This is a genomic window from Actinomadura physcomitrii, from assembly GCF_008923205.2.
Taxonomy (GTDB): domain Bacteria; phylum Actinomycetota; class Actinomycetes; order Streptosporangiales; family Streptosporangiaceae; genus Spirillospora; species Spirillospora physcomitrii.
Window position 1 is genome coordinate 309,379 of sequence record NZ_WBMS02000001.1, and the last position, 54,715, is coordinate 364,093.

At 71.6% G+C, this 54,715-nt stretch carries 56 protein-coding genes and 2 pseudogenes (2 of these 58 running past the window's edge); 19 read left to right on the forward strand and 39 right to left on the reverse strand.

From position 1 onward, the window contains the following. The 16 genes from F8568_RS01400 to F8568_RS01475 form a co-directional block, all read right to left on the reverse strand. On the reverse strand, window positions 1–919 hold the 5' portion of the coding sequence (locus tag F8568_RS01400; protein ID WP_160573467.1) for a hypothetical protein. Its footprint begins 122 nt before the window's first position; 919 of the gene's 1,041 nt are visible here — the first part of the coding sequence; the start codon lies at window positions 917–919; its stop codon lies beyond the left edge, outside the window. A gap of 691 nt (window positions 920–1,610) precedes the next feature. Then, window positions 1,611–3,083 (reverse strand): hypothetical protein, encoded by a 1,473-nt coding sequence (locus tag F8568_RS01405; RefSeq protein WP_202124349.1) that lies wholly within the window; start codon window positions 3,081–3,083, stop codon window positions 1,611–1,613. 24 nt (window positions 3,084–3,107) lie between these two features. Continuing rightward, entirely contained in the window at window positions 3,108–3,491 is a 384-nt protein-coding gene (locus F8568_RS01410; RefSeq protein ID WP_151590313.1) for a hypothetical protein, read from the reverse strand. A gap of 124 nt (window positions 3,492–3,615) precedes the next feature. Further along, window positions 3,616–4,398 carry a hypothetical protein gene (locus F8568_RS01415; protein ID WP_151590315.1) on the reverse strand — a complete coding sequence of 261 codons (783 nt, stop codon included), beginning with the start codon at window positions 4,396–4,398 and terminating at the stop codon, window positions 3,616–3,618. Between the two features lie 6 nt (window positions 4,399–4,404). Then, window positions 4,405–4,722 carry a hypothetical protein gene (locus tag F8568_RS01420; protein ID WP_151590317.1) on the reverse strand — a complete coding sequence of 106 codons (318 nt, stop codon included), beginning with the start codon at window positions 4,720–4,722 and terminating at the stop codon, window positions 4,405–4,407. Between the two features lie 125 nt (window positions 4,723–4,847). Then, window positions 4,848–5,708 carry a hypothetical protein gene (locus F8568_RS01425; RefSeq protein ID WP_151590319.1) on the reverse strand — a complete coding sequence of 287 codons (861 nt, stop codon included), beginning with the start codon at window positions 5,706–5,708 and terminating at the stop codon, window positions 4,848–4,850. Between the two features lie 53 nt (window positions 5,709–5,761). Beyond that, complete coding sequence (locus F8568_RS01430) at window positions 5,762–6,589, reverse strand: hypothetical protein (protein WP_151590321.1); 828 nt, start codon at window positions 6,587–6,589, stop codon at window positions 5,762–5,764. Window positions 6,590–6,623: 34 nt separating this feature from the next. Further along, complete coding sequence (locus F8568_RS01435; protein ID WP_151590323.1) at window positions 6,624–7,412, reverse strand: hypothetical protein; 789 nt, start codon at window positions 7,410–7,412, stop codon at window positions 6,624–6,626. 45 nt (window positions 7,413–7,457) lie between these two features. Then, window positions 7,458–7,862 (reverse strand): DUF4913 domain-containing protein, encoded by a 405-nt coding sequence (locus F8568_RS01440; RefSeq protein WP_151590325.1) that lies wholly within the window; start codon window positions 7,860–7,862, stop codon window positions 7,458–7,460. A 79-nt stretch (window positions 7,863–7,941) separates the two neighbouring features. Continuing rightward, window positions 7,942–9,756: a type IV secretory system conjugative DNA transfer family protein gene (locus F8568_RS01445; protein WP_151590327.1), complete on the reverse strand. Its 1,815-nt coding sequence runs from the start codon at window positions 9,754–9,756 to the stop codon at window positions 7,942–7,944. Further along, the gene (locus F8568_RS01450; protein ID WP_236008235.1) at window positions 9,753–11,198 is read right to left on the reverse strand and encodes a hypothetical protein; all 1,446 of its coding nucleotides are present in this window, start codon (window positions 11,196–11,198) and stop codon (window positions 9,753–9,755) included. The genes F8568_RS01445 and F8568_RS01450 overlap by 4 nt, the downstream gene beginning before the upstream one ends. A 28-nt stretch (window positions 11,199–11,226) precedes the next feature. Next, window positions 11,227–12,702 (reverse strand): SCO6880 family protein, encoded by a 1,476-nt coding sequence (locus F8568_RS01455; RefSeq protein WP_328600667.1) that lies wholly within the window; start codon window positions 12,700–12,702, stop codon window positions 11,227–11,229. Continuing rightward, entirely contained in the window at window positions 12,692–14,125 is a 1,434-nt protein-coding gene (locus tag F8568_RS01460) for a hypothetical protein (RefSeq protein ID WP_151590329.1), read from the reverse strand. Before F8568_RS01460 ends, F8568_RS01455 begins: the two co-directional genes overlap by 11 nt. Then, complete coding sequence (locus F8568_RS01465; RefSeq protein ID WP_151590331.1) at window positions 14,122–14,688, reverse strand: hypothetical protein; 567 nt, start codon at window positions 14,686–14,688, stop codon at window positions 14,122–14,124. The genes F8568_RS01460 and F8568_RS01465 overlap by 4 nt, the downstream gene beginning before the upstream one ends. 200 nt (window positions 14,689–14,888) lie before the next feature. Then, window positions 14,889–15,233, reverse strand: coding sequence for a hypothetical protein (locus F8568_RS01470; RefSeq protein WP_202124350.1), 345 nt, complete (start codon window positions 15,231–15,233; stop codon window positions 14,889–14,891). After that, window positions 15,224–15,793, reverse strand: coding sequence for a hypothetical protein (locus tag F8568_RS01475; RefSeq protein ID WP_151590333.1), 570 nt, complete (start codon window positions 15,791–15,793; stop codon window positions 15,224–15,226). The genes F8568_RS01470 and F8568_RS01475 overlap by 10 nt, the downstream gene beginning before the upstream one ends. Window positions 15,794–15,980: 187 nt before the next feature. On the opposite strand from F8568_RS01475, the gene F8568_RS01480 reads away from it, so the two are divergent. From F8568_RS01480 to F8568_RS01495, 4 genes are read left to right on the forward strand one after another with little or no spacing between them, the layout of a single operon-like run. After that, window positions 15,981–16,301 (forward strand): helix-turn-helix domain-containing protein, encoded by a 321-nt coding sequence (locus F8568_RS01480; RefSeq protein WP_151590335.1) that lies wholly within the window; start codon window positions 15,981–15,983, stop codon window positions 16,299–16,301. Window positions 16,302–16,328: 27 nt separating this feature from the next. Further along, on the forward strand, window positions 16,329–17,315 hold the full coding sequence (locus F8568_RS01485; RefSeq protein WP_151590337.1) for a C40 family peptidase: 987 nt from the start codon (window positions 16,329–16,331) through the stop codon (window positions 17,313–17,315). A 10-nt stretch (window positions 17,316–17,325) separates the two neighbouring features. Continuing rightward, a complete protein-coding gene (locus tag F8568_RS01490; protein ID WP_202124351.1) occupies window positions 17,326–18,267 on the forward strand; it encodes an adenine nucleotide alpha hydrolase family protein in 942 nt (313 codons plus the stop codon). Window positions 18,268–18,310: 43 nt separating this feature from the next. Then, window positions 18,311–18,511 carry a helix-turn-helix domain-containing protein gene (locus F8568_RS01495; protein WP_151590339.1) on the forward strand — a complete coding sequence of 67 codons (201 nt, stop codon included), beginning with the start codon at window positions 18,311–18,313 and terminating at the stop codon, window positions 18,509–18,511. Window positions 18,512–19,146: 635 nt separating this feature from the next. Here the strand turns inward: F8568_RS01495 and F8568_RS01500 are convergent. From F8568_RS01500 to F8568_RS01510, 3 genes are all read right to left on the reverse strand, one after another. Then, entirely contained in the window at window positions 19,147–20,637 is a 1,491-nt protein-coding gene (locus F8568_RS01500) for a tyrosine-type recombinase/integrase (RefSeq protein ID WP_236008237.1), read from the reverse strand. Between the two features lie 373 nt (window positions 20,638–21,010). Further along, on the reverse strand, window positions 21,011–21,670 hold the full coding sequence (locus F8568_RS01505) for a dihydrofolate reductase family protein (RefSeq protein WP_151590341.1): 660 nt from the start codon (window positions 21,668–21,670) through the stop codon (window positions 21,011–21,013). Between the two features lie 887 nt (window positions 21,671–22,557). Further along, a complete protein-coding gene (locus F8568_RS01510) occupies window positions 22,558–22,695 on the reverse strand; it encodes a hypothetical protein (RefSeq protein WP_160573468.1) in 138 nt (45 codons plus the stop codon). Window positions 22,696–22,979: 284 nt separating this feature from the next. Here F8568_RS01510 and F8568_RS01515 point away from each other — a divergent pair, with 284 nt between their 5' ends. Beyond that, entirely contained in the window at window positions 22,980–24,548 is a 1,569-nt protein-coding gene (locus tag F8568_RS01515; RefSeq protein WP_202124352.1) for a class I adenylate-forming enzyme family protein, read from the forward strand. 18 nt (window positions 24,549–24,566) lie between these two features. On the opposite strand, the gene F8568_RS49300 is transcribed toward F8568_RS01515, so the two are convergent. Further along, window positions 24,567–24,695 (reverse strand): hypothetical protein, encoded by a 129-nt coding sequence (locus F8568_RS49300; protein ID WP_268896119.1) that lies wholly within the window; start codon window positions 24,693–24,695, stop codon window positions 24,567–24,569. A gap of 44 nt (window positions 24,696–24,739) precedes the next feature. Here F8568_RS49300 and F8568_RS01520 point away from each other — a divergent pair, with 44 nt between their 5' ends. Further along, a complete protein-coding gene (locus F8568_RS01520) occupies window positions 24,740–25,288 on the forward strand; it encodes a hypothetical protein (protein ID WP_151590345.1) in 549 nt (182 codons plus the stop codon). 114 nt (window positions 25,289–25,402) lie between these two features. Here F8568_RS01520 and F8568_RS01525 read toward each other — a convergent pair whose 3' ends face one another. The 4 genes from F8568_RS01525 to rox form a co-directional block, all read right to left on the reverse strand. Then, window positions 25,403–27,361 (reverse strand): flavin-containing monooxygenase, encoded by a 1,959-nt coding sequence (locus tag F8568_RS01525; protein ID WP_151590347.1) that lies wholly within the window; start codon window positions 27,359–27,361, stop codon window positions 25,403–25,405. Window positions 27,362–27,432: 71 nt separating this feature from the next. Beyond that, a complete protein-coding gene (locus F8568_RS01530) occupies window positions 27,433–28,272 on the reverse strand; it encodes an SDR family NAD(P)-dependent oxidoreductase (protein WP_151590349.1) in 840 nt (279 codons plus the stop codon). 75 nt (window positions 28,273–28,347) lie between these two features. After that, window positions 28,348–29,340, reverse strand: coding sequence for an alpha/beta hydrolase (locus tag F8568_RS01535; RefSeq protein WP_151590351.1), 993 nt, complete (start codon window positions 29,338–29,340; stop codon window positions 28,348–28,350). A 314-nt stretch (window positions 29,341–29,654) separates the two neighbouring features. Further along, entirely contained in the window at window positions 29,655–31,112 is a 1,458-nt protein-coding gene (rox, locus tag F8568_RS01540; RefSeq protein WP_151590353.1) for a rifampin monooxygenase, read from the reverse strand. A 262-nt stretch (window positions 31,113–31,374) separates the two neighbouring features. Between rox and F8568_RS01545 the strand changes: the two genes are divergently transcribed. Next, entirely contained in the window at window positions 31,375–31,971 is a 597-nt protein-coding gene (locus F8568_RS01545; RefSeq protein WP_151590355.1) for a GNAT family N-acetyltransferase, read from the forward strand. 86 nt (window positions 31,972–32,057) lie between these two features. Further along, the gene (locus tag F8568_RS01550; protein ID WP_151590357.1) at window positions 32,058–33,146 is read left to right on the forward strand and encodes a winged helix DNA-binding domain-containing protein; all 1,089 of its coding nucleotides are present in this window, start codon (window positions 32,058–32,060) and stop codon (window positions 33,144–33,146) included. A gap of 68 nt (window positions 33,147–33,214) precedes the next feature. Here F8568_RS01550 and F8568_RS01555 read toward each other — a convergent pair whose 3' ends face one another. The 4 genes from F8568_RS01555 to F8568_RS01570 all read right to left on the reverse strand — a co-directional run bounded on the left by F8568_RS01555 (window position 33,215) and on the right by F8568_RS01570 (window position 35,395). Next, the gene (locus F8568_RS01555; RefSeq protein WP_151590359.1) at window positions 33,215–33,841 is read right to left on the reverse strand and encodes a LysE family translocator; all 627 of its coding nucleotides are present in this window, start codon (window positions 33,839–33,841) and stop codon (window positions 33,215–33,217) included. A 79-nt stretch (window positions 33,842–33,920) separates the two neighbouring features. Continuing rightward, a complete protein-coding gene (locus tag F8568_RS01560) occupies window positions 33,921–34,397 on the reverse strand; it encodes a hypothetical protein (protein WP_151590361.1) in 477 nt (158 codons plus the stop codon). Beyond that, on the reverse strand, window positions 34,378–34,863 hold the full coding sequence (locus F8568_RS47595) for a COG4315 family predicted lipoprotein (RefSeq protein WP_202124353.1): 486 nt from the start codon (window positions 34,861–34,863) through the stop codon (window positions 34,378–34,380). The genes F8568_RS01560 and F8568_RS47595 overlap by 20 nt, the downstream gene beginning before the upstream one ends. Then, window positions 34,853–35,395, reverse strand: a complete 543-nt coding sequence (locus F8568_RS01570) for a COG4315 family predicted lipoprotein (protein ID WP_151590363.1) — start codon at window positions 35,393–35,395, stop codon at window positions 34,853–34,855. Before F8568_RS01570 ends, F8568_RS47595 begins: the two co-directional genes overlap by 11 nt. Before the next feature lie 314 nt (window positions 35,396–35,709). Between F8568_RS01570 and F8568_RS01575 the strand changes: the two genes are divergently transcribed. The 3 genes from F8568_RS01575 to F8568_RS01585 all read left to right on the forward strand — a co-directional run bounded on the left by F8568_RS01575 (window position 35,710) and on the right by F8568_RS01585 (window position 39,728). Beyond that, window positions 35,710–36,642, forward strand: a complete 933-nt coding sequence (locus F8568_RS01575; protein WP_151590365.1) for an NAD-dependent epimerase/dehydratase family protein — start codon at window positions 35,710–35,712, stop codon at window positions 36,640–36,642. Continuing rightward, on the forward strand, window positions 36,639–37,562 hold the full coding sequence (locus F8568_RS01580; protein WP_151590367.1) for an RNA polymerase sigma-70 factor: 924 nt from the start codon (window positions 36,639–36,641) through the stop codon (window positions 37,560–37,562). Before F8568_RS01575 ends, F8568_RS01580 begins: the two co-directional genes overlap by 4 nt. A gap of 306 nt (window positions 37,563–37,868) precedes the next feature. After that, complete coding sequence (locus F8568_RS01585; RefSeq protein ID WP_151590369.1) at window positions 37,869–39,728, forward strand: S9 family peptidase; 1,860 nt, start codon at window positions 37,869–37,871, stop codon at window positions 39,726–39,728. An 18-nt stretch (window positions 39,729–39,746) separates the two neighbouring features. Here F8568_RS01585 and F8568_RS01590 read toward each other — a convergent pair whose 3' ends face one another. Then, on the reverse strand, window positions 39,747–39,893 hold the full coding sequence (locus tag F8568_RS01590) for a hypothetical protein (RefSeq protein WP_202124354.1): 147 nt from the start codon (window positions 39,891–39,893) through the stop codon (window positions 39,747–39,749). After that, the gene (locus tag F8568_RS01595; RefSeq protein ID WP_151590371.1) at window positions 39,890–40,564 is read right to left on the reverse strand and encodes a S1 RNA-binding domain-containing protein; all 675 of its coding nucleotides are present in this window, start codon (window positions 40,562–40,564) and stop codon (window positions 39,890–39,892) included. Before F8568_RS01595 ends, F8568_RS01590 begins: the two co-directional genes overlap by 4 nt. Before the next feature lie 86 nt (window positions 40,565–40,650). Between F8568_RS01595 and F8568_RS01600 the strand changes: the two genes are divergently transcribed. Next, complete coding sequence (locus F8568_RS01600) at window positions 40,651–40,962, forward strand: hypothetical protein (RefSeq protein WP_151590373.1); 312 nt, start codon at window positions 40,651–40,653, stop codon at window positions 40,960–40,962. A gap of 3 nt (window positions 40,963–40,965) precedes the next feature. Here F8568_RS01600 and F8568_RS01605 read toward each other — a convergent pair whose 3' ends face one another. Then, window positions 40,966–42,387 carry an MFS transporter gene (locus tag F8568_RS01605; protein ID WP_202124355.1) on the reverse strand — a complete coding sequence of 474 codons (1,422 nt, stop codon included), beginning with the start codon at window positions 42,385–42,387 and terminating at the stop codon, window positions 40,966–40,968. Between the two features lie 697 nt (window positions 42,388–43,084). Beyond that, a pseudogene (locus tag F8568_RS47600) lies at window positions 43,085–43,306 on the reverse strand (NAD-dependent epimerase/dehydratase family protein); the annotation flags it as partial. A gap of 86 nt (window positions 43,307–43,392) precedes the next feature. On the opposite strand from F8568_RS47600, the gene F8568_RS01615 reads away from it, so the two are divergent. Then, a complete protein-coding gene (locus F8568_RS01615) occupies window positions 43,393–43,965 on the forward strand; it encodes a TetR/AcrR family transcriptional regulator (protein ID WP_151590375.1) in 573 nt (190 codons plus the stop codon). Here F8568_RS01615 and F8568_RS01620 read toward each other — a convergent pair. Further along, a complete protein-coding gene (locus F8568_RS01620; RefSeq protein WP_151590377.1) occupies window positions 43,962–44,732 on the reverse strand; it encodes an SDR family NAD(P)-dependent oxidoreductase in 771 nt (256 codons plus the stop codon). The genes F8568_RS01615 and F8568_RS01620 overlap by 4 nt on opposite strands. An 89-nt stretch (window positions 44,733–44,821) precedes the next feature. Here F8568_RS01620 and F8568_RS01625 point away from each other — a divergent pair, with 89 nt between their 5' ends. After that, entirely contained in the window at window positions 44,822–45,583 is a 762-nt protein-coding gene (locus F8568_RS01625) for an SDR family NAD(P)-dependent oxidoreductase (protein ID WP_151590379.1), read from the forward strand. A gap of 3 nt (window positions 45,584–45,586) precedes the next feature. On the opposite strand, the pseudogene F8568_RS49305 reads toward F8568_RS01625, so the two are convergent. Beyond that, window positions 45,587–45,712 (reverse strand): annotated as a pseudogene (locus tag F8568_RS49305) (GntR family transcriptional regulator); the annotation flags it as partial. Between the two features lie 29 nt (window positions 45,713–45,741). Here F8568_RS49305 and F8568_RS01635 point away from each other — a divergent pair. Beyond that, window positions 45,742–45,891, forward strand: a complete 150-nt coding sequence (locus tag F8568_RS01635; RefSeq protein WP_160573469.1) for a hypothetical protein — start codon at window positions 45,742–45,744, stop codon at window positions 45,889–45,891. A 291-nt stretch (window positions 45,892–46,182) separates the two neighbouring features. Here the strand turns inward: F8568_RS01635 and F8568_RS01640 are convergent, their stop codons facing one another. Both F8568_RS01640 and F8568_RS01645 read right to left on the reverse strand, forming a co-directional pair. Next, window positions 46,183–47,373: a CaiB/BaiF CoA transferase family protein gene (locus F8568_RS01640; protein WP_151590383.1), complete on the reverse strand. Its 1,191-nt coding sequence runs from the start codon at window positions 47,371–47,373 to the stop codon at window positions 46,183–46,185. Beyond that, window positions 47,370–48,023 carry a GntR family transcriptional regulator gene (locus tag F8568_RS01645; protein ID WP_151590385.1) on the reverse strand — a complete coding sequence of 218 codons (654 nt, stop codon included), beginning with the start codon at window positions 48,021–48,023 and terminating at the stop codon, window positions 47,370–47,372. The genes F8568_RS01640 and F8568_RS01645 overlap by 4 nt, the downstream gene beginning before the upstream one ends. Before the next feature lie 31 nt (window positions 48,024–48,054). On the opposite strand from F8568_RS01645, the gene F8568_RS01650 reads away from it, so the two are divergent. From F8568_RS01650 to F8568_RS01660, 3 genes are all read left to right on the forward strand, one after another. Next, the gene (locus F8568_RS01650; protein WP_407924447.1) at window positions 48,055–48,984 is read left to right on the forward strand and encodes a hydroxymethylglutaryl-CoA lyase; all 930 of its coding nucleotides are present in this window, start codon (window positions 48,055–48,057) and stop codon (window positions 48,982–48,984) included. 120 nt (window positions 48,985–49,104) lie between these two features. Then, window positions 49,105–50,079 (forward strand): GlxA family transcriptional regulator, encoded by a 975-nt coding sequence (locus F8568_RS01655; protein ID WP_151590387.1) that lies wholly within the window; start codon window positions 49,105–49,107, stop codon window positions 50,077–50,079. Window positions 50,080–50,160: 81 nt separating this feature from the next. Next, window positions 50,161–50,763: a cysteine hydrolase family protein gene (locus tag F8568_RS01660; RefSeq protein ID WP_151590389.1), complete on the forward strand. Its 603-nt coding sequence runs from the start codon at window positions 50,161–50,163 to the stop codon at window positions 50,761–50,763. Between the two features lie 73 nt (window positions 50,764–50,836). Here the strand turns inward: F8568_RS01660 and F8568_RS01665 are convergent, their stop codons facing one another. From F8568_RS01665 to F8568_RS01675, 3 genes are all read right to left on the reverse strand, one after another. Continuing rightward, a complete protein-coding gene (locus F8568_RS01665; protein WP_328600668.1) occupies window positions 50,837–52,423 on the reverse strand; it encodes a purple acid phosphatase family protein in 1,587 nt (528 codons plus the stop codon). A 104-nt stretch (window positions 52,424–52,527) separates the two neighbouring features. After that, window positions 52,528–53,835, reverse strand: coding sequence for a phosphotransferase family protein (locus F8568_RS47615; RefSeq protein ID WP_151590391.1), 1,308 nt, complete (start codon window positions 53,833–53,835; stop codon window positions 52,528–52,530). A gap of 11 nt (window positions 53,836–53,846) precedes the next feature. Next, window positions 53,847–54,527, reverse strand: coding sequence for a TetR/AcrR family transcriptional regulator (locus tag F8568_RS01675; RefSeq protein ID WP_151590393.1), 681 nt, complete (start codon window positions 54,525–54,527; stop codon window positions 53,847–53,849). Between the two features lie 128 nt (window positions 54,528–54,655). Between F8568_RS01675 and F8568_RS01680 the strand changes: the two genes are divergently transcribed. Continuing rightward, a protein-coding gene (locus F8568_RS01680; protein ID WP_151590395.1) for a VOC family protein crosses the window boundary here: on the forward strand, window positions 54,656–54,715 show its 5' end (the start). It continues 522 nt past the right edge of the window; 60 of the gene's 582 nt are visible here — the first part of the coding sequence; its start codon is at window positions 54,656–54,658; its stop codon lies off the right edge, out of view.

Genomic DNA, 54,715 nt, shown 5'->3' on the forward strand with positions numbered 1-54,715 from the left:
AGTCGCAGTACACCAGGGTCTCGCACCCTTGGCGGGTCAGTTCGGCGCGCGGCTCGGTGACAATGATCAGTCCGGGCGGGCGCAGGTTATCGCGCAGCGTGTTGATGATCTGCGTTCGGCGGTCAGGAGCGATTTCGTACAACACGTAACTCAAGTTCGCGGCGTGTATCGGCCAGCGGTGCAGGAACTGCCGGAGCACCGCCGTGTCCAGGAGATCGACCTCGCAGGTTTCGGTCGTCGCGCCATTGACGTCCACCGCGTCGAGGGCGAACACCAGTTCACCGAACAGGGAATCGTAATATTCAGATGAGCCATAGCATTCCCGTACCCAATGCAGGTCGGGAAAGGGGCCCCGGTCGACGGCCAGCGCGCGGCGAATGGGAGCCTCCCGGTAGGCCGGGACGCCGCCGGGCCAAGGCAGGTCCGCGCTGAAGGCGGTGAACAGCTTCTCGTTGTTGATCTGTTTCGGCATGATGCCGAGGCCGGTTCCGAGATCGGCGAAGCATAGCCCGCTGCGGCTGTGCCGTGGGAGGCAGGCGCTGAGGATCACCTGAGGCACCAGGAAGCGCCGCGCTCCAGTGAAGGAGTTGCGTCGCTGCTCGACGATGGTGGCGATGCCGTCCGCATGCTCGCGTGCCATCCGCCCCAGTAACGCTGCCCGAGCCACCTCCGAGGCCGGTGCGCCGAGCAGAGCGAAATCTTCCGGAGCTACAGATTTAAGTGCGATACCGAAAAGATTGATCAAGTGGCCCGGACTGTGCGCCGGCTGGCGCAGCGCGCAGCGTTCGAGGATGCTCGACAGATCGCTCGAAGGATCACTCAGATCGCGCGCCACCAGGCGAAAGAACTGGCGCCATCCGTGATCCTGGGGATGTTCTCCCAGTCGCTCGGCCGCGTTCTGAAGATCCTTTAAATTCACAGTATAGAAGCTAACATTCGAGTTTTACTATGGCAAGTTAAGTAGATTAGGGTAAGTCAAAAACCTGGGTTTTGTCGTGCGCTACCGACATGTACGATCCGGTACCGGACGAGCAGCAGCCCGCCATCGCTCCGCCTCTCCACTCCCACCCGGGCTCGTGCCGTGCCCATGCGAGGCTGACTGGTCTGGCCGACTCTCGGGCTCCGACGGACGTACCAGCCTCGCTGTGTTCCGGTGCCCGAGGCGGGGGTGCGCCCCGCCTCGGTGTCAACCCGGGCAAGGTAAGGCTCCTACGCACAAAGTGTCCGCAACGCGCAGCGAACGGCACAGCTCTCGAAAATGGTGGCTCGGCCGTCATGTGCGATGGACAGGCGCGTCCCGCAGCGGCCGAGGGGATGACGACGGGATTCGAAGAGGCTTCCGCCGACGCCCGGCGGCTGCGGCTACGAGACCCGGTGCCGCGGGACCCGGCGGTCGCGCAGGAGTCGAAACGCGTCCTCAACCGAGTGCTGCTGCCGGTGCTCGACGCGGCGGGCCGCGCGCCGCGCTGCGGCTTGTCAACGGCTCGGCCGAGTAGAGCAAGACACGGCCGCCGAGGCGGGATGGACGGTCTACGGCCTAACCAGAGCCCACGATCGGCGAAGCTGACCTGAGCGGCCTTACGCACCCCTGGCTCTCACCATGCCTCGCCTTATGAACGAAATGGTTTTTGGGCGTTGGTTGATTTGCTCGTGGGCGCCGTGTGGCGGGCTACTGGGTGTGGGGTGGTGAGGCATTCGTCGATGGAGGCGGGGAAGCCGGCGGCGGCGAGGGTGCTTTGGCTGGTTGCGGCTGAGCGGCGGATGATGAGGCGGGCTTCGTCGGCTTGGGCGGGGTTGCCGGCTGCGAGTGCTTCGACTGTGTGGCCGAGCGTGGTGACGGTTTCGGTGCCTTGGGTTTCTGTGGCTTCGTAGAGGCGTAGGAGGTGGCGGGTTGATGCGGGGACGCGGGGGCGGAAGGTCGGGTGCTGTTGCTGCTGTTGGAGGACGTCGATGACGGCGAGGTCGTTGATGGCGGTGCGGTGGTGGGCGGCGATGACGTTGCAGGCCTCGAAGGCTTTGAGGGTGACGGTGGCGACGCGGGCGGCGTCGGTTGTCGTAACGGCGAGCTGGGCGGGTGGTTTCATGCGGCAGGAGGCGCGGGGGCTGGGTGTCCAGGCTGGGTCGGTGTGGATGAGGCGTCCGAGACGGATGATGAGGTCGCTGGCGTCGGTGGCGATTCCGGTGGCGGGGTGGCCGAAATGGTCGTAGGCGTCCCAGCGTCGGATGATTGCTTTCCATCGTCCACTGGTCTTCCTGGCGGATTGGGCGACTTGTTTGAGGTGTGGGATGTGGTGCGGTTCGTTGAGTTCTTCGATGCGGCGGGTGAGGTGGAGGATGGTTTTGCTGTTGATGTCGCAGATGATGGCGGCTGCGCGGGCGAGGTAGCGCCAGGTGGTGATCGAGCCGGGTGCATCGGGTTTGTTCAGCCGTTGGATGCTGGCGTTGATCCCGGTGATGGATTGGTTGATGTCCTCGCCGGCGGTGGGTGGGATCCGTTCGGGGGTGCGGTGGAGCGGGACAGGCTCGATCGGTGGCCGTTGGTCGGCGCCGAACACGCGGGACAGGACGGCTGCGGTCAGGAGCGGTCGGCTGGCGGTGTTCGCTGGGGCCCCGGTGTGCTTGGTCAGGTGGGCGGCGGTGGCGGTGTGGTCGCTGAGGTGGTGGAGCAGGGCGCGGGCGGTGTCGGTGGCGGCGATGGTGGGCGCGTCCGGTGAGATGGTTTCGGTGAGGGTGGTCGGGGTGTGGGAGGCGAGCAGGTCGAGGCCGCAGCCGAGGGCGAGGGAGACGCAGCGGATCTTTTCGGCGAGGGTGGTTTCGGGTGTTTCGGTGGTGGGGCGGGGACCGAGGATTTGCGCGGCGTGGTCGATGAGGGTTGAGGCGCGGTGGGCGGCGTCCCGCACGCCGTGGTCGTGGGTGTGCGGGACGCCGAATCCGGTGGCGATCTGGTCGTGGTAGCGGACGAGGACGTGGGCGAGTTGGGAGAGTTCGGCTCGGACGGCGGGCTGGGCGGCGTGGTGGGCGATGTCGGGTGCGTGGACGGCGGTTTTGAGGTCGATCAGGTGTTCGGCGGCGAGCGCGGTCATGTCCCCGAAGGTGACCATGGGCGGCTACCGGAGGGCTTCGCGGAGCCGGCCGGCGTGCAGCGCTGCTTGGAGGCAGGCCATCTTGTCGTCGGGGTGACTGGCCAGTTCGGCGGCGCGTACCAGGCTCTGGGAGACCTTGCCGGCCAGTTCGAACAGCGCGTCGGCCGTGGCGTCGGCGGTGTCCTGGTCGGCCGGTGCTGCGGTCTGCAGAGACGGGGCTTGGCGGAGGGCGCGGTGGGCTTGGGTGGCTTCGCCTTCGGCCATGCCCCAGGCGATGTATCCGTCGGGTTGTTGGGCGGCGAAGGCGGTGATGACGCGTTCGGCGTGGGCGAGGTCGTTGAGGGCGGTGGCGAGGAGTTCGGTGAACCAGGTCTGGCGGACCTGAGCGTGCTCGCGTTCGTGGGTCATGTGCGGGTCCTCGGCTCTTCGGGTGGGTGGGGCTGGTGTGCATAGCGGGTGGGGCCGGGGCGGATTCGGGCGTGGCCGCGTTGGTGGCGGGTGGTGTTGCGCATATGGGTTCTCCTGGTGCGTCTCATGCGGCTTGGGATGGGCCGGGGTGGCGTCTTGGCTGGTTGTCCGGGCGGGTGGTGGGCGCTGCTGGGGGGCTCGGTATGACTTGGGTGATGTGGTGGGGGAAGTCGTTGGCGGCGGCTGCGGTATCACGCGGGCGGCCGGCGGGTGCAGGTGGTGGCGGTTTGGGGTCGAGTTCGTTGCGCAGTTGGTGCGCGGGGACGCCTGACCAGGTGCTGAGCGCCTCGATCAGGGTGTCGCGGGAGCGTTTGATGGCGGCGCGGTCGGGTGTCGTGGCGCTGGTGAGGCGGGCCGCGAGGCTGATGTAGGCGCGTTCGGCCTGGTCGGCACGGGAGATGGCGCCCAGGGGCGTTGGGGGCGGTGGGAAGGGAGGCGCTGGGGCCAGGTGGCCGGTCGGCGCGGCGAGGATGGTGGGGATGCCGGGGACTTCGACGAGGTAGATCGTCCCGGCGTCGGATCTGCTGGTGGTCCAGCCGACGATCGTGCCGCAGCGGTCGCCGTGCAGGGGGAGGCAGACCTCGTCGCCGACCTTGTACGGTGCGGCGTCCTGGCCGGGGTTGTGTGTGGTGGTTGCGCGTCCGCCGGCGATGACCTCGGCGAAGTCGAGGTCGTGATCGATGGCGTAGTGCTCCAGGTCGTTGATCAGGGCGCTGAGCAGGGCTCGGGTGTAGAGCGGGTCGCGGTCGAGCAGGGAGCCGCCGCCGGGGAAGGCCGACTGTTCGTAGGTGCGGACGAGGTGGGTGGCGCGTGCCAGCTGGGTGGCGTTGGGGTCGTGGTCGGTCATGGGCTCCTACTTCAGGGCCGCGTGCAGGCGGCCGGCGTGGTGTGCGGCTTGCAGGCAGGCGACGCGGTCGCCGGGGTCGGTGGACTTGGAAGCGGCGTTGAGGATCGCCTGGGTGACGACCAGCACGAAGTCGGCGATCGCCTCGGCGAGTTCCCGGGTCTGGTCCGTGGTCATGGGTGCGGCGCTGGGCCAGGCGAGGGTGGGGGCTTGTGACAGCGCCCACCATGCGTCGATGGCCGCGGTGGTCGCAGTTTCGTGGTCGAGGTGGTTCGGCTCGTCGTCGAGGTCGGGGAGCACGGTCGTGGCGCGTTCGATCAGCTCCAAGCCGATGAAGGCCGAGGCGAGCAGGGCGGGGATGGAGTCGGCGGCTTTGATCTGTCGCGTGAGGTAGCGGAACTGGTGCTTCAGGAGATCCTCCGTGGTGTTGCGGCTGTTGGTTGCGGGGTGGGTCAGCGGCTGGGGCCGAGCGGTGGTTGCCGTCGGCGTGACGCGGGGCTCGTGACCGGCTTGTGTTCGCCGGCGATGCTGTCGGCCAGAGGGACCGGGAACGCTTGAGCGGCGAGTTGGGCGGGCGTGGGCCGATCGGTTGGGTCGGTGGCGGGCGCCGGAGGCGGCGGCTGGGTGACGTCGCCCGGTTCTGCTGTGTTCAGGTGTTCGGCGACCCTGCTCAACAGCAGGTCGGTGATGTTGCGTTCGGGCATGTCGTTCCAGGTCGTGAGCGCGTCCAGCAGGGTCCGGTGGTCGTGCAAGTCGTCGCGGGTCGGTTGGTGGCCGTGGACGTCTGCGAGGGCGATGCGGGTGGCGGTGTCGACCAGGAGCTGTTCGGCTTTGAGCGGGTCGTGGACGACACCTTGATGGGTGGGCGTGGCGGGGAAGGGCGGTGCCGGCTCCAGGTTCGCGGCCAGCACGGGCTGGTTCTGGGTCTGTCCGAGGAAGTGCACGTAGTACTCGGCCTGGCCTTGCTGGGAGACCAGGACGCCGGTGACGGTGCCCCGGGTCGGCTGGCCCAGCAGGACGGCCTCGTGCGCGGCGGGGCCTTCGAGCTGGACGGTCGAGCCGATGGCGAAGGCGTTGGGGTTGCCGCGTTCGATGTCGTAGTAGGCCTGTGCTTGGGCGGCCAGGTCGTGGAAGTCGATGCCGCGGCGGTCGGCGTAGTGCATCAGGTCGACCAGCAGGTCGCTGATCAACTCGCGGGCGTCGTCGTCGTTGGCGTGGTGGTCGAGGTGCTCGGTCTGCTCGAAGAGAGCTTGGAAGGCATCGAGAGCGGCGGCTCCGAACTCGGCGAACTCATCGGCGCCGGCTTCGGTCATATGGCCTCCATGGAGTCGGTGGGCTGGTGACGCGGGCGGGTGCTGCGGTGGGTCTAGAGGCGGCGTGGGCGTCGCTCGGAACGGTCCGGCGGTTTCGGGACGGCACGCGGGGCGTCGGGCCGGATCGGTGTGGGGCCTTGCGGGAAGCCGGTCGCGGCCAGCCGCGCGACCGGCGAGGGGCCGGGCGGGACGGCAGCGGCGATGTCGGTCGGCCGGGTGGGTTGCGGGACGGGTGGGGGCAGGTGGCGGGCGATCTTTTCCGGGTGGCCGCCCGACCATGCCGCGAGGGCTTCGGATAGCCGTGCGAGGTCGTCGAGCCGGTCCTGGTAGCCGGCCGGGGCGCGGTCGGCGTTGCACTCGAGCCAGGCGGTGAGAGCGACGATCGTCTCCTCGGCATCGCGTGCGTGGGTGATGACTCCGGTTGTTCGCGTGGCGATGGGCAGGAAGGCGTCCGCCGGTTGGAGTTCGGACGCGGTCACGTGCACGGTGTCAGCGACGGCCGGGACGCGGACCGTGCACCTGGCATCGCCACCGGGTGTCTGGGTGAGGGAGGTGATGAAGCCGCGCCAGCGTGGGTACCGCGGTGCGGCTCCGGTGGCGGTTTCCTGCTGGCGAATCTGTACTTGGGCGCCGAGCCGGAAGTTGTGGACTTGATCGGTGTCGTCTGTGCTGCGGTCGAGGCTGCGCTGGTGCAGTTCCTCGAGGGTGTCGCCGATGTCCTGGCCGTGCCGAGCCGAGTAGCGGGCGAGCTGCTCGAGCAACGACTGGACCAGTGCCTCAGCCAGGGACGGGTCGGCGTGGTGGCTGGGAAGGTCGCCGGGGAGAAGTTCGCGCTGGTAGGCGTCGAGTGCCGCGGCGACGGCGTCGTCGGGATCGGGCATGGGGATACCTCCGTGGGAAGCGGATTGCAGGGTGTCACGTCAGGTGTGGACGGGAGCCGGATCGGCGTGGAGCAGGGTGAGCGGTTGTGGGTGGGGCGGGCGGTTCGCGGGCGAGGTCGGCGGCGATGTCGTTGGGGAACGCAGCCGCGGCGCAGCGAGCGGCGGAGGGCCAGTCGTCGGCCGCGTACTGTTCGCCATGAGCGCGTAGATGGTGCAAGACCTGTTCGGAGGTGGTGCCGGACCAGGCGGCCAGCGCCGTGGACAGCTCCGCCAGGTCGGCGTGCAGCCGCTCGTCGGGTCCTGCGGTGTCGTGGCTGGTGCGCTGGTGGATGAGCATGCTGATGAGGGTCTGCTCGGCTGCCTGGGCGGAGAAGACGGTGCCGACGGTGCGGGTCGGGATCGGGGTCATCCGGGTGGCGGGCTGGAGTTCGGCAGCGGTGGTGTGGCGGGGTTCGCTGATTCCGGGGATGCGGAGCGTGCAGTCGGTGCCTGATCCGGGGCCGGTGGATTTCAGTTCGGTGATGAAGCCGCGCTGGGGGTCGCTGTCGTGGTCGCGGAACTGGACTTCGGTGTGGATGCGGAAGCTGTAGCGGGGGTTGGTGAGGGCGCCGCCGCGGTCGATGCGGGCTTGGATGAGGGCGTCGAGCAGTTCAGCGACGTTCAGGCGGTTGCCTTCGCCGTAGCGGATGAGGTCGGCGACAAGGGAGTGCAGGAGCCCTTGGGCTTCGGCGTGGTCGGTGCGGTGACCATTGGCCAGGTCGCCGAACAGGTGCCGCTGGTAGGCGTCGAGTGCGAGCGCGGCGGCTTCCATGCGGTCGGGCATGCGGATCTCCAGTCAGTGGCGTGAAAGGTGGAGAAGAGGCCGGGGTCAGGCCCCGTTCGGAGCGGGGGCCTGGTAGTCAGGGCCGAGCCAACCGTCGGGGACCGGGGCGACACGGGCTTCGTGTGGGGTGAGGTGTTCGTTCTCGGTGCACTGGTAGAAGGGCCCGCGGGGGCCGAGGAGGACGGGGAGTTGGTGGTCGAGGTGGTCGCGGTACCACAGCGCCATGCCGGTGGCGCCTTGCAGCCGCATGGCCTCCCACGCGTACCAGAGGGCGGTGAGGCGGGAGATCGCCTCGCCGTGGTGCCACCACTCCGCGCACCAGCGGAACTCGCCGCCGAGGGTGCGCCGGTACATGGGGACGAAGTGGCCGGTCACCCAGCTGGTCAGGCTGGGATACAGCGGCTTGAGCTTCTCGCTCCCGGGATGGGGTGCGGTGGTTTCGACGGGCATTGAGCCTCCTGAACTGTTGGGTTGGGCATGACGGCGTCGCCCCTGCCGTCAGGGCTTCGCTGGGCAGCGGGGCGCGGAGCTAGGCGTCCAGCTCCGGTAGCTGGGTGCGTCCAGGCTGGTCGTGGTGGCGGCGGGCTGCTTCGGCGATGGCGGTGTCGGCGGTTTCGATGGCCTTGGTGATGGCGGTGGCGTGCGGGCCCTGGTACCAGGGGCGCAGGCGGATCAGGGCGGGTTTGGTGCCGGTGGCCAGTAGGAGTGCGGTGCCTTTGGGGAGGGCGCGGATGTCGGCGGCGTCGAGGATGTCCTGGCGGCGCAGGGAGATCTGTTCGCTGGCGCGTCCGTCGTTGTAGGTGATGGAGCGGACGGGGACGTCGTGTTGGCCGATGAGGGTGGCCAGGTCGCGGACGAGGCGGGGGGAGTCGATGCCGGCGCCGATGAGTTTGCGGGTCGCGGCTCCCCACAGCGCGGCCATGCCGGGCTCGCCCCACACGGTGACGCCCTGTTCGTAGCTCTGCAGGATGGTGACGGGGATGATGCCGCGGGAGCCGAGGTGGGAGTACAGCTGGGGCAGGTCGGCGATGCGGCAGATGTTGGCGGCCTCGTCGAGGGCGACGATCAGGGGCGGGTCGAGGCGTCCACCGGATTGCTCGGCGCGGCGTTCGGCGGCGCGCATGGTGGTGTCGGTGAGCGCGGCGATCAGCGGCGCCGCCGCCGAGAGGGATTTGGACAGCAGGTGGAGGGTGTCGCGGGTGCCGGCGAAGGTGTGCGGGTCGAAGACGGGTAGGTCGCGGGCGGGGGTGACCCAGGCGAGGATGTCGTGGTCGCGGAGGGCTTTGGCGGTGGTGCGGGCGGTTTGGTAGATCCCGTCGCGGGTTTCGACCGCACCGTTCTGGGTGCCTTTGAGCGAGGAGGCCATCAGTGCGAATCCGGCCTCTTGGAGGAGTTCGATGGGGGTGGGGACGGCGGGTTCGTCGAGCCATTGGGCGACGTGGTGCAGGGAGCGGCCGGAGGTCGCGGCGGCCAGGAACAGCGCGCACAGCAGGTCTTGGGCGGCGGGTCCCCACAGGTCCTTCTTCTGCCCGTCGTCGACGGTGAGGACGAAGTGGCCGGCCAGGCGGTGGGCGTCTTCGACGGTGGTCAGTCCGGCGAGGGGGTTCCACCACCAGGTCTGGGGTTGGTAGGTGATGTGCTGCGGGTCGAACAGCCAGGTCTTTCCGTGGGTGCGGGCGGCGCGGACGGTGGAGATGGCGGCCCACAGGTCGGCTTTGTTGCTGGTGGCGATGACCGGGCCGGGCGCCGACAGCACATGCGGGATCGACTGGGTGGTGGTTTTACCGGAGCGGGGCGCCATGAACGCCACGACGGTGTCCTCGAACGAGGCGAACAGCGTCGGCCCGCTCCGGTCGCCGGGCAGCAGAACATCGCCGAGGACCAGGCCGATGTCGTCGCGGTCAAGGTGCTCGGGCGGTGCGGTCAGGGAGCGGCGCAGCGCGGCGGCCTTGTTCGCGGTCGCGGATGGTTCGAGTTCGGCCAGCCCCGGGTTGTCGGCGAGGGCGGCGACGGCATCCCCGGGCTGTGGAAAACGTTGGACGATCCGCCGCCAGACCGTCCATGTCGTGCTGCCGATTGCGGCGAGCAGCAGCACCAGGGCGAGAAGGACGAACGGAGTGGGAGTTCCTGGCCAGGCGTTGTCGAAGTGGCGTCGGACTACCGCGACAGCGAAGTCCGTCCCGAAGGACATGACGGCCCCTCCGGCGAGGCTGGCAGCGAGCTTGGCTGAGGCCCACACGAGCCACAGGGCGGCGATGGGTGTCCAGCAGGCGAAGAGGACGAGCCAGCCTGCACCGGCGTTGGTGTCGAGGATGGAGGCGCGGGGTCCGAGGGCTCGGGTCATGCGGTCGCCCGGATGGCCTGGTCGGTGTCGTAGAGGTCGGTTTCGGGGCCGACGAGGGAGAGTCCGACGGGGATGCCGAGGCGTTCACCTGTCTTGATGAGGTACTTGCCGCGGCCGGGGTGGCGAGCGCCGGGCTGCCAGGAGTCGGGTGCCGACCAGGAGGTGACCAGCTGCTGCTCGGGGCCGGTGAGCGGCGTGATCTCATGCACGCGGGCGAGCTCGCGGGGTGGGAGGCCGGCCAGGACGGTGATGGCGGAGCGGTCGGCGAAGCCTTTGGCCTTTGCGCGGTCTTCTTCAGTAGCCAGGGCGTCCAGGTCGGCGAGGGAGTGGGTGATCATGATCGAGGCCATGCCCTTGGCGCGGTTGAGGCGGGTGAGAGCGTCGGCGTGCTCGACCAGTCCAGGAGCGCCGCGCAGCGCGCGCCACAGTTCGTCCATGACGCCCAGGTAGGAGCGGCGCGGTGCGGCGTGCAGGTCGGCCAGGGCGGTGGCGGCGTCGACCATGCCGAAGGCATACGCCCAGGTGCACAGCATCGCCGCGGTCAGCAGCTTGTCACCGGCGGCGCGGACGCGGGAGATGTCGACGCTGATCGCCGGCGCGTCCAGGTCGAGTGGACGCGTGGTGGCGGCGTCGAACACCCCGGCCAGGGAACCGGAGATGAGCAGGTCGAGCGTGAAGACCAGGTCGCGGGTCTGGGCGCGGTAGGAGTCGGCGGTGTCGGTGCGGGTCGCCGACCGTAGCTCCTCGGGTCCGTGTTCGAGGATGTGCAGGACGTCCACGATCGTCGGGTCGCGGTCGAGGCGGTCGTCGAGCAAATCGATGGCTCGGCTGAGGACGACCTCTTCGGCGTTGGTAATGCGGGCTTCGCGGACCAGGGTGGCCAGCGCCAGCAGCAGGGACAGGCGACGGGAGCGGACCTCCCACCACAAGGCCTCGGCATCGGCGCCGGACAGGCGGCGGCGGGCTTCGTCCAAGGGGCCGGCGTCGAGGGGGTTGATGCGGTCGACGCCTCGTCCGACGCGGATGACCTGCCCGCCGAGGTAATCGACCAGGCGGGTGTAGTCGGGTTTGGTGTCGCCCAGGATGATCGGGGTGGTGCCGGTGGCGACGGCGCCGGTGACCAGGCGTTTGACCAGTGTGGACTTGCCGGTGCCGGGCTGGCCGAGGACGAACATCCCAGGGTTGGTGACCAGCCCCTCACGCAGCCAGGCAAGCGGGTCCAGGCAGACGACCTCTCCCCACAGCTGGTGCCGTCCGACCGGGGTGCCGGCGGTGGGGGTGCCGGACCCGGCGGTGAAGGGGTACAGGCCGCAGACCTGGCTGGTGGTGGCCTGGTATTCGGGTGCGGGCTCGACGTGTGCGGCGCGTCCAGCGCCGTGGCCGCGCCAGCCCCAGGGTGGGCCGAGCGGCTCGGCCATGGCTTGTGTCTCGGCAGAGGTCATGTGCTGTGTTCTCCGGTTCGGCGGATGGTCAGTGAAAGAGGCGGCGGGACAGCTCGGGTGGGCAGATGCCGCACGGCAGGGTGGTGGCGAACCCGGCGGCCTGGCTGCCCCACAGCCGCCGCAGCCGGATCTTGGCTGCGTCGGCGGACGCCTCGACGTGCGCGACGGCGCGCCGAAGCTGTGCGGGGTCGGTGACGGTGACGGTCGCGTACATCGACACCAGGCACACACCCGCCCCCATCGCTTCCTCGGTGGCGGCTTGGCGGGCCCGTGCCGCGTCCCAGCTGTCGCGGGCGGTCTCGTCGCGGCCGGTGCGGCGCCGGAACTGGGCGCGGAACGCCGCAGCGTTCACCTCCTGCTGCAGGACCCGGCTCGCGGTCGCGGCGGGCAGGGCCCGGTACTGCAGGGTGATGCGTTTGGGGAACGGGCCGGGCGCGACGAGGCGGGCGAGGATGTCGGAGCGGACGTTCTGGCGTGGCGGTTCGTGCCAGGCCCAGCTGACCGAGACCCCGCCGTCGTGCTCGTAGCGGTCGGTATGCTCGGTCGCCGCGATCGGGCTGGCATCGCACCAGCCCAGCACCTCATCGGCCTGTGGCCCGGTGAGGAGGCGGTTGACCTCGCCGCGGGCGTGCGGGTCGAACGCGGTCCGCACCGTCCCGGCGATCTCGGCTGCCGTGGCGCGTCCACGGACGGACACACCGCAGCCCCCGAGCCGGGACGCCAGCCCGTCCAGGATGCGTCCGAGGTCGGCGACCGCCTCGAACAGGTCCTTGGGGGCGGCGGCCGAGGCTTTGGGGTCGACGGTGATCGAGACGCGGGTGTCGACGTCGGCGGCCGCGGCCGGGGCCGTCCGCACCAGCTCGTGCATGATGGCCCGCGCCTGCTGCGGCGCTGTGGGCACGACGGCCTGCTGCACGGCGTCGGCCAGGGTGGAGCCGGGCTCGGGCGCGGTGTCGACGGTGACGGTGACCCAGCGGACGGCGGGCATGTGACCGAGCGCGGCGAGCCAGCCGCCCCAGGCCGCGACCCAGGTGTCGGCGTCGGTGCGGTCGGCCAGCCAGGTCGAGGCCGGCACCACCCGCAGCGTCGCGGTGAGCAGCCCGGTGCGCCGGTCCCACACGATCCCGTACCGGCCGCCGTAGCCGTCCTCGGCACTCAGCAGCGTCAGCGGCGCGAGCACGCCGGGAAGCTGGAACGCGCGCGGGTGGTCGATGACGACACCGGCCCGGTAACGGTTATGGCCACGCAGCACGCCCCATCGCCATCGGCACCGCGCCACCACCAGCCGCCCGACCGGCACACCACCGACCCGGACCAGCCCCAACCCGCCTCCCACCGCAATCGGCGGGAGAAGGTAGACGAGCGCAGCAGGGATGGTGGCGGCGGCCAGGACCAGCAGCATCGCCACGCCGAGCGCGACGAAGGTCGAGGTAGTGTCCAGCCCGAGCAGTCCGATCCCGTGCCGACGGCGCCAGCCACCGTAGGTGCGGATGTCATGCCCCACCAGCGCCACCTCCCCCGCCCGACGCGCCCGACGAACCCGACGGGCCGGACGCGCCGCCGGAGTCGGTGGAGCCGGTGGGATTGCTCATCCACCGCAACGTGTCCTCGCCTCGGTGCCACTCGCGTTCAGCGGTCCGCACGGTCGCGGGACCGACCGGCTCGCCGTGCCCGCCGTCCGGTGGCGCCCATCCGTGGCTGTCGGCGTTTGCAGCCTGTCCGGTGGTTGCCGGCTGGTCGGCGTCCGATGGTGCGCCGCCCGAAGGAGCGTCCGGTTCCGAACTCGGGTCATCCGCGGCGTTGGCGTGCGCACCAGGAGAGGTCGGCTCGGCGTTCGGTGGTTGCTGTGCGGGTGGTTCGGCGCCCGAAGGCCTGTCGTTGCTCTGGTCGCCGAGTTGCTGGTCGAGGTAGGCGGCGTGCTCGCTGGCCGCGCCGCGTCCTGCGCCGCTGGAGCCGCCGGGCGCACCGAATCCGCGCAGGGCGCCGACAGCGGTCGCGCCGCCCATCAGCGCGCCGAGGATGCCGCCGCCGCTGCCGGACTCGGTGCCGCCGGTGGTCCAGGTGAAGAACTTCAGCAGCACCGGGAAGGCGATCAGGCTGATCAGCATCATCGCGAAGCCCATCAGCACCGTCCGGAGGTTCTTTCCGTGGCCGACCAGCGTGAACGCGGTCGCGTACGCGGCGGCCGCGGCCGGCTTGTAGAAGATCAGCGCGAGCATCCAACCCCCGACGCGGGTGAGCCACGACTTCGTCGCGGTGGTGAGCCCGCCGGCGGCGGCCAGCGGCAGGAGCCCGGCGAGGATGACCAGTGCGGCACTGCGAAACAGCAACAGCAACGCCTGCACGATGCCGATGAACAGCGCCACTAGGGACAGAACCAGAATTAGGGCTGCCGGTGCCCCGGCCGGAATGGCGACGATCTCGGCCATCCGTTTGCCGAAGTCACCGTGCGCGGAGGCGTCCAGCACCCAGCCGCTCCACTGGTCGCCCCACTGCAGCAGCAGGTTCGGCAACACCGTCCCGATGACCGTGACCGTCGCCAGCACCACCAGGCCCCGGCCGGCGTCGACCGCCGGGTTCGCCTTGCGCGTGAGCGCCATCTTGGCGGCGACCACCAGCAGCGCCAGCACCGCCACCGCGATGGTCAACGGCTGCACCAGCAACTGCAGATACCCGACCGCCGACTCGCCCTCCAGGTTCGGTGACGGCAGCTCCACCCACCAAGAGGCGGTGTGGGAGACCAGCCACCCCACTGCGGACTGGAACGCCTTGGCGGCCTCCTCGACGGCGTTGCTGCCGATCTCGCCGGGGATGTCGGGCATCGGCGGGCCCCAGGGGTGGTCGTCGTTGTCGACCGTCTGCACGCAGCCCGGGTCCAGCACCGACGAGCACGGATCCACCGGAATCCACGGAGTGAGCGTCATCATGAGCCGGCACCTCCGCTGAGGAACCGGACGTAGCCGTCGGCGGATGGGATGGATGCTGCTGCCCCGCCCCAGGTTCCGCCGGGCGGGGCGATGACGCGCCAGTCGTCGTCTCGCCACTGCAGTTGGATGCGGGTGACGGCCCGCACCGTCATGTCGCTGTCGCCGGGGCCGGCGGAGACCAGGTCGAGGCTGGCGGTGTCGGGGGAGTAGCCCTGCCAGCGGAACCCTTCCAGCACCACATACGCACGGCCCAGCGCCGCACCGTCGCGCAGCTTCCCGCGGCGCTTGTCGTACAGCTGCCGCGTTGCGGCCAGCAGCGCGGAAGTATCCGGGCCGATGACCTGCTTGGTGATGGTCGGCTCGAACACCTTCGGCCCCCACTGGGCGTTGGCGCGCACCGCGACATGCACCGCCGCCAGCAACGCCCCGCACGGAGTCCGCGCGAACCCGGACGCCAGATCACCGGCGGTGCTGCGCGGACCGTCCGCAGCGGAATAGGGGAGGGCGACGCCGTGGTAGTCGCGCCAGACCATCCCGGCGAACGACACCGGCGGAGCGGCCACCACCCGCTCGTCCAGGGGAGGCGGAGGGGCGGAAGCCCGTGGGAGGTGCGGGGTCGGATCGGGAGCAGGGAGCGTGACATGCGTGGCGGCGCCAACAACACCGCCGCCGACGATCGCGGCGAGGACCAGGCCGCCGGTGCGTCGCGCCGATGAGCCGCCTGTGTCGGCGTTGCGGGTCCGCGTGAGGTGAGGGAGTCGGGTCATCTGAAGAACACCCCGACGATGGGGGCGGCGGTGGCGGCCAGGCTGAGACCGCCCAGGACCCAGGGGATGCCGGTGGCGCCGTCGGCGGCGAAGGTGGACCGGTTCTTGCGGCCGATGGCCATCTGCCCCGCGCAGATGAACAGCCCGGCGACGCCGCAGATCAGCACGCCCCACTTGCCCCACGACAGCAGCGTGTTCATCTTGGCGTCCAGCCCCGGCGGCGGCGCCGGCGGCGGATCGGGCACCGGCACTCCCAGCCCGTTCTGTGGCCGCAGCCGCCACGGCTCCTCCAGCAGCCGACCGGCGTGAGTCGCACAGACGATCAGCAACGTCAGCGACATCCCACCTCCCTGCGGCGCTGCCCGCGGCGCGTCGCGGCGCCGTCACCGGCGGCGTCGATCAGGCGGCGGAGCTGGTCGAGGGCGTGTCGCGCCTTACCGGGCAGGACGACCTCGGCCGGGTCCTCGACCAGGCGCAACTGGCGGACGTGCGGGATCCGGACGATGCCGCCGACGCGCGCCTCCAGCAGCGCGAACCGGGCGGTGGCCTCCCGCGACTCCGGGCCGCCGTCGCTGACGATCGCCAGCCCTGCCACCCGCTCGTCCCAGTCGCGCAGCACGCTGATCGCCGTGGTCGCTCGCGTGGCCGCCGCTGCGGTGTTACGGACCGTCAGTACGATCGGCCGTCCCTTGGCGCGCAGCGGCGCCTGGTCCAGCTCCAGCAGTGACTCGATCGAGCCCATGTCCCATGCCGCCGGCAGCAGTGCCGCGAGCGTGGACGTGCCGGCGCCGCCGTGTGCACCGGCCACCACCACATCCAGCGCCGTCGGCTCGACGCGCAGCGTCGTGCCGGGTTCTGTTGCCGGTTTCGGGCGGATTGTTCTGGTTTGGCGAAGACTCACCCATACCCCCGAATCGTTGCTCTGGGTTGATGAGTGACTACAGTAAGTGGCAGACTTGTGGAGCGCAAGCATCACCAAACAACTTCTTCACAAGCCAACGCCGCCAACAGCGCGCTACCGCAGCACCCGAACCGCCACACTTGAGAGGCACACCCGCACCATGACCGCAACCCCAGGAGCCCCAGCGATGACCGACACACCCGGCCGCGACCCCGACGTGCTCACCACCGCCGAACTCGCGACCAAACTCGGCCTGTCGCCCCAGACCGTCCGCCGGATGGCCAACGCCGGGCAGATCCCCGCGCTGAAGACCGGCAAGGACTTCCGCTACTCCTGGCAAGCCGTCCGCGAGGTGCTGCGGCAGCCCCACCACCAACCCGGGGGCTCCGCCGATGACCCAGACACGCCCGACCAGACCGAGCTGCCCAAGAAGGGAGCCGGGTACCGCGCCCAACGCCGCGCCCGTACCGGCGCCCAATACCCCACCACCGACACCGACGCCGACTGACAACTCGGCACGGCGGCGGCCCACCCGGTGAAGGCCGCCGCCACCCTCAGCGCTGCCGTCCTGGCGCTCCCTCTCGGCCTCGTCCTGCTCCTGGCCGGCCACCAGGACCCGGCCATCGGCGCCGGGCCGGCGGCGGGAGCGCCCACACCGCTCGCCCGCACCGACATCCCATCCGCCTACCTGCGCTGGTACCAAGACGCCGCCCACACCTGCCCCGGCCTCGGCTGGAACATCCTCGCCGCGATCGGCAAGATCGAATCCGACCACGGCCGCTCCACCGCACCCGGCGTCCACACCGGCGAGAACAGCGCCGGTGCCGCCGGCCCCATGCAGTTCCTCGCCGGCACCTGGGCCACCTACGGCGTCGACGGCGACCACGACGGACACACCGACCGCTACAACCCCGCCGACGCCATCTACAGCGCCGCCCACTACCTGTGCGCCAACCACGCCGGCCAAGGCGGACGCCACCTCCACCAAGCGATCTGGCAGTACAACCACGCCGACTGGTACGTCCACAAAGTCCTCACCCAAGCCGCCGCCTACGCCACCCCCACCCCCACGCTCACCGCGAGCGGACGCGGCGCCATCGCCATCCGCGCCGCCTTGCGCTGGCTCGGCACCCCCTACTCCTGGGGCGGCGGCGGACCAGCAGGCCCCACCTACGGCACCGCCCAAGGCGCCGGCACCAAAGGCTTCGACTGCTCCGGCCTCACCCAATACGCCTGGGCCAAAGCCGGCATCCAACTCCCCCGCATCGCCGCCGCCCAATACACCACCGGCCCCCACATCCCCCGCACCCACCTACGCCCCGGCGACCTACTGTTCTTCGCCACCAACACCCACAACCCGGCGACCATCCACCACGTCGGCCTCTACTACGGCCACGGCCAAATGATCCACGCCCCCCAAACCGGCGACGTCGTCCGCATCTCCCAATTCGAAGGCAACCCCTACCGCGAGCACCAATACATCGGCGCCACCCGCCCAGCCCCTCCCCACATCGCAGCCTAACCGGAGGACCATGCCCAACCACGCCCACGCCACCACCCACCAGAACCGCCGCGACCACCGAGACCACGACCACCCCCACGGCCGCCCCCAGCCGAACCGAACCGCCCACCACCCGGCACCATCCCAAAGCAACAAGAAACCGCCGCCATGCGGACCGATCCGGGCGTTCAGCTACGGCGGCGGCTGGCAATCCACCGCCGCCCTCGTCCTGGCCGCCCAAGGCCACATCGACTTCCGCACCTTCCTGTTCGCCAACGTCGGCGACGACTCCGAACACCCCGCCACCCTGGCCTACATCCGCGACCACGCCGCCCCCTACGCCGCCGCACACGGCATCGACCTGCGCGAGCTACGCCGCATCCGCCGCGACGGCACCACCGAAACCCTCTACGGCCGCCTCATGCGCGAAGGATCCCGATCCATCCCCATCCCCGTCCGCATGAGCAACGGCGCACCCGGCACCCGCTCCTGCACCGCCGACTTCAAAATCCGCGTCATCGGCCGCTGGCTCAAAGCCCACGGCGCCAGCCCCGAAAACCCCGCCACCATCGCCATCGGCATCAGCCTCGACGAGATCCACCGCGCGAACACCCGCCGCCACGAACCCTACGAACGCATCGCCTACCCACTGCTGGACCTGCGGATCCGCCGCACCGACTGCCCCCGCATCATCCGCTCCGCCGGCCTGCCCGTCCCACCCAAATCCTCCTGCTGGTTCTGCCCCTTCCACCGCCTGTCCACCTGGCAGAACATGCGACGCGACCAACCCGGCCTGTTCACCAAGGCCTGTCACCTGGAAGCCACCATCAACAAACGCCGGCACGCCCTCGGCAAGGACCCCGTCTACCTCACCCGCTACAACGCACCCCTCGTCGACGTCACCCCGGAAGCCGACACACTCCCCTTCGAACAGGACGACGGCACCTGCGACACCGGCTGGTGCTTCACCTAACCAATCCGCAACCAGCACGACCCCGACAACACGGAGGCCCTCCATGCAGACCATGAAGTACGCCGACCTGGCCGACCTGCCCACCGTCGTCGACATCACCACCGCCGCCCGCGCCCTCGGCCTCTCCCGCACCTACGCCTACCACCTCGCCAAACACGACCGGTTCCCCTGCAAGGTCATCCGCATCGGCACCTCCTACCGGGTTCCCGCTGCCGCACTCCGCGCTTTACTCGACGCCGAGTAACCGCAATCACAATCCATCCGTGTGACGAAGACTGTTCCGCCCCACACGAAGCGGACAGCCCTGACCGAGCCCTGAGACCACTTTTGCGTGCGCGGGGAGCACTCGAGCCGGCCCCACAGGGCGGCCTCGCTGGCGGGACCACCCCCGCGTGCGCGGGGAGCACTCACCGTGGGCGCTCGCGCGGCCCGTGCCGACGGGACCACCCCCGCGCGTGGGGAGCACTCGGCGTACGTGTACGACAACTCCGCCAACGGGGGACCACCCCCGCGCGGGGATGGTCCCGCACCTGCGACGAGTCCATCGAGTTCTGGAGGCTGCTCCCCGCGCACGCGGGGATGGTCCCAAGGGCCAGCACCTGTACGTCGAGGTCGAGCCCTGCTCCCCGCGCACGCGGGGATGGTCCCCAGGGGCAGCCCGGACGGCTGGAGTGAGTCCCACTGCTCCCTGCGACCGCGGGGATGGTCCCAACGTCTACACCAACGAGCACGTGCGGAACCTGTGCTCCCCGCGCATGCGGGGATGGCCCCAGACCGGCCAGGTGCCCGGAGGTGAGGGCGAGCTGCTCGCTGCGCTTACGGGAATGCCGTGGATCGCCCGGGGTGCCATGTAGGAGTCACGGCACCCCGGCGGCCCCATTAGGCGGGACGTAGGTGCTTGGCGCTCTTGGTGTGCTGGGCGATGGTCAGGTCGGCGATTACGGCGCGGAGCCGGGCGACCTCTTCCTCGGCCGCCTTAAGTTCGTCTCGCCGGATCGTCTGGCCCGCCGGAGGCCGGGCTGGTCCGCTGCGGATTTTGTCGAGTGCCGCGAGTGCGGTTTCGTCCGCGGTCGGGAGGCTGTGGAGGTACTTCTCGGTGGTGGACAGCTTGAGGTGGCCGAGGCGTTCCTTGACGACCTGGAGGTCGGCGCCGCCGGCGAGGAGCCAGGAGGCGTGTGCGTGTCTGAGGTCATGGACGCGCGGCTTGAAGTTGAGGGCAGCCGCTTCGCGTGCCGGGTACCAGCAGTGGTGGCGGAACCAGTTCGCGGAGATGTGGGGGTCTGGGTCGACTACCCGAGGCCTTCGCGGGCGGTCCTTCCCCTCTGCACGGCGTTTCGCTCGGTAGTCGGCGTAGGCGCGGCGGCATCGATCACATTTGCATTTGCCGAGGTTGTAGGCGGTGATCGTGCCGTGGGTGTACGTCCGTCCGTTGGGCGCGATGAACGTCGGTGACTCGTCGACCGCTTGGAGGTGGGCCGGGACCGCTTCCGGCGAGCGGCGGGCGAAGAAAAGGTCATCCGGGGTGAGCGCGTATGCCTCGACGTGTGCTTTGAGTTTGGCGACGATCTGTGGGCTGAGTTTGAACCGGCGGTGTTTCTTGTTCTTCGGGTAGTCCTTGACGAGGAACCGCTTGCCCTCGGGATGGCTCTTCCGGGTCAGTTCGACGACTGCGCGACTTACTGTGAGGATGCCCGTTTCGAAGTCGAGGTCCTTGACACGGAGTTCGGTCAACTCGCCCCAGCGAAGACCGCTTTCTATGTCGGTTTCGACGAGGAGTTGCGAGTCCGCGTCCGGGAGGTTGCGGTAGATCGCATCGAACTGCTCGGTGGTGATGATCTTGCGGATCTTTTCAGGTACGGGATCGGTCTTGATTCCCCGACTCGGGTGGATCACCACGATGTTGTCCCTCAGTGCCGTCGTGAAGATGGCATTGAGGACGGAGACCTTGCAGTACTGAATGCGTCGCGGCCCGACGCCTCGTGCCTTGAGCCAGGTGATCCACTCCTGGACGTTCTCTGGATAGATCTCCCGCATCTTCATGTTCTCGAAGTAGGGCATGATGTGCTTGTAGAGCGCCGAGGTGTAGTCCTGGCGGGTGTTCGCCTCCATGATGTGGTTGGGCAGCCACTTCTTTTCGACATAGTCGCGGAATCTTTGTTTTCCGCGCTGCGGATCCCATTGATGACCTGTGCGGATCTTGGACTCCGCCTCTCGCCATGCCTTCTCGGCGTCCTTTTCTTTCGCGAAGGTCCCGGCGGAGCGGAGCCTGCCGCGGGCGTCGAAATACAAGGCCTGATAGCGGACTATTCCGGCTTTCGTGACACGTACCCGCGTGCAGCCCATTTCGGTGATCCCCCGATCTTGTTCCATGTCAATCTCGTGTCAATGGACCACGTGCGACGCATTGACATGATCTTGAACGTCGTGACACTCGATCACGGCGCTGACCAGGAGTTTAGTCGAAATTGAACCGGTGTGGCGAGTCGAAAAATGGTCAAAAATTGCCGTTCCCAAGCTGACAGCGCGGGTTCGATTCCCGTCACCCGCTCACGACGAAGGCCCAGGTCAGGGGCATGATCCCCGAACCTGGGCCTTGATCTTTTATCACTCTCATCACTGACGGGCGATTAGCGGGTGATTACCCCGCCGGGACGAGGACGCCCGCCGAACCGTCGTCATCGTCGTCGTCCGGCCGCCGGTCGATCCGAAGAAGCGCGTCCAGGCCCTCAGCGATGACCCGGTGTCAGTCGAGGACCGTCGCGGAGCGCCCCTCGTCGGCGGTGTAGGCGCCCGCGGAGATCGCGCCGAGGCTCGCGGGGGTGAGGGTCAGCGAGACGACACCGCCGGGCAGGACGCGTGAGCGCTCTTCGGCGGTCGCGAACGTCGCGGGCGTCGATCCGTCGGGGAACAGACGCTTCCCCGTCCCGACGACGACCGGGAACTGGAGGAGCCGGTAGACGTCGACGAGTCCTTCTCGGTGCAGCGTTGCCACGAGCTTCCAGCTTCCGTGGACCTGGAGTTCCTTGCCGGGACGCTCCTTGAGGCGGCGGATCTCGTCGGCGACGTCACCGCGCAGGACGGTCGTCGGGTTCCAGTCGGCTTCCTCGTCGGTCAGCGTCGAGCTGACGACGTACTTCGGCACCGCGTTGAGCTTGGCGGCGATCACGTTGTCGGGTTCGGTGACCTTCGGCCAGCACCCGCCGAGCATGCCGAAGCTCGTGCGACCGAACAGGAACGCGCCGGCCTCGCGGAACCAGCTCTCGACGACCTCGTTGGTATGCGGCGATGCGTGCGGGACGAGCCACCCGCCGCGGTAGAAGCCGTCGGAGCGGTCCTCGTCGGGGGCACCGGGTCCTTGCATGACGCCGTCGAGACTGACGAAGGTGTTGACGCTGAGAAGCACGGTTCTTCTCCGGAACTCGGGATCGCTGACAGTCGGCCGACAGGCGGACGCTAGCTGCCGGGCCCGGGTGCGTCTTGTACAGGAACGACACCGTGGCATGGTCGCCCGCCTGCAGCTCGCGCGCGGTGCTCCCGACGTAGCGGTGCAGCGCATGTGCGAGGTGGGCTTGGTCGAAGTGCCCGAGCGTCTCGACGACCGTGCGCCAGCCGTGGCCGTCGCGCAGCATCGTGGCCGCGGCGTTCGCGCGGCCGATCTGCTTCACAGCGGTTTGCGACAGCCCGGTGATCGCGCGGTAGCGCCGCTGACGGGTCCGCTCGGTCGGACGCTCGGCGACGTGCTCCTCGTTCCCGAGGCGCGATCGCAGCAGCAGACCCGCGTCCTGCAGTCGGCGGACGAAGTGCTCGACGTTCTCGTACGTCGGCGCCCCCAGTCCTCTCCGCCGATGACGATCCTGCCCGAGTCCGTTATGGGAAACGGCACGTACCCGTCGACGATCGAAGCTGCGGGATGCGGCCGAAGAACCGTGCCGAGTGCGAACCGGACCCCGAGGAACTCGGTGTCCGGCGGGACCGGTCGCGGTGGTCGCCCTCGTCTCCGGCCCCCGCAGGCCGACCAGCAGGCGTCCCCGCATCCGCGAGAGGATCAATTGCGGGCAGGTGCCGCGCCGCGGAGATCATCGTGTCCTCGGCGTCACTGCGGGTGCGCCACACGCGATCGACAGGGCGTAGGTGCTCATCACGCTGGAGAACGCGACGGCCAGGGCCTGCGTCCCTCTGATCGTTCCGAGAGCGTCCATTGTCAGCCATCGGTCGACATTGAGAGGGAGCCGCTGGTCCGGGTCCCACATCTGGCACCACCACCCGCCGTCGTCGGCGAGGTAGAGGCGCTCACCTGGAGACTGCGACCAGGCGAAATCGGCTCACCGCCTCGTCGCGCGGCAGGTAGTCGACGACGTCCGGCAGGCTGTCCACGAAGTCGTCGATGGAGCGGTCGCGCACGAACAAGGCCGATGTGTTCCATCCCATGGACGGCGATCCTCGTGTCGGCCGGCTCGATGCGTCAACCAGACCGGAAAGGTCGATGTCGTGCTCAGCGCACCGGTACGTGCGGATGGGTTGAGCGGGCGCGACTGGGAATCCCCGGTGGTTTCCCGGATGGAGCCGGGGTGCCCGTTCGCAGTCCGGGACGTAGAGCCATCACCCTCTTAGAGTGGAGTCGTGCCTTCGGGAAATGCCGTGGTCGCGCGAAGGCGGGCCGTCGCCCTGCCCGTTCCCTCGGCCGGAGCGCGGGCAGGGAAGGGAGCGTTTGGGTGATCTCGCAGCTCACCGGCGGTCCGAGTGCCGCGGTGAAGGAACTCGTGGTCGGTGACGTCCTGCGGCGCGCGGCCCGGCTCGGGCCCACGGACGCCGTTCTGAGCGTGGTGGAGCCGGCCGGCTCGGCGCGCACCTGGACGGCCGCGCAGCTCCTGCGCGACGCGGAGGCCGTGGCCGCCGGGCTGCTGCGCGACCACACCCCGGGCACCGCGATCGCGACCCTGCTGCCGAACGGAGCTGAGGCGATCTTGCTGCAGCTGGGCGCCGCCCTGGCGGGGCTGGTGCTGGTGCCGGTCAATCCGAGGTCGCGTCCCGCGGAGCTGGAGCACGCGCTGCGCCTGTCCGGCTCGGTCCGGCTGTACGCGGGTGCGGGCCTGGGCCGCGAGGGGACCGGGAAGGTGGAGGTGGTCGAGCTCGACGGTGGCCTGGACGCGCTGCCATCGGCGGCAGCGGTCGAGTTGCCGGACGTGGCTCCCGGCTCGCTCGCGCAGATCCAGTTCACCTCCGGTACCAGCGGCCGGCCCAAGGGCGTCCGGATCCGGCACGAGGGCATGGCGCTCACCGGACACGCCTTCGCGCACCGTATCGGCCTGCCCGAGGGCGGGGTCTGGGTGAATCCGATGCCGCTGTTCCATACCGCGGGCAACGTGCTCGGCGTCATGGGCGCGCTGTGGCAGCGAGCCGAGCATGTGGTGCTGCCTTTCGAGCCCGCCGCCGTGCTCCGGGCGGTGCGGGATCGCCGGGCGACCCTGCTGTCGGCCGCACCCACCTTGCTCGACCTGCTGATGGCCCATCCCGGGTTCCGCAGTGCCGACCTGGCGAGCCTGCGCGTGGTGTTCACCGGGGGGTCGACGGTCACGCCGGCGCGGGTGGAGGCGATCGAGGCCCGGTTCGGCGCACCGCTGGCGATCACTTTCGGGATGACCGAGACGTGCGGGAGCGCGCTGCTGACCGCTCCGCTCACCGATCCCGCCGAGGTGCGCCGGACGTCGGTCGGGCGCCCGCTTCCGGGCACCGAGGTCCGCGTCGTCGGTGCCGGCGGTGCGGTGCTGCCCGTCGGTGAGCCGGGTGAACTGCTGGTCCGCGGCCGGCGGCTCACCGACGGCTACCACGACGACCCGGAGGCCACCGCACGCGCCATCGACGCCGACGGCTGGCTGCACACCGGGGATCTCGCCGTGGTCGACGAGCGCCGGTGCGTGCGGATCGCCGGCCGGCTCAAGGACATGATCAAGACCGGTGGCGAGAACGTCGCGCCGGACGAGGTGGAGGAGGTCATCGCCGGGCACCCGGAGGTCGCGCGGGCCGCCGTCGTCGGGGTGCCCGATGAGCGGTGGGGTGAACTGGTCGTCGCGTTCGTGGTGCCCGCGCCGGGCGCGAGCCCCGACACCGGGCGCCTCGACGCGCACTGCCGTACCCGCCTGAGCAACTTCAAGGTGCCCCGTCGCTGGCACCTGGTCGACGAGTTGCCCCTCACCGCGTCGTCCAAGGTCCAGCGTGCGGAGCTGCGGAACCGCGCGGCGGCGGCCGAGCAGCCGATGGGGTCTTCGCCGGACACGGCATGATCGAGTGTTGAGACGTCCTTAAGAGCGAAGCTCATTTCGCCGCGGTTCGGCCGGCTGCAGGATGCGATCGAGGAACTCCTCGACGGCGGCCTCCGCAGTGGTCTGAGCGGCCGCTACATCGTCGGCCAGGGCGATGACCAGCGCCATCTCGTTCCCGGCGGCCAGCAGGATGTGCGCGAACGGTTCGACCAGTGCGCACCTCGCTGGAGAGCTGGACCGGGCGCGATGGCCGGGTCTGGTGGAAGGGCGGAAAGACCAAGGGCAAGGTGGTCAAGCTCACCCTGCCCGCTCCGTTCCGCCTGGGCGGCCCCGGTGTCGGCTTCGAGCAGCTTCAGAAGCTGCCGGCCAAGCCGGATGCGCTGAAGGCGTGGATCACCGCATCGCTCAAGTCCAGTAACGTCAGGACCAGTGCCGGCAGGCCCGACGCCGCCCAGGACGAATCCGTCTTCGACGGTCTGCTCTCCCTGGTCGCCCAGCTGTCGGCCCCGCAGAAGGTCCGCGCCGCCGCCTTCCGTGCGCTCGCCTCCTACCCGAACGTCAAGAACATCGGTGCGGTCAAGGGCGGGCTCGGGCTGTCGATCGCCTTCGGCGGAGGGAAGAAGGCGGCGAACCTGGTCGTCGACCCGAAGACGTCGCGCATAACCGACACCGACTTCTTCGTCTCGGCCGACGGGGCGGAGGTCACGGTTCCGGGCGGCGCCACGATCGCTGCGGAGTGGACGAACCTGCCGCCCAAGTAGACCCTCCGGGTGACAGCACCTCCGGGAATCCGCGTCATCGCCCCGATCACGCGATTCTCGGGGGCGCGTCCTCGGTGGACCGCATCGAGCGGCTACTCGCCTTTTCGGTCGTGGTCATCTCAGGATCATGTCGTCGAAGTTCGGGCTGCGCAGGCGGTGCCACATCTCGTTTCCGGGGAACGGGCAGTTCGTCACGGAGCGGCCGTGCTCGTTGCGGTAGTAGCTGCGCGCCCGCGGGTCCTTGTAGATCTTGAACTTCTCGCGCTCGTCGAGTTCGCGGTTGTAGCGCCAGTACGCTTTTTCCGTGACATCGATGGAGCTCTTTCCGGTGAGGAGGAGTTCCTTGATGCAGTCGAGCAGGAAGCGGGTCGCCATTTCCTGGTGGTTGACGACGCCCAGGCCCCCGTAGGGGTTCATGTTCGGTCCGTAGATCAGGAAGAGGTTCGGGAATCCGGGCAGCATCGTGCCGAGGTAGGCCCGCGGACCGTCCTTCGCCCACAGGTCGTGCACGGACCGTCCGTCGCGTCCGATGACGTCCATCGGCCACAGGCACTCGTTCGCCTTGAAACCGGTGGCGTAGACGATCACGTCCACGTCGTGGTCGACGCCGTCGCCGGTGCGGATGCCGGTCGGCGTGATGCGCTCGATCCCGGCGGTGACGAGCGTGACGTCGTCGCGCATGATCGCGTCGTACATGTTGTAGTCGCTGTCGACCTGGATGGGCCGCGTCGAGAACGGGGGGTGCGGCGGGATCATCTTGTCGATCAGGTCGGGCCGGTCGGCGAGCTTGGTCTTGATGAATTCGATGCGCTCGTCGCGGATCCGCTTGTTGACCGCGCTGCGGGCGTGCGGGTCGTCGAAGTCGAAGTCGATCTCGCGCAGCGGCCCGGACAGGTAGGGGCCGAGCAGCCAGTTGGTCCGGAAGCGCATGAAATTCGCGTGGTACGGGAAGTTGCGGTCCAGCCACGTGACCTGGTCGGGGAAAGGCGACAGGTAGCCCTTGTGGCCGAACAGCCACTGCGGCGTGCGCTGGAAGACCGTGACGTGCGCGGCGAGCTTCGCCAGTTCGGGCACCAGCTGGACGCCCGAGCAGCCGGTTCCGATCACGGCGACGCGCTTGTCCCCGAGTTCGAGGTCCTGGGGCCAGCGGGCGGTGTGGAACGACCGGCCTTCGAACTCGTCCATACCCGCGATCTGCGGCTCGCTCGGCCGCGAGAGCAGTCCGACGGCGCTGATGACCGCGTCCGATCGGAATACGCGCTCGCCGTCCGGGCCTTTGGCGACCACCTCCCACATCGCCGCGTCCTCATGCCAGGTGACCGTCGAGACCTCGGTGTCGAAGACGATGTGCTCGAGGACTCCGTATTTCTCGGCCAGCCAGTTGAAATAGCGCTGGTTCTCGTCCCGCGTGCACCACGGTGAGGGGGCGGCGAAATCGACGCCGATGATGTGCGTGTAGGCGCGGCTCGGCGAATCGACCCGGGCACCGGGGTAGCGGTTCTCGAACCATGTCCCGCCGACGCCCGGGTTCTTCTCGATCACCGTGAAGTCGATGCCGGCGTGCTTGAGTTGCGCCGCCGCGTTCAGGCCGCCCATGCCGCTGCCGATGACGATGACCGAGAAGCTTTCGAGCCGTTCCGGCGCCCGCTGTCGCTCCCAGTCCAGCCCGCGCACCCACGGGTCGAGGGCGAGCTCTTCCAGCCACAGCTCGGCGTCCTCGTCGGGAAGCGCTTCCACGCCTCCGGCGAGTGCGAGGCTGCGCGGCAGGCGCTCGGACGGGCCGGGGCCGATCGGCCCGGCGCCGGAATCGCGATAGGCGATCAGGAACTCCGCCGCCTTCGCCCGCAGCAGCGCCACATCGTCCGGATCGGTCACCTCGACGGAGAGATCGCCGCCCACGTAGCCGGCCGCGGGCCCGACCTTCGTGGCGGCCACGCTCTCGTCACCGGTCAGCTGGTAGACCAGGCCGCGAAGGGCCATCGGGTCCGCGTAGCCGACGGCGTCGGTGATCTGCTCGTCGGTGGCCTCGAGCAGTTCCGCGCGCGAGGGTGCCTGCCCGGCAGTTCTGTTCATCAGCGGTACCACTTTCGCCTGTACGAGGGTTCGCGGGACGGCGGCGGCTACGGAACGAGGAGCGGAGCGGGTCAGGCGGGCGGCGGTTCGGCCCGCAGGCCGGGAGCCATCATCAGCGGAGTCACGCTCATGGCTCCGCCGTCGACAGGAAGGACCACGCCCGTGATCCATCGGGCCTCGTCGCTCGCGAGGAACGCGGCGGCCCAGCCGACGTCCCAGCCGTCGCCGTTGGTGCCGAGCGGTCCGGAGGCCGCGGCCAGGCGCTGGCGGTACTCGGTCTCCGGGGTCACACCGGTCACGGAGTACAGCAGCGGAGTCGTGATGTGGCCGGGAGCGATGGCGTTGACGCGGATCCCCTGGCGGCCGTGCGAGTACGCCATGTCGACGGTGAGCGCGTTGACCCCGCCCTTCGCCGCCGCGTATCCGACGTAATTGCCGCCGCGCGACGCCGAGATCGACCCGATGTTGACGATCGCCCCGGAACCCTTCGCCGCCATGACGGGCACCGCGCTCTTGCCGGCGAGGAACATCGTCCTGAGGCTGAGGTCGAGCACCCGGTCCCAGTCGGCCTCGCTGGTGTCGACGACGTTCCCGGCCACGGCGACGCCGATGTTGTTCACCAGGACGTCCACCGTGCCGAAGGCCTCGACCGCCGCGCGGACCATGGCGTCGCAGTCCGCCGCCTCGGTCATGTCGCCGGCGAAGACGGCCGCGGTGCCGCCCTCCTTCTCGATGATCTCCCGCGTGCTCTCGGCGCGCTCGCGATCGATGTCGGCCAGCAGCACCCGGGCGCCCTCACGCGCGAGCACGATGGCACAGGCGCGGCCGGTCGCCATTCCGGGCCCCGGCGTGGAACCGGCTCCCGTGACGATGGCGACCTTGCCCTCGACACGTCCTCGACGCTCGATCATCGCCCTCCCCAGGTCGGCCGTGCTCGTCTGAGCAGAGGCTAACCCGGGACGATCACCAAGGCAAGTGAACGCTCACTAATTCTTGCGGGGTTCCGCCGGCGCGGCCCCCAGCGTCCTGCGGAGGAAGTCGACGCGGCCGTTGCGGGCGGCGACGGAGATCGCGGCGTCCGGGGCGAACCCGTCGAAGCCGTGGAAGCCGCCCGCCCAGACGTGCAGCTCGGCGGACCCGCCGGCGGCCCAGATACCGGTGGCGAAGGCGACCGCCTCGTCCCGGAAGACCTCCGCCGAACCGCAGTCGATGTAGGTCGGCGGCAGCCCCGACAGATCGGTGGCCCGCGCCGGCGCCGAATACACCGACACCCGGTCAGTGCCCCGCCGATCGCCGAGAAGGGCGGTCCAGCCCGCGGCGTTGCTGGCCCGGTCCCACACGCCGATGCCCTGGATCTGCCGGCTCGAGACCGTCTCGTTGCGGTCGTCCAGCATCGGGCAGATCAGGACCTGCGCGGCCGCGGCGGGCCCGCCGCGGTCACGCGCCAGAAGGCCGGCGCCCGCGATGAGGCAGCCGCCGGCGCTGAGGCCCGCGGTGACGAGTTTCCCGGGGTCGAACCCCAGCTCCGCGGCCTTCGCGGCCGTCCAGATCAGGCCGGCGTAGCAGTCGTTGAGCGGGGCCGGATCGGGATGCTCGGGCGCACGGCGGTACTCCACCGTCACGGCGACGGCGTCGAAGAGCTCGACCCAGTCGAGGAAGCGGTCGATGCCGTTGAACCGGTTCCCCGTCACCATGCCGCCCCCGTGGGCGAAGTAGATGCCGGGGCCGCCCGGTACGTGCGAGCGCTTCCTGATGACGCTCACGGTGACGTCCGGGTCCGACCCGAGGCCGGGAGCACGGCGATCCTCGCGGACCAGGCCGCGCGCGGCGAGCAGTTCGTCGACCGCCGAGGTGTCGGCCGGGGGCCGCGCCGCGACCATCTGCGCCACGTCCACGGTCGAGGTCAACTGCCCCGACGCCAGCAGCGGCATCAGTTCACGGTCGAACGGCGGAGCCGGACGCATGGCCTCGCTGGACATCGGCCCTCCAGATAGTGCGACGAACCGGGCATCCGGGCTCCACCCGGCGCCTTGGCGGACGCCACCCTAACGGGAGACAAGGCCACGGCAGCTCGACGCCGTGTTCGGCCAGCGGGCTACGGGCGCCGGCGCCTTCCGTCTCCGGGCCACTCGAAGACCAGATCGTCGCCGGGAGCCAGCGCCGCCCAGCGCTCGGCCGCGTCCTGGAGCGCTGGGCGCTCGGGCCGCGATCGGCATCCGGAGGCGGATCCGCGGGCTCGGGCGGCCCGCGGATCCGCTCGCCGTCCGCGTGCGAGCGGACGAGCCGGGCCGGATCAGCCGGCGGGGGCGCCGAACCAGCGGGAGAGGTGGTCGTCCAGGTCCTGCTGATCGTCGCCGATCCAGGCGACGTGGCCGTCGGGGCGCAGCAGGACGCAGGGGACGTCGAGTGCCGCAGTGGTGTCGGCGAGGAGGTCGACGCGGTCCGACCAGCCGCCGGCGGCCAGGCGTCCGGTGCGGTCCAGCACCAGGCCCCGGCCGCGATGCAGCAGGTCGTAGAGGCGGCCCTGTGCCAGGTCGAGATCGCGCAGGCGGCGGCCGAGAAGGTCGGGGCCTTCGCCGAAGTCGTAGCGGACGCCGATCGCGGTGATCTTCTCGATCAGGTGGCGGTTCACCTCGTCGAAGTCCATCAGCTCGGTGAGCAGCCTGCGCAGGGCCCGGGCGCCCGGTCCGGTGGAGTGCAGCTCCATCTGGGCGCGGGTGTTGTCCAGCACCTCCGCGGCGACGGGACGGCGTTCGGCCTCGTAGGTGTCCAGCAGCGTGTCCGGCGCCCAGCCGCGGATCCGCGCGGCCAGTTTCCAGCCGAGGTTGAACGCGTCCTGGACGCCGACGTTGAGGCCCTGGCCGCCGGTGGGCGGATGGATGTGCGCCGCGTCGCCGACCAGCAGCACCCGTCCGATCCGGTAGTGCTCGGCCAGCCGGGTGGCATCGCCGAAGCGCGACGTCCAGCGCGGGGAGTGCACGCCGAAATCGGTTCCGGCGACGGCGCGCAACCGCTGCTGGAAATCGTCGAGGGTGGGCGGTTCCGTGCGATCGCTGACGCCCGCTGCGGGAACGACGACGCTGTACGTCCCTTCGCCGACAGGCCTGATCCAGAACCGCTTCTCGGTTTCCTGGATCTCGGCGACCCTGGCGGCGATCTCGTTCTGCGGCAGGCCCACCTGCATTTCGCCCATCAGCGTTTCGTTCCGCGAGGGCTCGCCGGGAAAGCCGACGCCGAGCAGTTTGCGGACGGTGCTGCGCGCGCCGTCGCAGCCGACGAGATAGCGCGTCCGCAGCCTTTCCCCGCCGGCCAGTTCGACGGTGACGCCCTTGTCGTCCTGCTCGAGACCGGTCACCGCGCAACCGCGCCGGACCTGCGCGCCCAGGTGGATCGCATGGTCTTCGAGGAGTCGGACGATGACCGGCTGCGGGATGCCCACCATATAGGCGTGCGCGGAATCCAGGTCTTTCGGCGCGGGTTTGCTGATGGCGGCGAAGAATCCGGCGGCCGGACGCCGCCGTCCGCGTTCGAGAACGCGCTCCAGCAGTCCGCGCATCGCCAGCAGTTCGAGACTGCGGATGTGCAGGCCGACGATGCGGACGAACGGCGCGGGCTCGCTCTCCCTTTCCAGAACGAGGACCCGCACGCCGTGCAGCCGCAGTTCGGCGGCCAGCAGCGCGCCGGTCGGCCCGCACCCGGCGATGACCACGTCGTAAGCGGTGCGGGATCCGGTGACGAGTTGAAGGTGCATAGGTGTTGCCTTTCGGGAGTGCCTTGGTGGCGAGGCGCTCCCGGCGACACCTACGTCAATCGCCCGACCATGACACGAGGGAGAGCACCCACGTCGATACAGCGTTCATGGGTCTCACCTCCATGGACGGTGTCACGGCCGATCGCAAGCTTTGCAAGCTATGCCGTTCGCAAGTTATAGGGCCGAGCGTCATGCCGTCCAACCGTTTACCGGCCGCTCTTGCACGAGCACCCGGACTGCCCTGGGCTGGTACCGTCCCCGGATGAATGATGGGGCCATCGATGTCTCCCAAGCCGGCCGGACGGACGCGGCCCACCGGGTGACGCTGCGCCGCCTCGGCAGTGCCGACCGAGACGAGTTCCTCGACCTGGTGAGGGCCAGTGCGGACCTGCACCGGCCGTGGGTGTCCCTGCCGTCCACGCCGGAGCAGTACCGGGCCTACCTCGCGCGGTATGCGAAGCCCGATGAGGAGTCGTTGCTGGTCTGCGTGCGCGGCAGCGGGAACGTCGCCGGGCTGGTCAACATCAACAGCATCATCCGGGGACGGTTCCAGTCCGCGTCCATCGCCTACGCCGCCTTCGCGCCGTCCGCCGGCCGGGGCTACATGTCCGAAGGGCTCGAGCTGGTGGTGCGCTACGCCTTCGAGCAGCTGCGGCTGCACCGGCTCGAGGCCCAGATACAGCCCGAGAACGAGGCGTCCCTCAAACTGGTCCGGCGGGCCGGCTTCCGCTACGAGGGCCTGTCGCCCGAGCTGCTGTACATCGACGGAGCCTGGCGGGACCACGAACGGTGGGCGATCACCAGCAGCATGATCGACATCGCGCCCACGCCTCCGCACGCGACGCTGCCGGAGCGCTAGCTTCCCGGAGATTGCGGCCACATTCTGGCCGCTATCCCTGCGACGGTGGACACCGAGCACCACGGAACGAACGACGAGGAGCCCGGATGACCGTCCTTGACGCGCGGACGCTGGGCCGCGCGACGCTCGCGCGGCAGCTGCTGCTCGACCGCGCCGACGTACCGGTCGCCGACGCCGTCGCCCACCTGTGCGGGCTGCAGGCGCAGGAACCGCAGGAGCCGTTCGTCGGGCTCTGGTCCCGGCTCCGCGTGTTCGACCCGGCGGCGCTGTCGAACCTGCTGGTGGAGCGCCGCGTGGTGCGGACGCACCTCATGCGCCGCACCGTCCACCTCGTGACCGCCGAGGACGCCCTCTCCTGGCGGGCCCGCCACGACGCGATGCTGCGCCAGCGGGTCCTCGCGGTCTACCGCCGCGAGCTCGCCGGGGTGGATCTCGACGAGCTCGCGGCGGCGGGACGTGCGGTGACGGCCGACGGGGAGCCGCGCACGATGGCGGAGCTGGCGCGGTCGGTCGCCGAGCGCTGGCCCGCGCCGGGACCGCGGGCCCTGGGCGAGATGCTCGTCGCCGCGCTCGTCCCGATGGTGCAGATCCCGCCGCGCGGGCTGTGGCGGATGAGAGCGGGCGTCCGCAACGTCCCGCTGTCCATCTGGCTCGGCCGCGAGATCGACCCGCCGTCCCCGGACGGCTCGGACCCGGTGGGGCGGGCGCTCGTGCGGCGCTACCTGGCCGCGTTCGGCCCCGCCGCGTCGGCCGACCTGCGCGCCTGGTGCGGTCTCGCGGGACTGCCGGCGGCGGTCGCCGCGATGCGCGGGGAACTGGTCGCCTTCCGCGACGAGCGGGGCCGCGAGCTGCTGGACCTCCCGGACGCGCCGCGCCCCGATCCCGGCACGCCCGCCCCGGTGCGGTTCCTGCCGGCGTTCGACAACGCGATCCTCGGCTACCGGGACCGCGGCCGCATCATCGACGACGTGCACCGAGGCCTGTCCGTCACGGGCACCCGGATGGTGCTGGTCGACGGCCGGGTCGCCGCGACCTGGAGCGTCGAGGCCGGCACCGTCGCCGTCACCCCGCTGCGCCGCCTCACCCGGGCCGAACGCGCCGCCGTCGCCGAGGAGGGACGGCCGCTGGCGTCGCTGCTGACCAACGACGAAAGCGACCGCGTCCGGATCGACTAGGCGGAGGACGCCGCGTCAGGCCCGGCCGCGGACGCCGAACGCGGGCGGGACGGGCGGGGCGCCCGTCCCTACTTCGCGACGGCGAGGAGGCGGACGGCGAGGCCGGTGAAGACGGTGCCGCTGAAGATGTTGAGCCCGCGCGCGACGCGGCGGCTGCGCCGCAGCAGCCGGGCGAGCCGGCCGGACAGCAGGCCGACCGTTCCGTCCACGGCGAGGCCGATGAGCACGAGGGTCAGGCCGAGGACGAGGAACTGGACCATCGGGTGCCCGAGCGAGGGGTTCACGAACTGCGGCAGGAACGCGATGTTGAACAGGATGACCTTGGGGTTGAGCAGGTTGGTGATGACGCCCTGCCAGAACGCGCGGAGCCTGCCGGGGCCCGCGGGGGCGGACTCCTCGCCGGGCTCGCCGCGGTCCCGGAACGACTTCACCGCGAGGTAGAGCAGGTAGGCGGCGCCCGCCCAGCGGAGCACGTGGTAGAGGGTCGGCAGGGTGGTGAACAGCGCGGACAGGCCGAGCATCGCCGCGATCGCGTGGGTGAGGGCGCCGGTGGCCACTCCCGTCGCGGCCATGACGCCGGTGGCGGGGCCGCCCCGTCCGCCCATGGCCACGATGAACATCATGTCGGGTCCGGGGGTGAGGCAGAGGGCGAGCGCGGCGACAAGAAAGGCCACATAGAGGGAGGTGTCCAACATGCCTGAATCATGGAACGCCGAGCCGCCGTGACGCGAGTTCTTTAGCAGGTCGGCCCTGTGGCGGGCAGCGGGGTTGTGGTCAGTGTGGGTGGGGGCGGATTCGGTTCAGGTCCATGGCCAGGTAGCCGGCGAGGGCTGCGACGGCGGCGGATTCGAGGGCGAGGGCCAGGCGGACCGTCGTCCGGTAGCCGTACTCGTGGAAGCCGAACAGCGTCCCCTGCTCGCTGAGGATCAGGCCGATGATCGTGCCCAGGAGGAACACGATCCCGCCGAGCGCGACGGGCGCGTGCGGAGCCCGGCCGAGCAGCGGCAGGGACCGGACGAGCGGGACGGACTCGAGCGGGGCGAGCATGGCGAGGCCCAGGACCAGCGCGCTGGCGAAGTTGGCCGCGAACAGGGGTCCGATGATCGGGATGACGCGGTAGTAGTCCGCGAAGTACTCGTAGAGGTGCACCGCGCCGACCGCGAAGAGCAGGAGGGCGGCCAGGCTGCGCAGCAGGGAAGGGGTCAGGGCACCGCGGCCGGTCGCGGTGAGGTCAGTGCTGGAAGCCGCCATGGGCACTCCCCGTGGTCTGAATCTGTCCTTGCGGCGTGAGGGCGAACCAGGGGGCGCCGAACTGCGTGATGCCCTGGCCCTCGGCGTCGCCGCGTCCGGTGTCGGCCTGGTAGTAGTACAGCGGATGACCTGCGTAGACGAGCTGGCGCGGCCCGTCGGAGCGGGCGATCGTGGTCAGCATGCCGGGCCGGGCCCCGCCGGACGTCCCGGGCCGTCCCTGGGTCGTGGCCGGGGGCCAGATGCTCGCGCACGCGCCGAAGCAGGTGGACCGGTTCGGCGGGTCGCTGGCGAACAGGTACAGCGTGCGGCCCTTGTCGTCGACCAGGATCGGCCCGAGCCTGTGGACGGGCGCCGAGGTGACCTGCTGGCGGCCTGGGTCCTGCGAATTCGTCGCGAACGCGCAGCCGGCGGCCAGCAGGCCCGCCGCGCTGACGGCGGCCCACCGGCGCGCCCGGTCAGTAGCCACTCTTGGTGACCTTCTGGCCGGCCGAGGACACCACGTACCATTCGGCGCCGAACTGGTTGAGGGCCTGGCCCTTGGCGCTGCCCTTCGCCGTGCCGTCGGGCGCGTAGTAGTAGAGCGGGTGGCCGCCGTAGGTGACCTGCGTCTTGCCGTCGCTCCTGGTGGTGGTGCCGAGCTTGGCCGCCTTGGCCTCGGAGCCGGCGTGCGGCTTGCCCGTGGTGGTGACGGGCGGCCACACCGCCGCGCAGGCGCCGGAGCAGGACGACTTGCCGCCCTGGTCCTTCTCGAACAGGTACAGCGTGCGGCCCTGCCCGTCGACGAGGACCTGCCCGAGGCCGCCGACCTTGGCCGTCGCGATGGTGCCGCCCTCGTTCGCGGTGCTCGGCGAGGACGACGCGGCCACCGGCACGGCGGGACGGTGCGCGGCGATGGAACCGGCCGAGCCGCCGCACGCGGTGGCCGCGGCGATCGCCGCGACGGGCACCGCCAGCCGTGCGATCGAGTGCGGGGTGTTCCGGAGAGTCGTTCGGGACATCGCGGGACGTCCTTCCCTTGGAGAGCCCGGCGCCGGCCCGGCCGGCGCCTTCTTTTCCGGCTCCGTCCGTACCCGGGCGGACGGCGGACGAACGGACTTGCCCGGACACCGGCGACCCGATGGCGAAAGCTTGAAGCCGCCCTCGGGACGGCCGGCGGACGGCGCTGTCAGCCGGCGGGGAGCGCAGGTCAACGGGTGTTCTGGTGGAGGTCGACCGGCGTGCGGACGCGCGCCTTCGGCCGTGGCCGTGTCACAGGCGGGCGGGGCTGTCTCGTCTCGGGTCGGGAAGGGCCTGAAGCGGGAAGGAGAGGATTATGCGGGTTTTCGTGGCAGGTGGGAGCGGAGTTCTCGGCCGGCGGCTGGTGCCGCAGCTCGTGGCCCGGGGCCACCAGGTGACGGCGACGACGACGAGCGCCGCCAAGCTCGGCGTGCTGGAGGGGCTCGGCGCCGAGGCCGTCGTGATGGACGGGCTGGACGCGGCGTCCGTCGGCGAGGCGGTCGCGGCCGCCCGGCCGGACGCGGTCGTCCACCAGATGACGGCGATCTCGATGGCGCACGCCGGCAAGCCCGACATCAAGCACCCGGACCGGTGGTTCGCGATCACCAACCGGCTGCGCACCGAGGGGACGGACCACCTGCTGGCCGCCGCCGAGGCGGCCGGCGTCCCGCATGTCGTCGCGCAGGGCTACGCGAGCTGGAACGGGATCCGCGAGGGCGGCTGGGTGAAGACCGAGGACGATCCGCTCGACCTCCTCGAAGGGACGGCGGCGAACGTGGGGATGGTGGCGATGCGGCACGTCGAGGAGGCCGTCCTCAAGGCGGGCGGCGCGGTGCTGCGGTACGGCGCGTTCTACGGGCCGGGTGCGATCGACGACCAGGTGACGCTGGTCCGCAAGCGGCAGTACCCGCTCGTCGGGCGCGGCACCGGGTACAGCTCGTGGATCCATCTCGACGACGCGGCGAGTGCGACCGTCCTGGCGGTGGAGCAGAAGGTGCGGGGGGTGTTCAACATCGTGGACGACGAGCCCGCCCCGGCGAGCGAGTGGCTGCCGCACCTGGCGGCGTGCGCGGGGGCGAAGCGGCCGATCAGGGTGCCGGTGTGGCTGGCCCGGCTCCTCGCGGGGGACCAGGCCGTCATCATGATGACGGAGGGGCGGGGGTTCTCCAACGCCAAGGCCAAGCGGGAGCTCGGCTGGCAGTTGCGCCACCCGTCGTGGCGGAAGGGTTTCGAGGAAGAGCTGGCATGAGCAGGGCCGAGGAGTTCCAGGAGCTGCGGCCTCTGCTGTTCTCGATCGCCTACCGGATCCTCGGCAGCGTGAGCGAGGCCGAGGACGCGGTCCAGGAGACGTGGCTGCGGTACGAGAGCGCCGGGGCGCGGCCCGTGTCGGCGAAGGCGTACCTGTCGGCCGTGGTGACGCGGATCTCGATCGACGTGCTGCGCTCGGCCCGCATCCGGCGGGAGCAGTACGTGGGGCTGTGGTTCCCCGAGCCGCTGCTGGCCGACCCCTACGAGGACCCGGAGCGGTCGGCGGAGCTGGCCGACTCGCTGTCGATGGCGGCGCTGCTGCTGCTGGAGCGGCTCAGCCCGCTGGAGCGGGCGGTGTTCGTGCTGCGGGAGGTGTTCGGTTTCGGTTTCCCGGACGTCGCGTCCGCGGTGGGGAGGTCGGAAGCGGCGTGCCGTCAGCTCGCCGTGCGCGCGCGCCGGCACATGGACGCGGGACGTCCGCGGTTCGAGGCGGACCGGCGCGAGCGGGAGGAGCTGGCGGGCCGCTTCTTCGACGCGTTCACCGAGGGGGACGTCGACGGGCTGCGGGAGCTGCTCGCCGCCGACGCCCAGCTGGTCAGCGACAGCGGCGGGAAGGCGCCGCGCTGGGGCCAGGGCGTCGCCGGCGCGGCGAACGTGGCGCGCGCGCTGGCCACGCTCGTCCGGCCGTTCCTGGAGATCGGCGGCGTGGTGGAGCCGTGCGAGGTGAACGGCCAGCCGGGCGCGGTCTTCCGCGACCGGGACGGCCGGGTCGTCAACACGTGGTCGCTGGACGTCCTCGACGGGCGGATCCAGATGATCCGCACGGTGCTCAACCCGGACAAGCTCGGGCATGTGGGGCCGGTGGCGGACGCCTGGGCGGTCGTCCAGGAGACGACCCGGGCGCACCGGACCTCCGGCTGACGCCGCCCGGGGCGAGCGGCTGCGCCCCGGCCCCATCGCCGCCGTCGAAACGGACGGAAACGGGCACTTGGTCTATGGAAGCGTTCGCGTCGCCGTCCGCCGACCGATCCACTCGGCTCGATGACGCAGGCGGGCGCGGCCGAAAAACCTCACCCGGCCGGTCATGTAACGCTGGCGTTCCGGATCGCTACTCTCTGTGTTCGGAGGTGATCGGGTGGACGCCGGGGCCCGTGCGGAGCCCGGCGGCCCGGCCCCGCCCGCCTCCCCGCTGCGGATCAGGTAATCCAGCCGACCCTGGAGGGCTCCATGCCCGACTACCGCGACATGCCCGGCTACCGCGACTTCGCCCCGCGGCAAGGCTTCCAGCCGACCCTGGCGCTGTCCCCGGACGCGGGCACCGTGGCCTACTCGAGCAACGCCGCCGGCCGGTTCGACCTGTGGACGATCCCCGTCGCGGGCGGCGTGCCCAGGCGGCTGACCCGGCTGCGGGACGGCGCCGTCCGGCGGATCGCCTGGGCCCCGCACGGCAAGTCCCTGGTGTTCACCGCCGACCGCGACGGCGACGAGCAGTACCGGCTGTACCGCGTCGACCTCGACGGCGACGGCGGCCCCGCCGGCGTCCCCGCCGAGATCGGCGCGGGCCCGCGCTGCCAGCGCATCCTGCCCGCCGCGCCGTTCGACGCCGAGGGCCGCCGCCTGGTCTACGCGGCGAACGACCGCGACGAGACCGTCCAGGACGTGCTCGTCCGCGACCTCGCGGCGGGCACCGAGCGGCGGGTCGAGCCGCCGCCGGGCGTCGTGTTCCGGCCGGCCGGGATCTCCCCGGACGGGCGGTGGCTGCTGACCGCCGGGTTCCGGACGCAGATGAAGGTCGCCGCGTACCTGATCGACCTGCGCGACGCGTCCGCCGCGCCGGTGTGCGTCACCGCCGACCACGGCGACGGGCTGTTCGAGCCGGGCCCCTGGGCGTCCGACTCGTCGGGCTTCTACCTGCGCACCGACCTGTGGGGGGAGTTCGTCGCCGGGGCGTTCTACCGGCTCGAGACCGGGACCCTCGAACCGGTCGCCCAGCACGACTGGGACGTCGAGTCCATCGAGGTCGCGGGCGACACCCTCGTCTGGTCGGTCAACCAGGACGGATGCTCCACGCTGTACGCGCGGCACGCCGGCCGGCCGCTGCCGCTGCCCGCCGTCCCGCCGGGCGTCGTGTCCGCGCTGGCGCTCGCGCCGCAGGCCGACCCGCTCGTCGTCCTGCTCGACACCGCGACCCGGCCCGCCGATATCGCCGTCCTGGACGCAGCGGACGGCGTCCGCCGCCTCACCGACGCTCGCCCCCGCGCGTTCACCGCGAAACCGCCGGACGCGGGCCGGCCGGTAGAGCCGGTCGAGCCGGAGCCGGTCGTCTACGCCTCGTCCGCCGGACGCTACATCCACGCGCTGTACTACCGGCCGCACGCGCCGGGCCCTCACCCGGTCCTGCTGTCGATCCACGGCGGCCCGGAGGCGCAGGAACGGCCCGAGTACGTGCGCTGCGGCCTGTACCAGTACCTGCTCGCCCGAGGGATAGCCGTGTTCGCGCCGAACATCGCCGGGTCCACCGGCTACGGCGCCCGGCACCAGCGGCTCGTCCACCGCAACTGGGGCGGTTTCGACCTGGACGACCTCGACCACGCGGTCTGCCACCTGCGGTCGGAGCCCGGCGTCGACGTCGCCCGCATCGCCGTGATGGGCGGCGCCTACGGCGGGTTCGCCGCGCTGTCGTGCCTGGCGAGGCTGCCCTACCGGTGGGCGGCCGGGGTGTCGCTGTCCGGGCCCGCGAACCTCGTCGCGCTCGCCCGGTCCTGCCCGCCGACGTGGCGGCCCTTCGTCGCGGCCGTCCTCGGCGACCCCGACACCGACGCCGGGTACCTCACGCAGCGTTCGCCGATCACCTACGCCGACACCATCACCGCGCCCCTGTTCGTCCTGCAGGGCGCGCGCGACCCGCGCGTCCCCCCGGCGGAGTCGGATCGGCTCGTCGACCGGCTGCGGAGCCGCGGCGTGGACGTCCGGTACGAGGTCCTTGCCGACGAGGGCCACGCCTTCACCGACCGCGAGACCGAGCTGCGCGTCTACGAGGAGATCGCCGAGTTCCTCTGCGACCACCTTCTCGGCGAGTCCGGCTGACGCGCCGCCGCGCCACCGTCAGAGCGGGGGTTCCAGGTGGGACCAGGGGCGCTCGGCCTCCAGCTGGGCGGCCAGTGCGAGCAGCACGCCCTCGCCGCCGAGGGGGCCGACGAACTGGACGCCGAGCGGCAGCCCGCCGGGCGTCCGGTAGGTCGGGACGCTCATCGCGGGGCGTCCGGTTCTGCGGCGTCTCGGCGAACGTCGCGACGCCGTTCAGCACGTAGTGGGCCCCGACCCGGGCGACCGCTTCGAGATCCTCCGCCCGCACGGCCCGCACCAGCGTCATGAAAGCCCTCCTCGCACCAGCCCGAGAATGCCACCCGCCGGCGCTCGACGTCGATGTCCCCGACCACGACGGCGACGGCGTCGCCCGTCCGGACGTTCCCGTCCGGCACGTCGCGGAGCAGGCCCTCGACACCGCCCGCGACGCGCACGAACACTCCGAACGGGACGGCCTTGGTGACGGTGCCCTCCAGCACGTCCCCGGCCCGGTGGACGCGGGCGAACGCCCGGAACGGGTCGGGGCGCGTCGCGCGCAGCGACAGCCGGGCCTCGCCGTTCATGGTGTCGAACTGGAGGAACTCGCACGTGACCCGCTGCCCCACCCGGACGGCGTCGGACGGGTCGTCCAGCGGGTACCAGGACAGTTCGGGCCGCGTGATGAAGCCGACGCCCGGGTGGACGGGGTGGCGCGGACCCTCGTCCAGGTCGGCGAAGACGCCGAACCGCTCGATCGCCGCCACCGTCCCGGACAGCCGTTCCCCGGGCCGCCGCCCCTCCAGGAACGCCCACAGCTCCGGATGCTCGGCGGCGGTGAGGGGCGGCATGTCGATCATGGTCTCATGGGGTGGTGGTCGTTGGGTGTAAGCATGGGAGGGAAGGAGGAGACCGTCTGGTTCGACCGGGTGGGAGGAGCGACGCGATGAAGTTCAGGAAGTTCAAGGCGCTGGTCTCGCTGGACGAGCGGGCGCTCGGAACCGACCTTCCCGCCCAGGATTGCCCGTTCACGCTGCGCGAGAAGGGCGGCGACCCGAACCCGGACGCGTTCCACAAGGTCGTCGTGTCGACCGACGACGGGGAGCCGCTGCGCCCGGGCGACGTCGACCACATCGTGACGATGACGATGCTGACGGAGACGGCGGGGCCGGGCGCGTTCCCCGCGGGGCGCCGGTTCGACCTGTGGCACGGCGAGAAGGTGGGCCACGGGCTGGTGTCGCGGCGGATGGTGACCTAGAGGTCACGCGGCGGTGAACCGCCGTTCGGACTCCATGGCGGCGGCGACGTCCGCCGGGTAGTCGCGCCGCGCCCGCAGCAGGATCAGCCCGTTCACCAGCAGCGGGACCAGGGCGAGCAGGAACACCCGGTCCAGCCCGGTGCCGGAGTGGTCGCCGGGCGCGAACACCCCTGACAGCCAGCCGAACAGCACCGGCGCGATCGCCTCGCCGAGCATGCGCAGGATCGTGCGGATGCTCTCGGCGCGGCCCCACAGCCCGAAGTGGACGACGTCGAGGCGGACGGCGTCCAGCGGCGGGTTCGCGCCGGCGAGCGCGGCGGCGGCGAGGAAGAACAGCGGCATCGCGAGCCACGCCGAGGCGGTCAGCAGGCCGGGCAGGAACAGCAGCGCGGACGCGGTGTAGGCGGCGCTCGGCACCAGTACCCGGGCGGCGATCCGGCCGCGCCGGACGAGGCGGTCGGCGAGCCGGCCGGCGGTGAGGACGCCGGCGAGCGCGCCGAGGCCGATGACGGGGACGAGCAGGCTCAGCCCGGCGCGCCCGACGCCGTACCTGTGCTGGACGAACACGATCGCGAAGGTCCGCAGCCCGGCGAGGAAGAAGTAGCCGATGGCGGACGCGACGATGATGATCACGTTGGTGCGGATCCGCAGCACATGTCGCGCGGCCTGGAGCAGGCTCATCCGGGACGGGTCGGTGGTCGGCACGCTCTCCGGGCGGGGCCGCACGCCCGATTGGTCCACCGCCTGCTGGGCGGCCTCGCCGCCGCCGCGGGCGCCGGCGCGGGCCGGGCCCTGCGCGCCGCGGCCGGGTTCGGGCAGCAGCCGCCACACGGCGGCGGCGAGCAGCAGCCCGAGGACCGCGACGAACCAGAACGACGCCCGCCAGCTCAGCTCGGCGGCGACGTTCCCGCCGACGACCAGGCCGAAGCCGGCGCCGATCAGCTCGCCGGCGAGGATCCGCCCGTAGATGCCGGCGCGCTCGCGGGGCGGGAACAGGTCGCCGGTCAGCGACGCGACGGTGGGCCCGGCGGTGGCGGTGACGGCGCCGAGCGCGACCCGGGACGCCAGCAGCCAGCCGTAGGACGTGGCGAGGCCGCCGACGACCATGGCGGCGCTCCACAGCACGATGCTGCCGGCGAGCAGCGGGACGCGCGGGACGCGGTCGGCGAGCATCCCGACCGGGACGGTGGCGACGGCGCCGACCAGGGATGGGGCGGCGGTCAGCACGCCGATCTGCGTGTTGCCGATGTGCAGGGCGGCCTGCAGCTGCTCGACGATCGCGCCGATGACGCCGGCGTCGGCGGTGTTGAGGGCGAGGACGCAGGCGAGCAGCAGCATGACGCGGGCCTGGCGGGGCCCGCCGAGCCGGCGGGTGAGGGCGGCCACCGCCCGCCCCCGTCCCCGTGGGGCCTGCGCCGTGATCACACCTACACGCTGCCCGGGCCCGCCGCAGGTATGTGACCCTCTGCCAGAAGTAGTGGCCCTGGTCGAGGTCCTCGATCAGGGTCGGGTGGACGGGGTCCCAGCCGAGGAGTTCGCGAGTCCCGGCGCCCGGCATCGTGATGTCGTAGGTGACGAACGGGAAGCCCTTGAAGTGGTCGGCGGCCCGCTCGGCGGGGATGCTCGCGGCCGGGACGCCCAGATGTCGGCCGATCACCTCGGCGATCTCGCGGACCGGGATGCCAGGTTCGGCCGCCGCGTACAGCTGCGCGCCGGCCGGCGCCCCGTCCAGGGCCAGCCGGTAGAGGCGGGCGAGGTCGAGGGTGTGGACGGCGGGCCAGCGGTTGGCGCCGTCGCCGACGTAGCCGGACACGCCGGTGGCGCGGGCGATCTCGATCATCCGGGGGATGAAGCCGTGCCGGTCGCGGTCACTGTGCGTGACCGGTGGGATCCCGACGAGCAGGGGCCGGACGCCGCGCTCGGCGAGCCCGGCGATGGTGCGGGCGGACGCGGAGCGCGGGTTGGCGTCGATCACCGCGTCGACGGCCGCGTCGCCGGTCGGTGCGAAGCCGACGCCCATGAGGGTCTTGCCGGTGCCGGCCAGCGCGTCGCCAAATGCCTGGACGACGGCGTGTTCGGCGGCGGCCGCGCGGACGAAGGCGTCCGGAGCGAAGTCGGCGTGGTCGAACGCGAGGTGGACGACCGCGTCGGCGTCGGCCGCGGCGTCGCGCAGCCCGTCGGGGTCGGCGAGGTCGCCGCGCCGCACCCGGGCGCCGAGGGCCTGGACGGCGGCGGCGGAGGCGTCGGAGCGGGCGAGGCCGGTGACCTCGTGCCCGGCCTGGAGCAGTTCGGGCACGACGGCGGATCCGATGTGGCCGCTCACACCGGTGACGAAGACGCGCATGAGGACTCCCCTGGCAGTGATGTGACTCGGTACCGTCACCGTACCAGGAGTGATGTGACCGAGTCACATCACCTATGCTGTCCGCCATGGCCCGATGGGAACCGAACGCGCGGGAGCGGCTGGTGCGCGCCGCCATCGACCTGTTCGCCGAGCAGGGCTACGACGCCACCACCGTCACCGGGATCGCCGAGCGCGCCGGGCTCACCAAGACCACCTTCTTCCGGTACTTCCCCGACAAGCGGGAGGTGCTGTTCGCGGGCCAGGAGCTGCACAGCCGGACCCTCGCCGAGGCAGTCGCCGCCGCGCCCGGCACGGCCACGCCGCTGCAGGCCGTCGCCGCGGCCCTCGACGCCCTAGCGGCCACTTTCACCGACGGCCGGCGCGCCTTCGCCGCCCGGCTCCTCGCCGTCATCGACGCCAACGACGAACTGCGCGAGCGCGCCGCGTTCAAGCACCACCAGCTCGCCGCCGCCACGGCCGCTGCGCTCCGCGAGCGCGGCGCACCGGACCCGGCCGCCGGCCTCGCCGCCGAACTCGGCGTCCGCGCCTTCGACGCCGCCTTCGCCCGCTGGTCCGACCCGTCCGAGCCGCGCACGCTCGCCGAGCTCGCGCACGAGGAACTCGACGAGCTGCGCTCCGCGCTCGCCGTCCTGGACTAGGTGCCCGGCTTGGACATCAGCGCGTGCATCTTCGCCTTGACCGGCTCCGGAATCGCCCTGGACGCCGTCGTCTGCAGCTTGTTGCGCGCCGAACCGGTGACGACGCGGTCCTTGCCGGCCATGAGCGCCTCGTAGGCCTGCCGCGCCACGTCCGCCGGGTCGTCCTTGCCCGCTTTGCCGAGCCTGGTGCCGAGCACCCCGGCGCGCTCGAAGAAATTCGTCCGCGTCGGCCCTGGCAGCAGCGCCGTCACCGTGACCCCGCTGCCCTGCAGTTCATGCCGCAGCGCCTCCGCGAAGGAGTACAGGAACGCTTTGGACGCCGCGTACGTCGCGAGGTACGGGCCCGGCGCCATCGCGGCGATCGACGACGTGAACAGCACCCGTCCCGACCCCCGCCGGACCATGTCCTTCAGCACCAGCTTCGCCAGATGGACGGCCGACCGGACGTTAAGGTCCACGAGGTTCAGCTCGTCGGCGAGCGCGTTGTCGTGGGCGAAGTCGCCGCCGACCCCCACGCCCGCGTTGATCGCCACCGCGTCCAGCGGGCGCGCGCCCACCGCCGCGTACAGCTCCTCGACGCCGCGCGGCGTCGCCAGGTCCACCTGGACGGGCGTCGCGTCGCCCACGGCCTCGGCCGCCGCCGCGACCTCCGCGTCCTCCGCCGCCCTGAGCACGTGGAAGCCGTGCCGGGCGAACTCGTCCGCCAGCGCCCGCCCGATCCCGCTGGACGCCCCGGTGACCAGCGCCAACCGCGCCGAGTCGGTCATGGCCCTTCCCCCCGTGCCCTCGTCCCGGACCTTCTCGGGGTCCCCCTGCCCCCACGTCCACCGCCAAACGCGGTGGTACGTTCCGATCCGTGGAGCCTTCCTACGTCGTGACCGGCGGCGGGCGCGGCATCGGGCGCGCGATCGCCGAACGCCTCATCGCCGACGGCGGGCACGTCGTGGTGGTCGACCTGGACCCGTCCGCCGTGGCGTGGGCGGCCGGACGGGGCGTCTCGGCGGTCGCCGGCGACGTGCGGGACGAGGCCGTCGCCGCCCGGGCGGCGGACGCCGCGCAGGCCATGGGCACCCTCAAGGGCTGGGTCAACAACGCCGCCGTCTTCCGCGACGCCGCCGTGGGCGTCCCGGAACCGCGCGAGGTCATCGACGAGGTCGCACTGAACTTCGACCCCGCCGTAGTAGGTTCGCTCACCGCGATCCGCCGGTTCCTGGACGCGGGCACGGGCGGCGCGGTCGTGAACGTGTCGTCCCACCAGGCGGCGCGCCCCGTCCGGGGATCGCTCACCTATGCGACGGCGAAGGCGGCCGTCGAGGGCTTCAGCCGCGCCCTCGCCGTGGACTACGGCCCGCGCGGCGTCCGCGTGAACGTCGTCGCGCTCGGCTCGATCACCACCGCTCGCTACGAGGCGTTCCTCGCCGAACAGGACCCCGCGTCCGCCGCGCGGATCGAAGACCAGATGCGCGCCCTGCACCCGGTCGGTCGCGTCGGCCGCCCCGACGAGGTCGCCGCGACCGTCCGCTACCTGCTCTCGGACGAGGCGAGCTTCGTTAACGGCGCCGTCGTCCCCGTGGACGGCGGCCGCTCGGCCCAAGGCCACGACCCCGAAGAAGCCTGACCCTCAGCCGTCCGCCTCGACGACGAACGTGCCGCGCCCGACGACGCCGTGCACGAGGCCCTTTTCGTGAAGGATGTCCAGGGCGGCGACGACCGTCCGGCGGGACACCCCGAACTCGTCGGCGAGGTTGCGCGTGCTGCGCGGCGCATCCGGCCGACGTGATCAGCGTGCGGGCGCGCGAGGAGGACGGCGGGCGGGCGTGGTTCTACACGTCGTGGTGCCGTCCGATCGCTGAGGCGGACCAGATCTCGGACGCCGTGCTGGCGCTGAAATCGCTGCTGAACGGGGAGCCGGGGGTGGAGTCGTGAGCCTGATGGTCGTCACGGCGGCGGTGCTCGGCTTCGTGGCCGGGGGTGTGGCCTTCCTCGGGGCGTCGGTGACGGCGCGTCCTCGGTATCAGGGGAGGCATCGCGCCGACTTCTGATCCGGCGGGTTAGGAGGCGGGGCTGGCTGCTTGGAGGTCGCGGAGGGCCTGGCGGGCTAGGGCGCCGAAGTCGTCGTCGTTGGACGTGTCGCTCCAGCGCTCGAAGGCGAGCTTCATGGCGAGCGCGCCGAGTTCCGCGGCGACGCGGGCGGTCAGGTCGGGGACGACGGCGGTGTCAGATCGTGCCGGCGGCCTCCAGGGCGGTGATCTCGTCGGGGGAGAGGCCGAGGAGGCCGCCGTAGACCTCCGTGTTGTGCTGGCCGAGGGACGGGCCGAGCGTGCGCACCTCGCCCGGCGTCCCGGACAGCTTCGGGAACACGTTGTGCATCGGGAAGTCGCCGAACTCGGGGTGCGCCATCCGGATGATCGCCTCGCGGGCCTTGTAGTGCGGGTCGGCGAGCATGTCCTTCGCGCGGTAGGTGAGCCCGGCCGGGATGCCGTTCTCGTGCAGCAGCTCCAGCAGCGCGTCGGAGCTCTGGCCCGCCGTCCACGCGCCGATCAGGTCGTCCAGCTCCTCGGCGTTGGCGCCGCGCGCGCCGTGCGTCGCGTACCGCTCGTCGTCGGCGAGCTCGGGACGGCCCATCAGCGCGGCGAGCCGCCGCCAGATCGTGTCGCGGTTCGCGGCGATCAGGACGGGCCCGTCCAGCGTCGGGTAGACGTTGGACGGCGCGATGTTCGGCAGCACGGAGCCGGTGCGTTCCCGCTGGTAGCCCGCGATCTCCCACTCCGGGACGAGCGACTCCATCAGCGCCAGCACCGCCTCGTACAGGGCGGAGTCGACGATCTGGCCGCGGCCGGTGCGGTGCCGGGCGTGCAGCGCGACGAGGGTGCCGAGCGCGGCGAACGTGCCGGCCAGCTCGTCGCCCAGCGAGATGCCCGCGCGGGACGGCGGCTTGTCGGGGTCGCCGGTGACGTACCGGATGCCGCCCATCGCCTCGCCGATCGAGCCGAACCCGGCGCGCGGCGCGTACGGGCCGTCCTGCCCGTAGCCGGTGACCCGGGTGATGATCAGTCCCGGGTTCTCCTTGTGCAGCTCGGCGGGGGCGAGGCCCCAGCGCTCCAGGGTGCCGGGGCGGAAGTTCTCGACCAGCACGTCCGCCCGCGCGATGATCTCGCGGGCGAGGGCCTGGCCCTCCGGCGCGCGCAGGTTCAGCGTGACGGACTTCTTGTTGCGGGCGAGGATCGGCCACCACAGCGACATGCCGTGCGGCTTCTCCCGCCCCCACTCGCGCATCGGGTCGCCGGACCCCGGCGGCTCGATCTTGACGACCTCGGCGCCGAAGTCGCCGAGCAGCTGCCCGCAGAACGGGCCGGCGAGGAGCTGGCCCATCTCCACGACCCGGAGGTCTCCCAGCGCACCCGTCATCGTTCCTCCTCCGTGCCGTCCGTGCTGAGGGTCAGGTTGGCCGCGGCGGCGCGGATGTGGGCGCGCATCACCGACTCGGCCCAGGCGGGGTCGCGCGCGGCCAGCGCGGCGACCAGCTCGCGGTGGTGGTTCATGCTGCGGGCCATCTCGGCGGCGCCGTACCGGCGGAACGTCCCGACGATCAGGGGGGCGTGCATGACCGACGTCAGCATCGCCGGGAGCCGCCGGTTGCGGGACGCGTCGATGACGGCGGCGTGGAACAGCGCGTTCAGCTGCGCGACGCGGGTGAGGTCGTCCGCGGCGACCGCGTCCTCCATCGCGTCGCACTGGCCGAGCAGGTCGGCGAGGACGTCCTGGCCGGGCGCCATCCGGGCCGCGCGCGCCGCCGCGTAGGGCTCCAGCAGCGACCGCAGCTCGAAGATCTCCTCCAGGTCGCGCCGCGTCCACTGGACGACGCGCGCCCCGCGGTGCGGCAGGACCTCGACGAGGCCGTCCGCGCCGAGCCGCTGCAGCGCCTCGCGGACGGGCGTGCGGGACAGCCCGAGCGTCTCGGCGAGCTCCGCCTCGCCGAGCCTGCTGCCCGCCGCGGCCTCGCCGGACAGGATCATCCGGCGGACCGCGTCGTACGCCGTGTCGGTCGCCCGCGCCATCGACCCCTCCTCGCACCGTATTGCATGCAATATAGTCCACAGCAGGGTCGAATCTCGCAAGCTGGAGGCTGAGTTGCATACAACAGTCCTCGAAGTGGGCCCCCGCGACGGGCTGCAGAACGAAGACCGCGTGCTCGCCCCGGACGACAGGATCGCCTTCATCGCGCGCTGCGTGGACGCCGGCGCGCGCCGCATCGAGGCCGTCTCGTTCGTCAACCCCAAGCGGGTCCCGCAGATGGCGGGCGCCGAGGAGGTCATGGCGGGCGTCCCGCGCCGCGACGGCGTCTCCTACAGCGGGCTCGTCCTCAACCGGCGCGGCCTCGACCGCGCGCTCGACGCCGGCGTGGACGAGGTGAACGTCGTGCTCGTCGCGTCCGACACGTTCTCCGTCCGCAACCAGGGCAGCACCATGGCCGAGATGCTGGACGCATGGGACGGCATCGCCGCCGCCGCGCACGACGCGGGCGTCCCCGCCGGGGTGACGATCGCGGTGGCGTTCGGCTGCCCGTTCGAGGGCGAGACGCCGCCGGAGCGCGTCGCCGAGATCGCGCGCCGCGCGCACGCCGCCGGCGCCTTCGAGATCGCGCTGGCCGACACGATCGGCGTCGGCGTCCCCGCGCAGGTCCGCGACCTGACCGCGCGCGTCCGCGAGGCGGCCCCGGGCACCCCGCTGCGGTTCCACTTCCACAACACCCGCAACACCGGCTACGCCAACGCGCTGACGGCCGTCGACCTCGGCGTCACCACCCTCGACGCCGCCGCCGGCGGGTTCGGCGGCTGCCCCTTCGCGCCCGCCGCCACCGGCAACATCGCGACCGAGGACCTCCTTTACGCCCTGCACCGGTCGGGCGTCGAGACCGGCATCGACATGGCCGCCGTCGCCGAGACGGGCACCTGGCTGGGCGACCTCCTCGGCAAGCCCGCCCCGGCCCTGCTCGGCCGCGCCGGCGGCTACCCCTGACGCCCGCCGCGACATCGACGTGCGGCGTGCCGCTGCTGCGAGCCGCCGATGACCCCGATGGCCGGATATGCCAGAACCTGGTCATGGCGGTCATCGTGCTGCACCGGCGACAATGAAGGCATGCCCGCTTCGCACCGTGTCGTCATCGCCGTGTTCCCCGACGTCGACCTCCTCGACGTCACCGGGCCCGCGGAGGTGTTCGCGGTCGCGAACCGGGCGATGTCCGGCGGCACGCCCTACCGGGTGCTGCTCGCCGGGCCGGACGTCGGCCAGGTGCGCACCAGCGCCGGCGTCCGGGTCGCCACCGACCTGACGTTCGAGCAGGTCGGCGACCGGGTCGACACCCTCGTGGTGCCCGGCGCCCTGGACCGCGCCGGCGCCCCCGTGATCGACCCGGACCTGGTCCGCTGGATCGCCGGCACCGCCGGGCACGCCCGCCGCGTCGCCTCCGTGTGCGTCGGCGCGCACCTGCTCGCGGCGGCCGGCCTGCTGGCGGGCCGGACGGCGACGACGCACTGGGCCACCGCCGACCGGCTCGCCGCCGACCACCCCGACGTCGTCGTGGACCCCGACCCGATCTACGTCCGGTCCGGGAACGTGTGGACGGGCGCCGGGATCAGCGCGTGCATGGACCTCGCGCTCGCCCTGGTCGCCGAGGACCACGGCGAACGCCTCGCGCTGAAGGTCGCCCGGCAGCTCGTCATGTACCTCAAGCGGCAGGGCGGGCAGAGCCAGTTCAGCGTCCCGCTGTGGCAGGCGCCCGCCGAGCGCCGCGACATCGACGAGCTGCGCGCGTGGATCACCGCGAACCCGTCCGCGGACCTGTCGGCGGCGGCGCTCGCCGACCGGATGTGCCTCAGCGAGCGGCACTTCACCCGCGTCTTCCGCCGCGAGACCGGCGCCACCCCGGCGGCCTACGTCGAGGCGGCCCGGGTGGAGGCGGCGCGCCGGCTGCTGGAGGGCACCGACGAGCCGCTCGACCGGGTCGCCGCCGCGTGCGGCATGGGCTCGGTGGAGACGCTGCACCGGGCGTTCAGGCGGCGCCTCGGCACGACCCCGGCGGCCTACCGGCGGCGGTTCCGTACCGCCGCCTGACCATCCTTTCCCGCGTACCGGCCGGTGAGGCCGGTGCTCGGCCCTGCCCGACATCCGATATCCCGAAAGCCGGAGGACGAGATGACCGTTTCGACGACCCTGCGCGACGTGATCGGCCTGGACGGCGCGCTGCCCGCGCTGCCCGCCGCCACCCTGATCCTGATCGACTACCAGAACACCTACCGGACCGGCGTCATGGCGCTGCCCGGCGCCGACCGCGCGCTGGAGGCCGCGTCCCGGCTGCTCGACCGCGCCCGCGCCGCCGGGACGCCCGTGGTGCACGTCGTGAACGACGGCGGTGAGGGCAGCCCCTACGACATCCGGGCCGAGATCGGCCGGATCGCCGGCCCCGTCGCGCCCCGGGACGGGGAGGCGGTCGTGGTGAAGCGGTTCCCGGACTCGTTCCACGGCACCGAGCTGCTCGACGTGCTGCGCCGCCTCGACGCCGGGCCCGACCTCGTCCTGGCCGGGTTCATGACCCACATGTGCGTCCAGTCCACCGCCCAGGCCGCCTTCAACCTCGGCTACCGGCCCACCGTCGTCGCGGAGGCGTGCGCGACGCGTCCGCTGGCGGGCCCGGACGGCGCGCCGATCGCGGCGGGCGCCCTGCACGCCGCGGCCCTCACCACGATCGGCGACCTGTTCGGCCTGGTCGCCGGCCGCGTGGCCGACCTGCCCGGCTGACCCGGGCCGTCGCGCGGCGCACGAGCCCGGGCGGAGCGGACGCCCGGGCGCGGGGGCGCGGAGACCGGCGGCCTCAGGCGCGCGAGCGGCGGGCGATCGTGAAGCGGTCGACCTCGGTGCCGTTCTCGGCCAGCGCCCGCACGGACAGCGTCGAGGTGCGGCCGCGCGGCGCCGGCGTCACGTCCACCCGGATGAACGAGTAGCCGGTGAACCGCACCCGCGACCAATGGACCGTCTCCGCCACCTTGTTGCCGCCCTTGTCCCACACGTAGGTGGCCACGGAGTCGAGCGGCTTCTCGTTGCCCTCGTAGGAGTCGGGCACCGGGAAGCTGTAGAGGCTCCTGCCCGCGCCGCCGGCCGTCACGTACACGACGCCGTCGCTCTCCGGACGGGCCGTGCCGCCGATCGGCACCTGCCTGCCGACCGCGTTGCCCTTGATGGCGTCGGTCCGCTCGTAGACGTGGTTGTGGCCGTTCACGACCAGGTCGACCTGGTACTTCTCGAACAGCGGCACCCACGCGTCGCGCGCGCCGCCCTCCGAGGCGTGCTGGTTCGTGGTGGAGAACGCGCAGTGGTGGAAGAACACGACGATGAAGTCGATGCCGCGCCGGGCCCGCAGCGACTTGAGCTGCGCCTCCAGCCACGCCGTCTGCTTGCCCTTGGACAGGCCCTGATTGGCGGGGATCTCGTAGGAGACGTCGTTGGCGTCCAGCGAGATGACGGCGGTGTTCCCGTAGACGAACGTGTACACGCCCGGCAGGTTCTTCGGGTCTGGACCGTTCCCGGGAAGCTGGAAGCGGGCCTCCTCGCCGCCGTACCCGTTGGGCGAGAACCAGGCCTCCATGTCGTGGTTGCCGTACCCGACCATCCACGGCACCTGCTTGGCGACCGTCTCGGTCTGGGCGAGGAACTGGTCCCACGTCCGCACGTCGAAGCTGTCGCCGGTCTGGCCCGACCCGGACGGGTCGGCGTAGCAGATGTCGCCCGCGTGCAGGTGGAACGCGGGGTTCTGGCCGAGGATCAGGCTGTCGTTGGCGAGCGCGTGGTAGCTGACGCCCTGGTCGCCGAACGCCGTGAAGGTGAACTTCGACGACCGCGCGGGGGCGGTGGTGAACGTCCCGATCGTCCCGGCGAGGTGGGAACTGGCGGGGTCGAAGCCGTCGTGCCCGACGCCGTAGTAGTAGGTGGTGCCGGGGTGCAGCCGGTCGAGCTGGACGTGCAGGTAGTACTGCGTGTAGTCGGGGCTCGACCCGACTCCGGCCGGGGTGTGGAGGCTGCGGACCTCCGCCTGGATGCGCTGCGAGAGGTTCCACGGGTGCGTGCCGATGCGCAGGAACGGCTTCTTCACCGGGACGGGGACCTGCCAGGACACGGTCATCTGCGTCCGCGGGTCGGCGCCGAACGCCAGGTGCCGGCCGATCGGCGCGACGAGCGAGCCGTCGACCTGCTCGTGGGACGGGGCGAGGAGCCGCGGCGCGGCCGGGGCGGCGGCGTTCGCGGTGCCGGTGAGCAGCCCGCCGGCGGCGAGGGAGCCCGCGGCGACCGCGCCGCCGCGCAGCAGGCCGCGGCGGGAGAACTTCGAGTGGAGGTATTCGTGCTGCTCGGCCATGCTCATGCGCTCGGCGAGCCGCTGGGGGATGCCCATGCGTGGAGTGTTCACGGTCGTTAGGGTGGCGAACGATGTGTGCGCGCGGGCGTCCGCGACATGAACGGACGGCGAACGCCGATGCGGATGCGGCAGGAGCCGGCGGAGAAACGCGCGGGTCAGCCGGGGAGCGCCAGGTGGCGCGGGTTGGCGACCGTCAGCTTGTCGACGATCGAGGCGCGGATCGCGCCGACCACCTCGTCGCGGCGGTCGTCGAGGGTGCCCTCGCGGATGGCCGCCGCCAGGTCGGCGTCGGACGCGCAGCCGAGTTTCGCGAGGCGGGCGGCGTGTGCCTCCCGGTGCGCCTCACCGAGCAGCAGCTCGCGGCGCGCGATGCGCAGCGCGGACGCGGCGACGCGGGCGTGGAAGCGCAGCCGGTCGTCGGGCTGCTCGGCCTCCAGCAGGAAGGCGCCGACGGCGTCGATCAGCGCTGACGCGCCGGGCCGGTCGTGCGGCGGCGAGTGCCCGGCGAGCGCCTCCCCGGCGAGCGGGTCCTCGACGGTGACCGGTGACGTCAGGCCGAGCGCGAGCAGCATGTCGTGCTCCTGCTCGCAGACCCTCCGTCCCAGCACGGCGTACTCGATCGACGTGTCAGACCCGCTGAGGAAGCGTTCGGCCTGGTGGCGGCACAGGATCCCCCAGCGGAGCGTGCCGTAGACCTCCCACCAGCGCAGTTCCTCCGGGGTGGGCGGGGTGCCGCCCGCGGCGGCGTAGCCGGCGAGCAGGTCCTCGCGAGAGCCGAACCCGCCGGCGGGATGCGGGGAGCCGAACCGCCACGCCTTCACGCACAGCCAGCCGAGGTCCTCGGCGGGGTCGCCGAGGTGGGTGAGCTCCCAGTCCAGGACGCCGGTGACGCCGTCCGGCGCGATCATCAGGTTGCCGTTGCGGAAGTCGCCGTGCACGACGGCGCGGCGGCCGGACGCGGCGGGCCGGTTCTCGCGCAGCCACCGGAGCACGAGCTCGACGGCGGGGCGCGGCTCGCCGAACGCCTCGTAGTAGGTGGTGATCGCGGTGAGCGGATCGTCATCCGGAAGGCCGGGGACGGGCTCCATCGTGTGCAGGCGGGCGAGGACGCCGCCGAGGTCGCGGGCCAGCCGGGGGCGGACGGCGGCGTACGCCTCGTCGCGCAGCAGCCGGCGCGGGATCGTCTCGCCGGACAGCCGCTCCATGATCAGGAACGGGGTGCCGGCGAGGTCGTCGCCGTGGTCGACCAGGGACGGGACGGGCACGCCGGCGCGGGCGGCGGACGCCAGCAGCGCCGCCTCCCGCGCCATCGCGTCCGCGTCGGGCGACGCCGGCGGGTCGCGGCGCAGGATCAGCGCCCGCCCGTCCGCGTCGAACGACCAGGTCTCGCGGCTCGCGCCGCCGGACAGCCGGTGCAGGTCCGTGACGTCCGCGCCGAGCCGGGCGGCGAGTTCCTCGTGCACGCGGGTCTCCTTCAGGAGGGCTCGGGGGCGGGGCGCAGGCCGAGGGCCCGGAGGTTGAGGGCGTCGAGGGTGTCCAGGAGCCGTTCGGTGTCGGACGGGTCGTCGCCCTGGACGAGCCAGAGGTACAGCGAGTGGTCGACCATCGCGGCGAGCGCGCGCGCCGCCATCTCGGGGTCGATGCCCGCGTCGACGATCCCGGCCCGCTGCCACCGCTCGATCGCCCGCGCGGACCGTCCGACGGACTCGGCGCGGTGCTTGCGCCGCATCTCCTGGAACTCCTCGTTGAACGTGGCGACCTGCTCGATGATCGCCATCATCTTCGCGTTGCGCCGGTACGCCTCGAAGTAGGCGCGGTTGGCGCGGCGGACGCGCGCGGCGGGCTCGGCGGACGCGGTGTCGTCGCCGGGGGCGGAGTCGCCGGGGGTGGAGTCGCCGGGGGTGGAGGAGCGCCGCGTCATGTCCTCGAAGAGCCGGTCGGCGACCTCCAGGAAGACGGCCTCCTTGGACGGGAAGTAGGTGTAGAAGGAGCCGTAGGCCACCTTGGCGTGCCGGGCGATGTGCGCGACCCGGGTCTCCAGGAAGCCGCGCTCCTCGAAGACCTCGCGGGCCGCGGCGATGAGGCGCTCCCTGGTGCGGGCGCCGCGCTCGGTCAGCGGCGCCTGCGGGCTCTCGCCGGCACCCGTGTCCGCCATGCCGTGGTTCCTTTCGCCGGGGGCCGCCGCCCCGCCGGGCTTGACAAGCAGATGTTCGCGCGAACAGTATCCGAGCATCGGACAAGTTGATATGACTGTCAAGTCAACTCCGGGGAGGCGCCGCTCCAATGCCCGCGAACAGAGAGTTCGAGCTCGGTGGGATCAACCACCTCGCGCTCGTCTCGTCC

Excerpts from the sequence above, each read along its gene's own strand:
- F8568_RS01600 (WP_151590373.1), top strand. The coding sequence starts at position 40,651 with ATGAAGTTCAGGAAGTTCAAGGCGCTGGTCTCGCTGGACGAGCGGGCG.
- F8568_RS01575 (WP_151590365.1), top strand. The coding sequence starts at position 35,710 with ATGCGGGTTTTCGTGGCAGGTGGGAGCGGAGTTCTCGGCCGGCGGCTG.
- F8568_RS01425 (WP_151590319.1), bottom strand. The coding sequence starts at position 5,708 with ATGACCGAAGCCGGCGCCGATGAGTTCGCCGAGTTCGGAGCCGCCGCT.
- F8568_RS01525 (WP_151590347.1), bottom strand. The coding sequence starts at position 27,361 with ATGAACAGAACTGCCGGGCAGGCACCCTCGCGCGCGGAACTGCTCGAG.
- F8568_RS01585 (WP_151590369.1), top strand. The coding sequence starts at position 37,869 with ATGCCCGACTACCGCGACATGCCCGGCTACCGCGACTTCGCCCCGCGG.
- F8568_RS01410 (WP_151590313.1), bottom strand. The coding sequence starts at position 3,491 with ATGACCCACGAACGCGAGCACGCTCAGGTCCGCCAGACCTGGTTCACC.
- F8568_RS01560 (WP_151590361.1), bottom strand. The coding sequence starts at position 34,397 with ATGGCGGCTTCCAGCACTGACCTCACCGCGACCGGCCGCGGTGCCCTG.
- F8568_RS01495 (WP_151590339.1), top strand. The coding sequence starts at position 18,311 with ATGCAGACCATGAAGTACGCCGACCTGGCCGACCTGCCCACCGTCGTC.
- F8568_RS01445 (WP_151590327.1), bottom strand. The coding sequence starts at position 9,756 with ATGACCCGAGCCCTCGGACCCCGCGCCTCCATCCTCGACACCAACGCC.
- F8568_RS49300 (WP_268896119.1), bottom strand. The coding sequence starts at position 24,695 with ATGGCGCTGGTCATCGCCCTGGCCGACGATGTAGCGGCCGCTCAGACC.
- F8568_RS01660 (WP_151590389.1), top strand. The coding sequence starts at position 50,161 with ATGACCGTTTCGACGACCCTGCGCGACGTGATCGGCCTGGACGGCGCG.
- F8568_RS01555 (WP_151590359.1), bottom strand. The coding sequence starts at position 33,841 with ATGTTGGACACCTCCCTCTATGTGGCCTTTCTTGTCGCCGCGCTCGCC.
- F8568_RS01470 (WP_202124350.1), bottom strand. The coding sequence starts at position 15,233 with ATGTCGCTGACGTTGCTGATCGTCTGTGCGACTCACGCCGGTCGGCTG.
- F8568_RS01550 (WP_151590357.1), top strand. The coding sequence starts at position 32,058 with ATGACCGTCCTTGACGCGCGGACGCTGGGCCGCGCGACGCTCGCGCGG.
- F8568_RS01530 (WP_151590349.1), bottom strand. The coding sequence starts at position 28,272 with ATGATCGAGCGTCGAGGACGTGTCGAGGGCAAGGTCGCCATCGTCACG.
- F8568_RS01430 (WP_151590321.1), bottom strand. The coding sequence starts at position 6,589 with ATGCCCGATCCCGACGACGCCGTCGCCGCGGCACTCGACGCCTACCAG.
- F8568_RS01435 (WP_151590323.1), bottom strand. The coding sequence starts at position 7,412 with ATGCCCGACCGCATGGAAGCCGCCGCGCTCGCACTCGACGCCTACCAG.
- rox (WP_151590353.1), bottom strand. The coding sequence starts at position 31,112 with ATGCACCTTCAACTCGTCACCGGATCCCGCACCGCTTACGACGTGGTC.
- F8568_RS01645 (WP_151590385.1), bottom strand. The coding sequence starts at position 48,023 with ATGGCGCGGGCGACCGACACGGCGTACGACGCGGTCCGCCGGATGATC.
- F8568_RS01655 (WP_151590387.1), top strand. The coding sequence starts at position 49,105 with ATGCCCGCTTCGCACCGTGTCGTCATCGCCGTGTTCCCCGACGTCGAC.
- F8568_RS01510 (WP_160573468.1), bottom strand. The coding sequence starts at position 22,695 with ATGGGATGGAACACATCGGCCTTGTTCGTGCGCGACCGCTCCATCGAC.
- F8568_RS01460 (WP_151590329.1), bottom strand. The coding sequence starts at position 14,125 with ATGATGACGCTCACTCCGTGGATTCCGGTGGATCCGTGCTCGTCGGTG.
- F8568_RS01570 (WP_151590363.1), bottom strand. The coding sequence starts at position 35,395 with ATGTCCCGAACGACTCTCCGGAACACCCCGCACTCGATCGCACGGCTG.
- F8568_RS01480 (WP_151590335.1), top strand. The coding sequence starts at position 15,981 with ATGACCGACACACCCGGCCGCGACCCCGACGTGCTCACCACCGCCGAA.
- F8568_RS01440 (WP_151590325.1), bottom strand. The coding sequence starts at position 7,862 with ATGCCCGTCGAAACCACCGCACCCCATCCCGGGAGCGAGAAGCTCAAG.
- F8568_RS01675 (WP_151590393.1), bottom strand. The coding sequence starts at position 54,527 with ATGGCGGACACGGGTGCCGGCGAGAGCCCGCAGGCGCCGCTGACCGAG.
- F8568_RS01640 (WP_151590383.1), bottom strand. The coding sequence starts at position 47,373 with ATGACGGGTGCGCTGGGAGACCTCCGGGTCGTGGAGATGGGCCAGCTC.
- F8568_RS01580 (WP_151590367.1), top strand. The coding sequence starts at position 36,639 with ATGAGCAGGGCCGAGGAGTTCCAGGAGCTGCGGCCTCTGCTGTTCTCG.
- F8568_RS01500 (WP_236008237.1), bottom strand. The coding sequence starts at position 20,637 with ATGGAACAAGATCGGGGGATCACCGAAATGGGCTGCACGCGGGTACGT.
- F8568_RS01535 (WP_151590351.1), bottom strand. The coding sequence starts at position 29,340 with ATGTCCAGCGAGGCCATGCGTCCGGCTCCGCCGTTCGACCGTGAACTG.
- F8568_RS01450 (WP_236008235.1), bottom strand. The coding sequence starts at position 11,198 with ATGACCTCTGCCGAGACACAAGCCATGGCCGAGCCGCTCGGCCCACCC.
- F8568_RS01490 (WP_202124351.1), top strand. The coding sequence starts at position 17,326 with ATGCCCAACCACGCCCACGCCACCACCCACCAGAACCGCCGCGACCAC.
- F8568_RS01405 (WP_202124349.1), bottom strand. The coding sequence starts at position 3,083 with ATGACCGCGCTCGCCGCCGAACACCTGATCGACCTCAAAACCGCCGTC.
- F8568_RS01615 (WP_151590375.1), top strand. The coding sequence starts at position 43,393 with ATGGCCCGATGGGAACCGAACGCGCGGGAGCGGCTGGTGCGCGCCGCC.
- F8568_RS01590 (WP_202124354.1), bottom strand. The coding sequence starts at position 39,893 with ATGAGCGTCCCGACCTACCGGACGCCCGGCGGGCTGCCGCTCGGCGTC.
- F8568_RS01415 (WP_151590315.1), bottom strand. The coding sequence starts at position 4,398 with ATGACCGACCACGACCCCAACGCCACCCAGCTGGCACGCGCCACCCAC.
- F8568_RS01620 (WP_151590377.1), bottom strand. The coding sequence starts at position 44,732 with ATGACCGACTCGGCGCGGTTGGCGCTGGTCACCGGGGCGTCCAGCGGG.
- F8568_RS01595 (WP_151590371.1), bottom strand. The coding sequence starts at position 40,564 with ATGATCGACATGCCGCCCCTCACCGCCGCCGAGCATCCGGAGCTGTGG.
- F8568_RS01545 (WP_151590355.1), top strand. The coding sequence starts at position 31,375 with ATGAATGATGGGGCCATCGATGTCTCCCAAGCCGGCCGGACGGACGCG.